This window comes from Rhodococcoides corynebacterioides NBRC 14404, from assembly GCF_001894765.1.
In the GTDB taxonomy this organism is placed as follows: domain Bacteria; phylum Actinomycetota; class Actinomycetes; order Mycobacteriales; family Mycobacteriaceae; genus Rhodococcoides; species Rhodococcoides corynebacterioides.
Genome location: NZ_BCWV01000001.1, coordinates 227,740 through 275,576 on the forward strand (window position 1 = coordinate 227,740; position 47,837 = coordinate 275,576).

The following is a 47,837-nucleotide window of genomic DNA, read 5'->3' on the forward strand; positions in this document are numbered from 1 at the left end:
GGCGACCAGGGTGGCCACGGCCACGGTGGTGGCCATCCGCGGCAGGTCGTCGAGGACGGACAGCGTCAGGCGTTGCCGACGCTGGTGGGGGACCACCACGGCCAGCACCACCAGGACGGCGAGGAGGAGGCGGTTGCCGGCGAACGGCACCGCCGCGAGGGCGACGATCAGGGCCGCCGTCTCGAGCAGCACGCCGAGCACACCGTTGAGATGCAGCGCCAGCCACCGAGAGCCCCGGCTCCGCGGCGCGGACATTCCGGGCCGCAGCGGGATCGGCTCGGCGAGACGATCGTCGACCGGCTCCGTGCGCGGCGTCGGCGCACCCAGCCGTGCCGTCGCGCGCTCGTCCGTGCGCGGCGTCTGGTACTGCACCTCCTCGGCGCGGCGGGCGAAGCGAGGCAGCAGATTGTCCGGCTCGGTTTCCGGGACGGAATCGGAGAGGCGGAGAGGTGCGGTGTCGGAATGTGACGTGGTCATCGACGACTTCCCGGAACGGACGCGGCGGCGTCCTTCCTGCCGTCCGTACCGTCCGTGCCCTCCAGTACGAGGGCGAGCGCGGCGCGGATGGTGGCGATCGAGGCGAAGGTGGACTTGCGCAGCAACACGTCGGGGAACTCGGTGCCGATGGAATCCTCGAGGTCGACCAGGACGGCGACGCTGGCGTGCGACGTCAGCCCGGCATCGAAGAGGTCGTCGGAGTCGGTGATGGTCCACGCGTCGACGGGAAGCCGGCCCGCTCGCTGCAGCGAGCTCCGCACGAGGTGATCGTGCGAGGCGACGGGTGCGTCGTTCGGTGCGGGCGCCGACTGCGTCACGGGGCTCACTCCTTCGAAGTACCTCGGACCGGCGACGGTCCATTCGTGTGCGTGTGCGCACCGCCAGTCGGTGACTGTCTGCGCCCCGCGGCGACACCCGTCGACGAGCGATGAGAAACTGATGCGGCCCGCTGCTGCGGGGCGACTCGGTTGTCACGGAGAACTATATACGAGTCGTTTCCGTACCGCACGATTGTTTCTGGCCCCGCGAAAGTACCGATACTCTGTCGAGGTGTCCGTTGTGTCCGATCTTCACCGCGTCCGTCGTGCCTTCGGGGAATCCGCTGCCCCGTGGGCTGTCACCACTCACGATGTCGGTGAACACCACTGGACGGCCTTCAGCGGTACGCAACAGATCGACTACAACATTGCGCTGGTGCACGGCGGTGACGTGCAGGTTCTGGTGGCCGCGGCCATGTCGGCTCTCGCGGACCACCGGGTCCCCGGCCTGATCATGCTCGCCGGGGAGGGCCTGTCGGGTGCGCAGGTGATGGCCGACGCCGGGTGGGTCGCCGCACGGGCGATGCCGCTCATGCGCCGTCACGCCAACGCCGGGGTCGCGGCGGACGACGTGCGCGAGATCACTCCCGCGGACCTGCCCCGCACGCGCGAGCTCGCGAGCGAGGCGTTCGGGCTCGGCCGCGAGCTGGCGGGCGCCGTCTTCACCGACGATCTGCTCGCGCGCGACGACGTCGTCTTCGGCGGCATGTGGGAGGACGGCGACGGCGAGAACGGGGGCACGTCGTCCATGGTCTGCTGCGGGCTGCTCTGCCGCGCCGAGGGGACGTCCGTCGGATGGACTCTCGCGACGGACCCGTCGCGGCAGCGTCGTGGGTACGCCTCCCGGCTCGTGGCCGGCGTCAAGCACATCGACGCGGGCACGCGCGGTCCCACCGAGGATCTGTGCCTGGCCTCGATCCCCGGCGCGCCGCTGTACGAGCACATCGGATTCGAGCGGCTCGAGCACTGGCAGGTCTGGACGCGGCCTCGGTGGATGCTCGGCGCGTCCTGACCGACCGGCGTCGGTGATCTCGGCGGTTCGCCGACTCGCCCCCCTGGAAACGGGGCGCAGGTCCGGCATCTCCGGAAAAGTCGATCGCGGCGGTCGGTCTGTTTGCGCCACAGGTGTTTTGGATCACTCGACCTTCGGCGAGTCGCACCCGCACGACGTCCCGCCGGTGCTTTTCTGTGCCAGGGGTGACCGGGGGGCCGTGGCATCCCGTCTGCGAGCGAGGAGAGTCCATGATGGGTCCGGGGCGTACGGAGAAGATGGGTCGGCGGTCGTTGCTCGTCGGCGGAGTGGCCGCTGGGGTCGGAGCGGCCGCGCTGGTCGGCTCGTCGCGGGATCCGATCGCCGTCGAGATGACCGCGGGTGAGACCGATCCCGGGTCGTTGCTCGGCTGGGTCAGCGTCAAGGCGGCGCCGTTCAACGCGCAGGGCAACGACACCGCGGACGACACCGCGGCCATCGCCGCCGCGTACACCGCGGCGCAGCAACAGGGTCGGCCGCTGTACTTCCCGCCGGGGGAGTACCGGGTGCGGTCGCTCCCCGCGTTCGACAACTACGCCACCGTGTTCGGTGCGGGCGCGGACCTGACGACGATCATCCACGCCTCGTCCGGCACGCTGCTGACGCTGAAGGACAAGCAGCGCGTGGCCATCAAGAACCTCGGGATCTTCTCGCTCGATCCGAACTCGACGGCCGTCGTGCTCGATCACTGCTTCCGGTGCTCGTTCGACTCGGTGGTCTTCCGCGGGAACCACACCTCGGGGACCCACCCGCGGTTCCTCCCGCAACGCGGGGTGTCGTTGATCAACAACACGGGCGGCACGTCGTTCGTCAACTGCGACTTCAACAACTACGGCACCGCCATGTCCACCACCGCGATCCAGTCCTACATCGCGAACTGCAAGTTCACCACCAACTGGGTGAGCCTGCTGGGCACGGGAAACAACTTCGCGTCCGGAATGTCGCTCGCCAACGTCGAATTCACCTCCGACATCAACCCGAAGACGACGTCGGTGCACCTGCTCGTGGACGGCCGGGCCAACGACTGGTGGCTCACCAACGTCTGGTTCGAAGGCGCCGCCACGGCCCTGCAGATCGGCAAGTCCGGAGTCGGCGGGCCGTCGCAGTTCGGCATGGTCAACTGCAAGGTCGCGGCCCGGACCATCGGACTGGACCTGTTGCACTGCCGCCAGCCCTACCTGGCCAACATCGCCTTCGACGCCGACCAGCAGTCGACGCCCCGGCTGATTCGCATCGATCCGAACAACGTCGCGGAGGGCACCGCCGTCAACCTCATCACCAGCCAGGGCGCGGATTTTCCGCTGAACACCTTCCCTCGGGGGTGGTCCGTCCAGGGCCGCGGCAAGACGGTGTCCGCCGGTGGGGGGCCGATCGTCACGTCCCCGGACGGCAAGAGCTGGCGGCTCACCATCTCCAACTCCGGCCAGGTGTCGGGTCAGAACCTCGGGGTCATCTGAGCGGGTCTCACGGCCGGGTGCGGCCGAGTGAGTCGGTGCGCAACGCCCCGTCGGTCCCGACGACGAGTCGCCAGTACCCGCCGTCCGAATCCTTGAGCACCACACCGGCTCCGGGGTCGTCGGAGACCCAGGTGCCGTCGGGTCGGACCACCGCGGTGGTGCGTCCGTCCCGCTCGGTGCGCAGCAGATCGCCGTCGCCCGTGGCCCGAGCGACCACGGTGCCGGTGTACGTCGCGCCTGCGACGGCGCCGCGGCCGATCACCGTCCAGTCGGGCGGGAACGCGGAGAAGTCGACGTCGTCGTCGGATCCAGAGATCAGGTTGATCGCCGTGCCGGTCGGGGTGTGCACCGGGTCGACGACGAGCTCGGCCGGCGTGCTGTTCGGGTCCGGATCGAGAATGACGTTGGCGAGGTACGGCTGTCGGCAGTACCGGAGTTCGATGCAGGTGGTGCGCGCCGCGACCTTGCAGTTGACCATGCCGAACTGCGACGGGCCGCCGACGTCCGGCGCCCCGACCGACACCGCGATGTCGGACCCCTCGAACCAGACGTTGGTGAGCCACCAGTCGTTGGCCGGACCGTCCACCACCAGGTGCTTGTCGGTGGTGTCCCGGTCGTTGTCCGAGACGAACTCGACGTTGGTGAGGGCGAGCCCCGCCGTGAAGTCCCCGCCGGTGCCGAGCACGCCGACGCGGTTGCTGGTGAACTTCGACGCCGTGACGTAGTTCTGGATGGTCCGGGTGGTGAGTCCGACCCCGAAGTTGTTGATGTCGCAGTTGGTGAACGAGGTCCCACCGGTGTTGTCGGAGAGCACGATTCCGCGCTGCTCCACGAACTGCGGGAACGTCGACGACGAGTGGTTGCCCCGGATCGTCACCGAGTCGAAGGAACAGCGGAAGCACCCGGCCAGGACGATGCCGGTGGCCGTGGGTCCGGTCAGGAAGAACCCGAGCCGCCGGAAGTTCACTCGCTGCTTGTCCCGCAGCTCGATCAGTGTGCCGTTCTGCTCGTACAGCACCGTCGTGACGTCGGCGCCGTCTCCGGACAGGGTGGCGTAGTCCGGCATGGCCGGCCAGGACGTGACCCGGTACGTCCCCGTCGGCAGATACACCGCCGTCGGGCGGTCGAGGCCCTCGAAGGCCCGCGCGATGGCCGCGGTGTCGTCGGTGGTCCCGTCTCCGGTCGCGCCGAAGTCGCGGACGTTCCGGGCGGCCGGAGCGTCGCCGATCGGGGCGTTGCCGAATTCCGCTGTGGGGGCGTCGTCGTCACGCGAGCAGGCCGCGGCCATCAGGGGAAGCGACGCCGCGCCGAGACCGCCGAGCAGCAGCCGTCGGCGGTCGACACCGGAGGAGCTCATGCGCTGAGCGCTCCGTCCCGGCGCTCCGGGGTCACCGACAGGGCACCGAGCACGGAGTCGGTCACCGCGGCGCGGAACGTGTGGTGGAACCCCGAGTGATCGCCGACGCCGACCTCGACGACGGACGGCGTGCGACCGGTGCGGGCGATGCGGCGGAGCCCTTCCGTCCCGCGCTGATCGACGAACCACCGGTGGTCCGCGGGGGCGAGCACCACCGTGGTCTGCACCCCGCGCTCGGCGAGGGTGCGCAGCATGACCTCGGGTACCTGGGTGATGCCCTGTCGTCCCAACAGCAGCCACGCTCGATACGGAAGATGGCGTTGCAGAGCGGCTTTGATCCGTGCGCGCGGCGTCTTCTGCCACTCCGGGGCCGTGCGCGGCACGCCCATCGTGGCCGGGTCCACGGCGCCGACGGCGGACTTCTTCTGGCGCCAGCTGTACCCGATGGCGTTCACCAGCACCACCGAGGCCGCGCCCGTACGAGACGCGGCGTAGGCGGCATTCCACGACCCGGAACAGATCCCGGACAACACCACTCGACGCGAGTCGGGGTGCGCCTCGCGAGCCGCGGTGACGACGTCGTCCGCGCCCTCGGGCGAGTAGATCGGGGTGTGTTCGCGCGCCGTCACCGGGCCGGTCTCACCGGCGCCGCGCCGGTCGTACCGCAGGGCGCTGCGGCCGGACAGCGCTGCGCGACGGGCGGATTCGACCCAGAGCCGCGCCGGCCCGATTCGGGTGTCGTTGGCCGTCGCGCAGAACACCACCGTGGCGTCGGCGTCGCGCCGGGCGGGCCCGTCCTCGGGAGCGGTCGGCGTGGTCCGAACGGCGAACAGTCCGTGCTCGCCGAGTGCCTCGATGGTCTCGAGCACCTGGCCGCCGCCCGTGCGGATCGTCGCCGATCGCCGCGGGGTGAACGACACCGGGTCGGCCGGCAGGCCCTCGTGGGCATCGCTCAGCGCGCCGGTGATCGTGCGGACGGCGTCGGCCGGAATCGGGACGAGAAAGCTGGCGGGCGAGACGAAATCGGCCATCGGACCCACGTCGACCGTGCGGGCGTCGGCCGCCTCGAGGGTCGCGGACAGCCGTGCGGCGGCGCCGCCCTCGCGCAGCGCAGCGATCCAGGTGCCGACGGTCGGGGCGGACAGGGTGAGGCTCAGGGCGGACAGTTCGGCCGCCGCCTCACGAGAGAGGCTCTGTCCCAGCGTGTGCAGCTCGGCGCCGTCGCTCGACACCGGATCCGTGTCGGACCCGACCCCCAACCGGTAGAGCGCCTGCTGTTCGCGGACGTAGCCCCGCCCGCGCGGAGTCGGATCCCACAGCACCACCGTGTGCAGCGGCCCGAGATCGGCGGCGGCGTGATCGAGCAGCAGTGCGCCCACCCGCAGTCCTACCGCGGAGACGGTGCGGCACCCCATCGCGCGCAGTGCTGCGACCCCCTCGGCGATGCTCGCGGTCCATCCTGCGAGGGCATCCGGGGCGTTCTGCTCGCCCGACGAATCACCCACGCCCGCATAGTCGAACCGGAGTACCGCGAAGCCCGCCGCCGCCAACTCCTGCGCCAGGAACTTCATCCCGCGGTAGGTGTCCACGTGCTCCTTGCCCATCGGCGGGCACAGCAACACGCCGGCTCGGGCGCGCCCGTCGTCCGGCAGGTGCACCACCCCGAACAGGGGGCGGTCCGTCGATCCGAACCAGGTCGGGGACGTGGTCATCGGGCAGAACTCCTTCGGTGCCGAGTGTGCGGAGGGGGTGAGCGCGGATCAGTCCGTGTGACGACGCAGGGTCGACGGCCGGTGCACCCGGCCGTTGCGCGCCCCGGCGAACGGGGACGCATCCTCGTCGCCGTGCGCGGACTCGGCCGGCGAGTCCTCCGACGAGGAGTCGCGGTCGGCCTGCTCGGTCCTGTCGGCACCGGAGCGGCCGGTGCCGCGCGAGCGCATCCTGCGCAGCGCCGAGGACGAGGGTGCGGTCTTCTTGGGCGCCACCCGAGTGGGTGCCGACTCCTCCGCCGACTCCTCGGCCGATGTCTCCGCCGACTTCTCAGCCGGCTCGTCGGCCGCGGTATCAGTCGACGTGGTGTCGGTCGAGTCCGTCGACTCGACGTGGGACTCGGTCGTGTCCGTGGCGTCGGTCGCGCCAGTGGTGGTCGACGTGGTCGACGTCGTGCTCTCGGCCTCGTCGGTCGCCGTCGTGTCCGCCTCGTCGCGCCGGTCGACCGCCGCGGCCTCGTCCCGGTGGTCGACCACGGTGAGCCGGTCGGTCACGGCGTCGGCCGGCGACCCGGCCGCGCTGTAGGACTCGCGGGCGTCGTAACCCAGGTGGTCGTCGTAGCCCTGGCGGTCGTCGTAGCCCTGACGGTCGTCGTAATCCCGGTGGTCGTCGTAACCCTGGTGATCGGCGTAGCTGTGTCGACCGTCGTGACCCTGCTGGTCGTCGTACGGCTCGGTGGAGTCCTGGTACCGACCCTCGTCGCGACGGGGGACGGGCCGGGCGTCCGGCGTGGCCGGTGCCGCGGGCGTGAGGGTATCGGCGGCGGCGTCCTGCCCGCGGCGACGGAGCAGCGCGGGCGAGAAGCTCGCCGGGCGGTGGGGCACCAGGATCGTGCCGGCCACGGACGCGCCGATGTCGGACAGCTCGGTGAGGACTTCCTCGAGGTCCGCCACCGTGGTGGTGCCGGCCTCGACGACCACGACGGTGTGGTCGGCATGCGCGGCGAGGGCGAGGGCGTCGGTGCCGTCGGTGGTTCCGGTGGCGTCGACCAGCACGTAGTCGTGCTCCCGGCCGAGCTCCTGCAGGATCGTTGCGAATCGCGCGGACACGAGGAACGTGGCGGTGTCGTCGTCCACCTGCCCGAGCGGCAGGACGCGCAGATCGCTCACCTGCGTGGGCCGGGTCAGTTCGTTCGCCGACCGGCGCTGATGCGCCAGGTCCGCGACACCCGGCAACGTGGCCGGACGCATGCGCGAGGAGATGCCGCGCCCGGAGGTGGCGGCGTCGACCATGAGCGTCGACTTGCCGAGCACCGCCAGCGCGCGGGCCACCGGGAGCACCGTGTCGGACGCGCTGGACGGGCGCGACCGCGACGACGCGGCGGTCGATCCCACGAAGACGACGACGCGCGGCGACGCCTCGGCGAGCACGCCGTCGAGTCGCAGTGCGACCCGTCGGGTGTCGGTGGTCCGCGACGACGACTCGACGCCGCCCAGGAAGTGCGTGGTGCTCAGCGCGGCGACCTGGCCGGTGGTGCGGATGCGCTTGTCGAGCCGGTCGCGCAGGTACGCGAGACCGCAGCCGAGCAGAAGGCCGACCATCGTGCCGGCCGCGAGGTTCTTGGTGGGGGCGGGGCCGGCGGACGCCGACGGCGTGGTGGCGGGATCGATCACCGTCACCTTGGCGGCGGGGGCCGCGCCGACCTGCGTGCTCTCGAGCTCGCCGACCAGGTCGCGGAACTTGGCGACGACGAGATCGTTGATCACGCGCGCCTGGTCCGGGGTGTCGGCGGAGACGTCGACGGTCATGATGACCGTGGCCGGGGCGAACGACGCGGTGGTGCGCGACGCCAGCTCGGCGGCCGTGGTGTCGAGCGAGAGTTCGCTGATGACGTCGTTCATGACGCGGTCACTGGTGACGAGGTCGACGTAGGACGTGATGCGTTGCTGCGCAGCCATTCCGCCCTGGTAGGAGTCGGCCACCGAGGTCCCCGTCGCCATGGTGACGTACATGCGGCTCTGCGCGGTGTACGAGTAGGTGAGCGACGAGGTGTACACCGCGCCGGCGACGATGCCGGCGACGACGCACGCGAGGATGATCATCCAGCGCCGCTTGGCGATCTCGAAGTAATCGTTCAGACCCATGATGGCGATCCTTTACGTCGACTGTCGATGTCGGGGTAGTCGAAGGTCGTGGGCGGCGGTATCGCCCGCGACTGTCTGCCGTACTCCCCGACCACGAGCGTCACGATCCAGACCAGGATCGCGAGTTGGAGAGACTTGCCGAGAGATTCGGTGGTGCCGAGGATTCCGCGCTCGAAGAGCACGGGGTACTCGATGAGCGTCAGTCCGAGCACCACCAGGACGAAGTGGCGCGCGGTGAGCATGCGCACGGTGATCAGCACCATGACGAAGGTGAAGGTCATGGAGACCATCACCCCGGCGTAACCGCCGAGGACGAATCCCTCGCTGATGTTGCCCTCGGCGAGCGAAACCGAGACGGTCCGCATGTCCACCGAGGAGCCGCGAACCTGTTGTGCCCAGGCGGTTCCGGACTGGAACTTCTCCGCCCCCAGGAGCTGGGACGGGATGAAGTTGAGCACGGCGTTGCGCACGACGTCGAGGTGCGAGATCCACTCCCGACCGTTCATGAAGTACGCGTCGGTGGCCGCTTCGAGCAGATCGAACCGGCGCAGGATCGGCAGGAACGGCTGCACCGCAGGGGGATAGCTCGCCTCGGCGAGCGCGCTGATGGCTTCGGTCTCCGGGTCGACCTTGAGCGCCTGCAGCAGTCCGAACGCGCCGATGGCCGTGACCGAGATGCCGGCGACGCCGAGCACGGTGCGGCGGGTCCACCCGATGAAGGCGAAACGCACCGCGACCGCCAGCGCCGCACCCATGACGGGCGTCTTCGACTCCACGATCACCGTCCACACCAGCTCCATGCCGAGCAGGAAGCCGAGCAGGATCGTGGTGCGCTGCCACGTCGCCGGGCGGGCGAACACGATCAGTCCCAGCGCACCCACGGTGGCCATGGTGGCGGCGAAGTCGAGGAAGGGGTTGGCGCTGGTGACCTCGCCCGCCGAGCCGGCGCTGCCGGTGGCCCACGAGACGAAGCGTCCGCCGAGACCCATCACATAGACGACGGCGAGACCGCGGAAGAAGTCCGGGTCCGCGGTCGGGGCGACGGGGGAGCGGGGCACGACGTTCCGGGAGCGCTGCCACAGCACGTACGCCACCACCAGGGCGACGTAGAACCACAGCCCGAACATCACCGGCTTCAGGACCTCGGCGATGCCCTTGTCGTAGCCCATGGTGGCCAGGCGCGGATCGGCGAGACTGTCCGCGAACTGCGGTTCCGGCAGGACCCACAGCAGCACGACGGGACGCGCGACGTAGCTGAGCGACCAGTACGCGACCTGGGCCACCACGAACACACGCGCGACTCCGCGCAGGGACAGGCCCGCGATCAGCAGGGCCACCAGCGCGAGGGCCGTCACCGCGACGGACGTCACCGCGGTCATCGGATCGCCGCCGTGATCTCGCGGGCGCGGTCGACGTACGCGTGTCCGTCGGCCACGATGCGGGCGCGCCCGCGCTCGGCCATGTCGCGCGCCTCGTCCGGTTCGGCGTCGGCCCACGCCAGGATCTCGGCGAGCTCCTCCGGGGTGGAGAACAGACGGCACTCGGTTCCGTCGTCGAGCAGCCGGGCGTGCTCGTGCGTGCGCTCCCCGACGAACAGGCCGCCCGCCGCCGGCACCTCGAAGGTGCGGCACGTGTGGGTGTCGCGGTTGTCGGAGTTCAGCAGCACCAGGTTGGCGCCGATCGAGGCGACGGCGCCCGAGAACTCCTCGCCGTACACCGCACCGCCGAGGCGCGCCGAGGTGGCCCGCAGCGCGGGAACACGCCGCCACCCGGGTCCGAGGACGGCCATCCGCGCGCCGTGGGTGCGGGCGAGATCGGTGACGAAGTCGCGCCGGTCGGGGCGGCACGCGCCGACGAACCCGACCGTGAACTCCTGCGGGGACCGGCGCGCGGTGGGTCGGTGCCACGCCGGGTCGTAGGCGCTGAGCACGAACAGCGTCTCCCGCGCTCCCCGCTCGGTCAGTTCCGGGACGTTGTGTTCCTTGGTGGTGATCACCAGGTCCCAGTCCCGTTCGCGCCGCAGGTAATCCGGCGTGGTGTTGTAGGGGTTGGCGACGTCGTCCGGGCTGTAGTGCACGCGCACGGCGGCGGGCAGCGCCAGCAGTCGATCCTGGTCCAGGTGCACGGTGCGGAAGCAGAACAGCATGTCCGGCCGGAAGTCCCGCGCCGCGGCGTCGATCCGTCGATGCAGATCCGCCAGCACCCACGGCGCCCGGCCGCGACCGAGCTTGGCGTAGATCCAGGGCGGGGTGAGCCGACCGGGGAGGGCGACGGGCGTGGTGTCGATCACCAGGACGTCGTGGCCCGCCTCGCGGAACCCGTCGGCCATCGAGCGTGCGTTGCTGCCCACCCAGTCGTCACCGAGAAAGAGAATCTTCATCGGTCACCTCCCGGAGAGGCCAGACGCACCGGGACGAGCGGCTCGGTGATGGCGTCGTCGTGTGCGTCCACGGGGGTCTCGCTGCGCCGACGCAGCATGCGGACGCGCAGCAGGTACCAGGTGGCGACGGCGATCTCGCAGGTGAACGTGCCGAACACCAGCGCCCACACCGACCCGGTGGCCACTGCGGCGAGCAGCGCGCCGCCCGCGAAGATCGCGCCGACGACGGCGCCGATCAGCGTTCCTCGGGTGTCCTGCTGGACCGGCAGCACGGCCGTCGTGACGAACGACGTCAGCGCGGTGAAGGGCAGGATGAACGCCTGCACACGCATGATCTCGACGGCGCCGGTGAACTCGGCGCCGAAGATCAGCGGGATCACCCACGGGGCGGCGATCCACAGCACCACCGAGACACCCGCGGCGATGGCCACGGTGGCGCCGAGTCCGCGGAACGCGTTGCCCCAGAAGTGGTCCTCGCGCCCCCGCGCGAGGCGGGGCAGCAGACCGTAGCCGATGGCGTCGAGCAGCGACTGGAACGCACGGACCAGCCGGTCGCTCGCGGAGAACAGACCCAGGGACGCCGCGGAGAGGGCCACCGAGTAGAAGCTGGCCGCACCCTGCCCGTAGCTGGTGATGAGCAGACGCGAGGTGAGCACGGGCGCACCCATTCTCACCATGGCGAGCACCCCGTTCGGCCGCGACGGCAGACCGTGCTCGGTGAGCGTCAGGCGCCAGGTGAGCACCACGTTCACCAGCGTCGAGAGCAGGAGGCACAGCATGGCCACCGACGCGCTGGGGAAGTGCGGGAGCAGACCGACGAGCAGTACCAGGTAGAGGACGCGGCCGATGGACTGGTACACGACGCCGATGCCGAACCTGGCCTCCGCCACCAGAACCCAGTCGTCGCCGAACGAGGAGACGCCGCCCGCGAACAGTCCGAGCAACACCATGTGGAGATGGACGTGGGCGTCGACCAGCATGCCCAGCGCGAGAGCGACACCCATCGCGCTCAGCACCGCGGCACGCAGGGCCAGGTAGTTGCCGCGGAGGCGATTGACGTTGTCCGCGTTCATCATCGCGGCGAGGAACGTGGTGATGCCCATGTCGACCAGCAGTGCGCCGATGAAGTAGGCCGACATGCCGATGGCGAGCAGGCCCAGTCCCTCGGTGCCGAGGATGCGGGCGGTCAGGGGCAGCGTGACGATGGTGACCAGGTACTGCCCGTACTTGCCGAAGCTGACGAACGCGATGTCGCGCACCGCCGCGAGGCGCGGCGGGACGCGCAGGCGCCGACGCCGGCTCTCGGGTGCGCCGGGCTCGGCACGTCCGGTCAGGTCGATGCGGTCGGTGGCGTCATCCCACACGGGACTCCCCCTCCGACTGCGACTCCGACTCGGACCCGGGCAGCGCGCGCACCGGCGCGGGCCGGCCGACGATGCGGGCGAGGAAATCCTCGACGGCACGGGCGGATTCGGCCACGTCGAACTCGGCGGCGCGGGCCGGTGCGGCCTCGGCCAGCCGCGTGCGCAGACCACGGTCCGCGACGAGGCGATCCAACGCCGCGGCGAGGACGGCCGCGTCACCCGACGGCACCAGGAGGCCGTCGACCCCGTCGCGCACGATCTCGGCGGGCCCGCCCGGTCCCGACGCCACGACGGCGCAGCCGGCCAGCATGCCCTCGACGATCACCTGACCGAAGGGCTCCGCGGTGAGGGTGCAGTGCACCAGCACGTCGGACCGGCGCATGTACTCGGTGGGATCGTCGACGTGACCGGTGAAGACGACGGGGACGTCGAGTGTGGCCGCGCGCTCCTCGAGGTCCGCGCGGTACGGCTCCTCACCGAAGAACGTGCCGCCGACGAGGTAGACCCGTTCGGGGCGCGTCGTCATCCGCGCGAGCGCGTCGAGCAGCACCACGTGCCCCTTCCACGGCGTCAGGCGCGCCACGAGACACAGCACCGTGCGGTCGGACTCGGCCTGCGCGCGGCGCAGCGGGCTGCGGCCCGTCGGGTCGATGCCCGGGTACGCGACCACCGACGGGCGGCGACGCGCGGGCAGCGAGTCGAGCGTCGATACGCTGTTGGCGACGAAGCCGGCGCAGACCACCCGGCCCAGCAGACGCAGGACGGCGGACAGCACGGTGCCGAAGTACTCGGCCGAGATGCGATCGTGCGAATGCCACACCAACGGGATGCCGGCACGTCGGGACGCGACGGTGCCCATGAGCAGGGCCTTCGTGGACTCGGCGACGAGCACGTCGGCGCCGCGCTCGCGCGCGAGGCCGCCGACCTCCCAGCCCAGCCGGACCAGTCCGGTGACGCCGCGGAGCACCCGCGCCGGGGACAGGCCGCCGATGGTCACCGTGCGGCTGTCGAACGGCCCGTCGACGACGACGGTGTCGATGCCGTCGGCCCGGACGCGCTCGACCATCGGGCCGTACTCGGTGAACGCCACCGTGACGTCGGTGTCGCGCATCGACCGGACCAGACGGTGGAGGGCGATCTCGGCGCCCGACGGAGCGGCGGTGTGGGCGAGGAACAGAGCCCGGGTCATGACACCACCTCCCGGTAGAGCTCGACGTGCTCGGCCGCGGCGGAGTCCCAGGAGAAGCGTTCCGCGTGGGCGCGGCAGGCCTCGGCGCCGGGGACGACGCCGTCCAGCGCGGTGGTGAGGCGGGCCGCGAGTGCGCCGGCGTCCCCCGCCGGAACGATCAGCGAGGGTTCCAGACCGGCGACGGCGTCCGGCAGGCCGCCGCAGTCGGTGACCACGGGCGGGCATCCGACGGCGCACGATTCCAGGGCGATCAGCCCGAAGCCCTCGAGCGCGACCGTCGGGACCACCGAGACGGTGGCCGCGGCGTAGAGGCTGCGCAGCCGCGCGTCGTCGACGCGGCCGAGGAACTCGATGGACGCCGACGCGGGCGAGTTCGCGGCGAGCGCGCGCAGCGCACTCTCCTGCGTGCCCTCGCCGACGACGAGCAGTCGGGCGTCGGGATGGGCCGACGCCACCGCCGGCCAGGCCGCGATGAGGCGGTCGATGCCCATGCGGTTCTCGAGTCGACGCACGCACAGCACGGTCGGGCGGTCGGACCGGCGCTCGGCGGGGACGGTGAAGCGAGCGAGGTCGACGCCGGGCGCGATGACGCGGATCCGGTCGGCGTCGACGCCGTAGTCGGTCCGCAACAGCCGGGCCGAGTGCTCGGAGAGGACGACGAACCGATCGATGTCGAGGAAACGCAGCCGCTCCACCCAGTACTTGGCCCGGACCGCGGCGGGACTCTCGCCGGAGGCGGCGCTCTCTGCGGCCCACGGACCGTGGAAGTGCGCGACCGACGGCAGCCGGCCCCGGCGACCCAGAGCCGGGCGGCCGAACAGGCTGAAGTGACGATCGACGACGGTGGAGGAACTCAGCCCGCGGTCATCGCGGAGCGAGGTCCACACGCGAGCCACCGTGGAGCCGGAGCTGGGCCCCCACGAGTGCCCACCAGCGGCCGCGTTCCCGAAGGCCGACGCGCTGACGCGGGTGTCCGGCCGAGCCTGCAGCGCGAGGAACAGGTCGGTGAAGTAACGATTGAGCCCGCCCGGAGTGGTGGCGAACCACTCGGCGCCGGTCATGTGGACCTGCACCGTCGAAGTGGCCGTCACGGATGCGGGTGTCATCGGGGTCCATAGCCTTTCCCTCTCGTGGGTGTGCGTGCCCCGGTGGGCGTGCACACGGCGTGTCCGTCCGCATCGCTGTTTCTGTGAGGTGGAACCAGGAGGCGCCTGGTTCCCGTTCACGAACCAGTCGAGTGCGGGCGATGCCGGCGATGTGGTCGCCCCCGTCCGTCGACTTCTGCTCCGGCCCCGCTCGGAGCAGTACGTCCGGGGTATCGGCTGCGCTGCCGATGCCGTCCCACCCGGTCGCGCATCGCACTACCAGGCAGTAAGGTGTGATCCGGTCGTGTTTGTGACTGGAAACGACGGCGCAGTACCCTATCGCTGGCTTTAACATACCGGAAGATTCTTTTGTCCGCCATAACGCTCACGAGGACCGGTTTCCCGATCCCCCGGTGAGTGTCCGTCCGGGAGAGTTGTGAGAGATGACAACGCGAGTGGAGTCGCGCTGATGCGGGAGACGGTCGACGCGCCGGTGCGGACCGGGTGCGCGACCGTGGTCGTTCTCGACTTCGGACGGTCCGGGACCGGGATGACCGTCGTGGGGGTCGACGAGGACCGGGTGGTCGACGAGGTGCGGTGGCCGTCGCCGAGCGGTGACGCGTGCGACCTGATCGTGCTGGACCATCTGCGCGCGCACGGCATTCTCGGTCCGCGCGACGGCGACCGGGAGTCCCCGGAGATCCTCACGTTCTGCCGGTCGGTGAAGGAATCCCTGTCGACGTCCGCCGCGGCCAGGACACCGGCGTCCGGCCCGGGCGGACCGGTCACCCTCATCACCCGCGCCGATTTCGAGGACGCCCTCCGGCCGTCCCTGGTGGACCTGATCGATCGGGTCGCGGCTCGGGTGCGCGACGTCGGACGGGAGACCGAGGCCGTGGTGCTCACCGGCGGCGGGGCGGCCGTGCCGCTCGTGCGCGCGCTGGTCGAGGAGCGGCTCGCGCCGATCCTGCCGGAGGTGTCGGCGGCCGCCGACGCCGTGCCGGCCGCGCGGATCGCGCAGCCCTCCCCGGAGCCCACCGTCTCGACGGCCGCGACCCCCGACGACCCCCACGCCGACCACCCCGCCGCGTCCGACATCGACGAGTCGAGTCCGGAACCCGGCCCGCGGGCGCACACGACGCCCGTCCGTCGGGAACCCCGACCGTTCGCGTACTCGGCGGTCGAGACCGCTCCCGCGCAGGACGACGCGGACTGGGAGTTGCTCGACGACCCACCGCCGGGGCCGCAGCGGCGCCGCCTGTGGACCGCCGTCCTCGTGGTGGCGCTGATCGTCGTCGCGGCCGGTGCCGCCGCCTGGGCGTACCTGGGGACGGCCACGCCGATGGACGGACCGGACGGCGCCGGGCCCGCCGCGCCACCGACAGCCACCGTCGCGACGGATCCGCGGGTGACCTCGGTGGCTCCCACCTCGGCGGCGAGCGACGAGGACGCCGACGGGGACGGATTCCCGGACAGCTGGGGCAACGACGTCGGGTTCCGCCTCGGCACGGGAACGGCCAACTGAGTTCGGTCGATCCCTCGCAGGATCGGCGCACACACGGTGTCGGGGGACACGACCAACGGTTCGACAGAGGAACGAGGACACGACGGTGCAGACCACGACCCCCCTCCTGGACGGTCTCGACCCGGGCACGTACCGCCCGCACGCCGTGCACACGACGGACCGCATCTGGTCCGAGACCAACTGCTACGTCGACCTGTGGATCGAGGTGCTGCACGCGTCGGGGGTGGATCCGGTGCCGGCCGCGTCGTTCGTCCTCGGCGCCGGGTTCGACGGTCGGCAGTGGGACTTCGTGAAGTATCAGCCGGAGGATCTGCGGCTGCTGCACGGCATCGAGGTGAACGAGATGAACGTGTGGAAACCGTTCGCGGAGCACCTGATCGAGAACATCGAGGACGGCGTCGCCAGCACCGTGGAGGTCGACGCGTTCCATCTTCCGGACACCGCCGGAGTGTCGTACGGACTGCAGCACACCAAGACCACCGTGGTGCCCACCCGGATCGATCGGGCGGCGCGCGAGATGGACTACTTCCACAACGCCGGCCTGTTCCGGCTGTCCGGGGACGACTTCGATCGCGTTCTCGGCCTGGAGGTTCCGGACGGGGCCGTCGTGCTTCCGCCGTACCTCGAGCGCATCACACTGGAGGGCGGCGTTCTTCGGGTGGATCCCACCGTGGACGATCGCGACCTCGACGTCGCCCGGACGCATCTCCGACGGGCCGGGACGGACAATCCGGTGGCGGGCCTGGCGCAGCGGGTGATCGACGACGTGGAGTGGATTCGCGAGTCGGGTCCCGACGCGTTCCATCTGTGGTCCTTCGGCACGTTGCGTCAGTGCGGCGCCACGGCCGAGCTCGCGGCCGACGTGGCGGCCTACCTCGAGGGCCGCGGCGTCCAGGGCGCCGGCGCGGCCGCCGAGCCGTTCCGGGAGGTCGCGACGGGCGCGAAGTCGGTGCAGTTCCGCATGGCCCGTGCGGCTCGCGGGCGGGCCGTCGATCCTCGGGAACCGTTGGACGCCATGGCCGAACAGTGGCAGCGGGCCGTCGACGTCCTGCGCGCCGCGCTGTGACCACCGGGCACGAGTCGGTGTCGGCGGACTGGACCCTCTGCCGCACGGACGCCGGCGCCGCCGACGTACCGCCGGGCCCGGAGGCGGTGCGGATTCCCGCGCGGGTGCCGGGGACGGTGGCCGAGGCGTTGCGCGACGCGGGCCGCCCCGTTCCCGGTTCCGACGACCTCGACGGCGCCGACTGGTGGTTCGAGACCACGCTGACCGTGCCCGAGGACGCGACGCGGCTCGAGTTCGACTCCCTCGCCACCGTGTCGGAGGTCTGGGTGGACGGGGTGCTGCAGGCGTCGAGCACCTCGATGTTCGTGCCCGTCGTCGTCGATCTCACCGCGTTCGTCGGCCGCACGGTGTCGGTGACGGTGTGCTGCCGGGCGCTCACCCCGACCCTGCGCCGGCGTCCCCGCGGGCGGTGGCGATCGTCGATGATCGCGCAGCAGGGACTGCGCTGGGTGCGGACCAGCATGCTGGGACGGGCGCCGGTGTTCGCCGGGGCGCCGGTTCCGGTGGGCATCGTGCGCGACGTGCGCCTGGTCCCGTCGAGTCCCCGCCTGTACGCCCGTGGACGGGTACTGAACGGGCGCTGCGAGATTCACGTGACCGGACGCGCCGAGGCCGACGTGACCGTCTCGATCGGAGACGGCACCTACCCGGTGGCCACGGACGCCGCGGGGGCGGTCGACGCCGTGATCGACGTCGGCGAGCGCGAGCGCTGGTGGCCGCACACCCACGGCCGCCCGGCGCTGCACGAGGTGACCCTCGAGTCCGCCGGTACTCGCCTCACGACGCACCTCGGGTTCCGCTCCGTCGAGTTCGATCCGTCCCGCGCCGGGGAGGCACTGCGTGTCAACGGCGTTCCCGTGTACGCGCGGGGCGGCTGCTGGGTGCCGCTGGACCCCGTCTCCCTGCGCACCGATCCGACCGCCCTCGACACCGCGCTGGACGATCTGATCACGGCCGGCGGCAACATGATTCGACTGACCGGCACCATGGTGTACGAGACACGGGATTTCCACGCGCGGTGCGCCGAGCGCGGCATCATGGTGTGGCAGGACGTCATGCTCGCCACCGTCGACCCGCCGGACGACGACGACGTCACCGCGCAGGTGGTCGCGGAGATTCACGCGACCGTCGCGTCGTCCGGGCCGGCCACCGTCGTCGTGAGCGGAGGGAGCGAGACCCACCAGCAACCGACGATGCTGGGCCTCGCCGCCGACGACGCCCGGATTCCTCTGCTGGACACGGTGATTCCGGACCTCCTGGCGTCGTCGTATCCCGATGTGGCGTACGTTCCGTCGACGCCGTCCGGTGGGGATCTGGCCACGCACGGCCGCGCGGGCGTCGCGCACTGGTTCGGGGTCGGCGGATACCTCCGGCCGCTGTCCGACGTGCGCACGGCCGGGGTGCGCTTCGCGGCCGAGTCGCTCGCCTTCGCGGTCCCGCCCGAGCGCCGCTCGGTGGACGCGCGATTCGGCTCCGCCCACCCCGCCGGGCACGATCCCCGGTGGAAGGCCGCGGTGCCGCGCGACCGGGGCTCGTCGTGGGACTTCGAGGACGTGCGAGATCACTACGTGCGCACGCTCTTCGGCGTCGAACCGTCGCTGGTGCGCCGGGACGATCCGGAGCGGTACCTCGACTACGGTCGCGCCGCGGTGTGCGAGGCCACGTCGTCGGTGCTGGGGCACTGGCGGCGTCCGGACTCGGAGTGCGGCGGAGCGCTGGTGCTCACGCTGCGGGATCTGATGCCCGGCGCGGGGTGGGGGTTCACGGATTCGGACGGCGAGGTCAAGGCGCCGTGGTACGCGATGGCGCGGGTCCATGCGCCCACCACCGTCCTGGTGTCCGACGAGGGCATGGACGGACTCGTCGTCCACGTCGTCCACGACGGGCCCGATCCGCTCCGTGCTGCGGTGACCGTGCGCGCCGTGGGGCGGACGGGCAGCGTGGTGGCCGACGGGACGTGGCCGGTGGACCTGCCGGGGCACGGACACGCGAGCACCACCGTCGACGCGGTGCTGGGTCGCTTCACCGACGCGACGCATGCGCACCGCTTCGGCCCGCCGGTCGCCGACGCCGTGGTGGTCGATCTGGTGCAGGACGGACGCACTCTCGCGCGCTCGGTCACGCTGGTCGGCGGACCCGCACTGCCGGTGCAGAATTCGGTGGGGTTGGTCGGCGCGGTGGAGCAATCCGACGACGGCGCGTGGCGGCTGGAGATCACGGCCGACTCGGCGGCTCAGTACGTGTGCGTCGACGTCGACGGCTTTCGACCGTCGGACAACTGGTTCCACCTGGCGCCGGGTGTTCCCCACACCGTCACGCTCGCGCCCACCGGACGTGCCACCGCGCCGCGAGGGCACGTCCGGGCGCTGAACAGCCTGACGCGAGCGGCGATCAAGCCGGCCTGAGGGCCTCCGGCCACCGGGTGACGTCGAGCCCGTGGGTGCGGAACATGGCCAGCGCGATGCGCTCCATGCCGAACCCGACGCACGCACTGTGAGCTTCCTCGCCGTCCGCCGTGCGGATGTCGAAGGTGTGGCCGAAGTGCTCGCGGTGGCAGTTGCACGAGACCACGGCGGTGCCCTCGTCGAGGTCGCCGTAGAGCCGCACCACCAGTTCGGTCTTGAGGTTCTCGTTGCGCTGGTTCGCCGCCAGCATGCGGCCGGCCCGTCCGAAGAACGGGTCGTTGGCGATCACCGGCGACGCGTCGAGACCGAGCTGCTCGAGGACGGCCTGTCCCCGCTCGATCCACGACTCCCGGTGTTCCACGGCCTGATCGGGGGTGCCGACCTGGACGAACTCGTGCATCCGGAACGCCTGCATGCGTGCCGGGTCCACCGCGGGCTCGTGCCGGAAGCAGTAGCCGTAGACGTCCAGCGTGGTGCCGCCGGCGGGGAGGTCACCGGTGAGCATGGAGTACGCCGGGTGGCAGGCCGCGGACACCAGCATGGTGCCGGCGGAGTCCAGGAAGTGGTCCCAGTCCTCCCCGGCGGACCGCGCCGCGAGCAGGTCCGCGTGCGCGCGGTTGTCCCCGGAGAACGTGGTGATGGCCCCGGTGAGGTTGGGGAACGACGCGATGTAGTCCGTCTTCTCGAAGGACTCACGCGGGAACACGGGCGGGAACCGGAAGCGCTGCGCAGAGGTGCCGTGGGCCTCACGGCCGGCGGCGCGCACGGCGGTGTCGATGACGTCGATGACGTCCTCGAACACCCCGGAGCGTCCGTACAGGCCGTCGAGCGAGCTGCGGACCAGCAGGCCGGCGTCGACCAGCTGGTCGCGGAAGTCCGCGCGGGCGAGATCGAGGTCGGACAGAGCGGTCTCGCGGTCGAGGGTGGAGGTCATGTCACAGCCCCCCGCCCGGCACGCCCTTGTGCACCAGCGTCAGCTGGGCGTTGTGGGCCAGGATGCGCTCGTTGCTCACCATGATGGCCGAGCCGTGGGAGTCGCGGAGGTGGCGGCTCATCCGCAGCTCGCTGTCCTCCCGGTAGCCGGCGATGCCGCAGATCAGCAGTGCGCGGGCGACGATGTCGATGAGCAGATTCGACGCCGTGACCTTGACCGCGTTGATGGACAGGGCGAACCCGATGGACCCGAGGAACCGGGCGTCGTCGGCATGCGCGTCGAACGTCGTGGCGGCGGTGTGGACGGTGTCGTGCAACTGCTGGTGCACCACCATGAGCTCGGCCAGGCGAGCCGCCGCGGGCGGGGTGACGCCCGGCGTCTTGCGCGCGGCCTTCTGCACCGACGTCCGCGCCTTGCGCACGGCGGCGTCCGCGATGCCCGTCCACGCGCCGCCCCACAGGACGTGCGCGGACGGCAACATGGACTGCGCCGAGATGTCCGCGTAGGGGGCGGGCACCACGTGGTCGGCCGACCCCGTCGCGTGCAGCATGAAGCCGGGGCTGCAGGTGCCGCGGAAGCCCATGGTGTCCCAGGTCCCGGTCTTCTCCAGCGTCAGATCCTCCCGCAGCGCGGCGACGAGCACCTGGTCGCTGGGGGCGCTGTCCACGGAGCGGCGGGCGGTGACCAGGACGACGTCGGCGTACTCGCCGTACGAGATCACGGGCGCGTTCTTGGTGAGGCGGTACCGGTCGCCGTCCAACTCCACGGCGCAGCCGCTGGTGCGGACGTCGCCGCCGATGTTGATCTCGGTGGTGGCCGACGCGACGAGCAACTGCTCGCTCACGATGCGACGCAGCAGGTCCGCGACGGCGGGCGAGGACAGCCCGTGGCGCGACAGGCTCAGCACCTGCGTGTGGTGCATCGCGAAGATCATGGCGGTCGAGGCGCAGGCGCCGCCGAGGGCACGTGCGACGCGGGCGAGGTCGGTCAGGGAGTACCCGCCGCCGCCGAGCGATGCCGGGATCGAGGCCGAGAGCAGGCCGGCGGCGCGCATGGCCTCCACGGATTCGGCGGGGAAGCGGGCGTCACGATCGACGGCGTCGGCGTGCTCCGCGGCGACGGCGACGACGTCGTCCACGGACAGTGCGTGGGTGGGGCGTTCGAGGGTGGTCACGGGCCTACTGCTCCAGCGTCGCGAGCGCGTCGGCGATGGCGGTGATGGAGGAGAACGTGGCCTTCTGCAGCAGCTCGTCCGGGAACTCGACGTCGAACTCGTCCTCGAGGGCGATCATGACGTTCACGCTGGCGTGCGAGGTGAGGCCTGCGTCGTACAGATCGTCGTCGTCGGCCACGGCATCGACCGCCACCGGGAGCTTGCCGTGGGTGGCCAGGATCTGCCGGATACGGTCGACGTCCAGTGCGGCGGTAGTGCTCATGCGTCGGTCCTTCACGTGTCGATGGTTTCTGCGGACGGAATCCGTCTCGCAGGGTCCCCGAACCCTCGGGAAACAATACACGAGTTTGTTTCGGCAATCATGACGAACCACGAGACCGGTTCGGTTCGTGATCGGTGTGCTTTCCGCCGGGCGGTGTCGGTGAAGGGGCCCGATCAGCCGGCCGCGTGACGTCCCGTCGACTTGCGGGCGGTGGTCGCACCGCGTGCCGCTCCCCGGCGGGGTGGCCGAGCGAGCACCACCGCGATCGCCGTGGTCAGCGGTACGGACAGTGCCAACGCCGTGCCTCCGACGCACGATCGGACGATCTCGATCGCCACCGCGTCGCCGGTGATGACGTCGTGAATCGACCGGCCGGCCACGGAGAACAGCAGGAGCAACGGCAGCGCGCCACCCGCGTACGCCAGGACCAGGGTGTAGACGGTGCTCGCGATGTGGTCGCGGCCGACCCGCATCGCCGAGGCGAAGATGGACCGCCGGGTCGCGTCGGGATCGAGGGAGGCCAGTTCGAACGCTGCCGACGCCTGGGTGATGGTGACGTCGTTCAGCACGCCCAGCGAGCCGATGATGAACCCGGCCAGCAGCAGTCCGGTGATGGAGACGTGGTCGAGGTACGCCTGGACGTCGGTGTTCTGTTCCTCCGACAGTCCGGTCACCGACGTCAGACGGATCGCGCCCTCGGACAGAACGGCCGCGATACCCATCGACACGACCGTGCCGAGCAGCGCCGACGACGTCCTCAGATTGGGTCCGTGTGCCAGGTACAGCACGCCGTACAGGATCACGGTGCCGCCGACGAGCGCGACGAGGATCGCCGACCGCCCGTCGAGAATGGCCGGGAGGACGAAGACGACGAGCACGCCCAGCGCGACGCCCAGGCCGATCAGCGCGCGCAGTCCGCGCCAGCGAGCGACGACACAGATGACGACGGCGAAGATCGCCGCGACGAGGGCGAGCGGCAGGGTGCGGGAGTAGTCGTCGAAGGCGTAGATCGCGGTTCCGGTGTCGTCGGTACCGCGGACCAGGCGGATCTCCTCGCCCACCCGCAGGTCCGGCGTGCCCGGTCCCGGCGTGATCTCGAGAAGGGTGCGCGTGCCCTCGTTGGTGCCCGTGTCGATGGTGACGATGCTTCTGCGACAGTCGAATCCGGACACCGTGGGTGGGGTGGGCGAGCCGGCGAACACGCGGCCGTTGGAGGGGCTGCCGCACGGGCCGATGTCCTGGGACACCACGGTGCCGTACTCGGTGCCGACAGCACCGCCGGTGGAGCTCTGGAAGGGGGCGGGGACCGCGACGTCCCGTCCGCTCGGCCACAGCAGGATCATGCCGACGACGGCGGCGAGTCCGATCACGGTGAGGAGTCCGACGACCACCCGAGCGGCGGTGCGCCCGATGGGGGCCGGGCCGGAGAAGTGATCGTGGCTCACCGGGGGGAGCCTACTTGCCGCGGCGGGAGCGAGAACGGGGGAGAACCCCGGACGAAAGCAGGTGGCGGGAGAGCAGGGGGGGTGTCTCCCGCCACCGAACCGTGCGACCCGCCGGGGGGGTGGGGGGCCGTGCGGCGCTTTCGGAATCCCGAAGGACTCGCTGATCAATCTACCCCCGCGGTCGACGTCCAATCGTCACGGGGGTGCAAAGAATGCGCCTCTAGTTGTGACGTGTCACACATGCGGGGCGGGAACGGCCTCCAACGCTGCATGAATGCGATCACGGGTCGCCGCATCCGCGAACGACGCGTCCACCGCCGTGCGCGCCGCGGCCCGCAGCGCCTCCGCGTCGAGGCCGAGTCGATGCGCCGCCAGGTACTCCCGGGTGAGGTCGGTCCCGAACATCGACGGGTCGTCGCTGTTGATCGTCACCGGAACGCCGGCCGCCAGCAACCGGGGCAGCGGGTGGTCCTCGAGCCGTTCGACGACCCGCGTGCAGAGGTTCGACGTCGGCGACACGTCCACCGCGATGCCCCGATCCGCGAGGTAGGCCATCAGGTCCGGGTCGGCGGCCGCCGCGATGCCGTGACCGATGCGCTCGGCGCCGAGATCGTGCAGTGCCGACCACACCTGCTCCGGCCCGCCCGTCTCGCCCGCATGGGGGATCGAGTGCAGCCCGTGCGCGCGGGCGCGCGCGAACACGTCGCGAAACGGCCCCCGCGGGACCTCGATGCCGCCGATGCCGAATCCGACGATCGACTCCGTCCGGTGCGCGAGCACCGCATCCAACGTCCGATCGGCCGCCTCGACGCCGAAGTCGCCGGGGAAGTCCGGGATCCACCGCGCGACGATGCCGGACTCGGCCTCCGCACGTCGTCGTCCCTCCTCGAGGCCCTCGATCACCGCGGCGGCGTCGATGCCTCGCATCAGGTGTCCGAACAGGCTGACGTGCATCTCCGTGTAGGGCACGCCATGGGTCGCGAGTTCGGTCAGGCTGTCGTACGCCAGACGGGCGAAGTCCTCGGCGTCACGAAGGACCCCGATCGACGTCAGGTACACCTCGATGAAGTGCGCGAAGTCGCGAAAGGTGAACCAGCGCCGCAGGTCCTCCTCGGTCCGAGGAATCTCGGGGATGTCGTGGCGGTCGGCGAGGGCCTTGGCCGTGCTCGGCCACATCGACCCCTCGAGGTGGACGTGCAACTCGACCGTGGGCAGCGCCCGCACGAACTCCTCGATCGTGCGCGGTGCGTCCGCCATCCGCTACTGCCGGTAGGACGCGAGGAAGTTGCCGAACCGCTCGATCGCCGTCGACAGGTCGCGCGCCCAGGGGAGGGTCACGATCCGGATGTGGTCGTGGGCGGGCCAGTTGAAGCCGGTGCCCTGCACCACCAGGATCTTCTCCTTCAGCAACAGGTCCTGGACCAACTTCTCGTCGTCGTGGATGTGGTGCACCTCGGGGTCGAGGCGAGGAAACGCGTACAGCGCGCCCCGGGGCTTCACGCAACTGACACCGGGAATCTCGTTCAGCTTCGACCAGGCCACGTCGCGCTGCTCGAGCAGGCGCCCACCCGGCAGGATGAGGTCCTCGATGCTCTGGTGGCCGCCGAGCGCGACCTGAATGGCATGTTGCGCAGGCACGTTGGGGCACAGACGAGTCGACGCCAGGAGGTTCACACCCTCGAGGAATCCCGCGGCGTGCTTCTTGGGCCCGGTGATCGCGAGCCAGCCGGCGCGATACCCCGCCACCCGATACGCCTTCGACAGCCCGTTGAACGTCAGGCACAACAGGTCCGGCGCCACCGACGCCAACGAGACGTGCTGAGCGTCGTCGTAGAGGATCTTGTCGTAGATCTCGTCCGCGAGCAGCAACAGACTGTGCTTGCGGGCCAGATTCGCGATGCCCTCCAACACCTCTCGCGAGTACACCGCACCCGTGGGGTTGTTCGGGTTGATCACCAGCAGCGCCTTGGTGCGCGGCGTGATCTTGGATTCGATGTCGGCCAGGTCGGGATTCCAGCCGTTCTCCTCGTCGCAGAGGTAGTGCACCGCCCGACCACCGGACAGCGTCGTCATCGCCGTCCACAGCGGGTAGTCCGGCGCCGGGATCAGCACCTCGTCCCCGTCGTCGAGGAGCGCTTGCATCGTCATCGTGATGAGCTCGGAGACGCCGTTGCCGAGGTAGATGTCGTCGACGTCCAACTCGGGGAAGCCGTCGACCAGCTCGTACCGGGTCACGATCGCCCGGCGAGCGGACATGATGCCCTTGGACTCGGAGTACCCCTGCGCGTACGGCAGCGCCGCGATCATGTCGCGAACGATGACATCGGGGGCTTCGAAGCCGAACGGAGCCGGGTTGCCGATGTTGAGCTTGAGGATGCGGTGACCCTCGGCCTCGAGCCGCGCGGCATGGGCATGCACGGGTCCTCGGATCTCGTAGAGGACGTTCTGCAGCTTGACCGACTGATCCAGCCGACGCGTGGCGTTCTGCCGCCCTGCGGAGGTGTCGAGGTCGCGCGAATCCGTTGTGCTCACGACGTCCATACTGACACCGGTACCGCCGGAAGTGGACTGCCCGGGTGGGGACCACTTCCGGCGGGTGGGTTCAGTCGTCCTTCGCGGCCGCTTTGCTCGCCTCCGCGACGTCGTCCAGACGCTCGGCGTCCTCGCGCTTGGCCTCGGCCTCCTCCAGCTTGCGAGCGGCCTCGTCCAGTTCCTTCGTGCGAGGTGCCTTCTTCTCCTCCTCGCGGCGCTCGATCTCGTCGAGCTTCGCCTCCCGCTCGGCCTCGGCGGCCTCGATGCGCCGGTCGGCGATCTCGTCGGCCCGCTCCTTGCGGTCCTCGAGACGGGCGGCGGCCTGCTTGCCGGCCTGCACCTTGGCGTCGATCTCGTGGTCGGCGGCCGCCTCGAGGTCGGCCTCGGCCTTCTTCCGTGCCTTCGCCGCGTCCGCGGTGGCGGCGTCGACCCGCTGCTGCGTCCGACGGGCCGCATCGGCCCGCTCCTTACGGGCGCGCGCCTCGAGCTCGGTCGCCTTGGCCAGCTCGGCGGCGGCGGTGCGCATCTTCTCCCCACGGCGGGCGAGGTCCGCATCGCCGAGCAGCGCGCCGACCGTGCCGTCGAGGCTGCCGACGACCTGCTCGTAGGTCGACCGCACCTGCCCCTGTCCGTCGAGCCGACTGACGACCGTCGCCTCGAGCACCTGCAGCGGCAGGCGGGCGATGTTGTACTGCAGCCGCAACACGCGGCGCGGCAACGACATGCTCACTGATCGTCTCCGTTCGTCTCGAGGTCGCGCTGTGCCTGCGCGGCGCGCTCGCGGGCCTCCGCGGCCTCGCGCTCGAGCGCATCGGCCTTGTTCAAGGACTCGTCGTAGTCCTCCCGCGCGGCCGAGATCTCGTCCGTCGCGGCGTTCTCTGCGGCACGGCGGGACGCGTCGGCCTCCTCCATCCGACGCTCGGACTGCGTCTCGGCCGCGATCCGCGCTTCCTTCGCGCACCGCATCGCGTCCGCCTCGGCCTCCTGGTGCTGCCGCAGCCGATCGTTCTGTGCCGCAGCCTCGTTGGCGTCCGTGCGGTCCTCGACGTCCTGGCGCGCCACGTCCGCCTCGGCCTCGGTGGAGGCGATGTCCTGCTCCGCCTCCTCGATCTCCAGCGACGCGGCCGTCTCGTCGGCCTCCGCCTCGCGGCGCTTCTCCGCCTCGGCCTGCTGCAGGCGACCACGGTCGGCCAGGTCGTCGTTGTCGACGATCGCGCCGGCGACCTCCTTCACCCGGCCGGCCACCTTGTCCACCAGATCGCGTCGTGCGCTGGATGCGGCGCCGTCGTCGTCACTCATCGGTCGTGCCCCTTCTCTCGTCCGTCACTTCGGGTCGGTGTTCGCCAGTGCGCGAAAACCCTTGGCACCCGCCCGATCCACCCCGGCCTTGACCAGTCCGAAGACGAGCCCGTGCAGGGCGGCGGCGATCAGCACCTCCCGATTGGTCCGGGACAGGTCCTTCGGATCGGGCATCTCGGCGTCGTTCTCACCGACGCGCTTGTAGATCTGGTTGAACAGCTGCCCGGCGAGCACGCCGCCCAGAATGCTGGTGGCGAGGGACAGCGGCTTGTAGAAGGCCTTCGACGTCGCGCTCATCCGAGGAACGTCCGCTCCCGACGCGTCCGTCGACGACGGATCACGAACACCAGCAGCAGGGCAGCGGCGACGCCCGCGAGCGAGATGCCGGCGGTCTGCGGGTTCTCCTTGACGGCGCTGACACCCTCACGGGCGAGCTCCTGGGCCTTCTCGGTCTGCTCGCGCGTGGCGGCGGACACCCGCGCGGGGACGTCGACCTTGGCGGCGAGGGCCTCGACGGTCTGTGCCAGTTCCTCGCGCTGCTGCTCGACCGGGGGCGGAGTGTCCTCGGGCAGAGCGTGTTTCGGTTCTCTGGACTCGGTCACGAGTGCTGTCCCTTCCGGGCTGCGTTCACGGTGTCGACGTCACGCTGCACACTGGCCACCGTGGCGGCGGGTGCGGGCGGAACGGCGTTCTTGGCCTTCGACGCCCCCACGGCGGCGAGGATCCCGCCGAGGACGAGGAGCACGGCGGCGACGATCAACGCCGCCAGCCACGGATCGAGCGCGGTCGCGAGGCCGAGCACGGCCGTCGCGACGAGGGTCGCGGTGCCCAGGAAGAGCAGGAGGGCACCGACACCGGAGATGCCGATACCGACGCCGAGCTTGGTGCCCTTGGACTTCACCTCGTCGAGGGCGTTGCCGACCTCGGTCCGGACGAGAGTGCTGACCTGCGTGGTGAGTCGCTCGACCAGCTGGACCGTGGAGAGGTCAGCGGGGGAGCGCTCGGGGTGTGATCGATCATCGGGCGCTGGTTGCATCTGCCCGAGGTACCCGTGACCCGGGTGGGTGAAACGGACGAACGGCCGTGCGGACCGCGGCGTCGCTGGAGCAGAATCGGGTCCATGTGTGGTCGCTACGCCAGTACCCGGTCCGACGACGACCTGTCGTCGCTGTTCGACGCCGTCGTCCGGCTCGGCGATCCGCCCGAGCCGTCGTACAACGTGGCGCCGACCGATCCGGTCCGCATCGTCCTCGACCGCGACGACGACCGTCAGCTCCGGACCGTCCGGTGGGGACTGGTGCCGTCCTGGGCCAAGGACAAGAAGATCGCGAGCCGATTGATCAACGCGCGGTCCGAGACCGTGACCGAGAAGCCCGCGTTCCGGAAGGCGGCCGCGAAGCGGCGGTGCCTGATCCCGGCCGACGGCTACTACGAGTGGGAGAAGCGCGAGGGTGCGAAGGTCCCGCACTTCCTGCACACCGACGGCGTGCTGGCCATGGCCGGACTCTACGAGCTCTGGCCGGACCCGGCCCGCGACGACGACGACCCCGACAAGTGGTTCTGGTCCACCACCGTCCTGACCACCACGGCCACCGACACCCTCGGCCACATCCACGACCGGTCGCCCGTGGTGGTGCCCGACGACCTGTGGTCGGCCTGGCTCGACCCCGGCCTCACCGACCTCGCCGGGGTGTCCGACCTGCTGGAATCGATACCCGAGCCGCACCTGACGCCCCGCGAGGTGTCGACCGCCGTCAACAGTGTCCGCAACAACGGCCCGGAGCTGGTGGCGCCGGTGTGAACGCCGGCGAGGCACTCCTCGTGACGGGGATGCTGCATCTCGGCTTCCAGGTCACCGTCACGGGCGTCGTGTATCCGGCGCTGTCGGAGGTCGGCGACGACGACTGGGCACGGGCGCACGACGCGCATTCCCGCCGCATCACTCGACTGGTCGCGCCCGTCTATCTGCTGCTCGCGGGCGCGTGTCTGTGGGTGCTCGTCGCCGGACCGTACGACGCGCTGTTGCTCGCGGCGGTGAGCGGCGCCGCCCTCTCCGGGGTCACGACGATGGCCGTCGCCGCACCCACGCACGGTCGGTTGGGGCGCGGGCGGACGTCGTCGGCGGTCCGTCGGTTGCTCGTCGCCGACGCGGTGCGGCTGGTCGGGGCCCTCGTGTGCGCGGGGTGCTCGCTGCTGTGGTTCGTGGGCTGAACCGCGGCGGTGGTGGGCATACTCGGGACGTGACCTCGTTCGAGCATTCCGATTCCGTCGTCGTCGAGACGACACCCGACGCGCTGTACGCCCTGGTCTCCGACGTCACCCGCACCGGGGAGTGGAGCCCGATCTGTCAGGCCTGCTGGTGGAACGACGACGCCGAGGCCGGCCGTGTCGGAGCGACGTTCACCGGCCGCAACGTCACCCCCGACCGCACCTGGGAGACCGTGTCCACCGTGACGGCGGCCGAGCCAGGGCGCGAGTTCGGCTGGGTGGTGGCCGGGAAGGTCGTGCGCTGGGCGTACACCCTGGAACCGGTGGGAGACGGGTCGACCCGGCTGACGGAGTCGTGGCACTTCACGCCCGAGGGCATCGAGTTCTTCCACGACAAGTACGGCGACGACGCCGAGCGGGAGATCGCGGCCCGCCGCGACGCCGCCCTCGACGGCATCCCGCGCACCCTCGCCGCGATCAAGCGCATCGCCGAATCCTGAGCGTCTCGCGGCGATGACGGAGGATCGGCACGCGGTGGTGGTGGGGGCCGGCATCGTCGGATTGGCGACGGGCCGGGCGCTGGCGGTGCGCGGGTGGCGAGTCACGGTGCTGGAGAAGGAAAGCCGGGCCGCGGACCATCAGACGGGCAACAACTCCGGGGTGATCCACTCCGGTCTGTACTACGCACCGGGTAGTCGGAAGGCCACGCTCGCGGTCCAGGGGGCGGCGTCGATGCGCGACTTCGCCCGCGAGCGAGGCCTGCCGGTCGAGGTGTGCGGGAAGTTGGTGGTGGCCACCGACTCCGGTCAGCTGCCGGCCCTGCACGCACTCGCCGACCGCGGCGCCGTCAACGGTGTGCCCTGCCGGCTGATCACCCCGGCCGAGGCGCGGGAGTACGAGCCGCACGTCCGCGCGGTCGGTGCGCTCCGGGTGGAGACCACCGGCATCGTCGACTACCGCGCGGTGTGCGAGGCGTTGCGGACGGACATCGTCGCCGCCGAAGGCGAGGTGAAGTTCGGGGCGGAGGTGGTCGCGGTCGAGGGGCGGGCCACGGTGACCACGCGATCCGGGGTGGTGGTGCGTGGGGACATTCTGGTCAATTGCGCCGGGCTGCACAGTGATCGAATAGCTCGACTCGCCGGCGCCCGGCCCGCGGTGCGCATCCTGCCGTTCCGTGGTGAGTACTTCGAGCTGGCGCCGCAGTATCGGCCGCTGGTGCGGGGGCTGATCTACCCGGTGCCCGACCCGTCCCTGCCGTTCCTCGGGGTTCACCTCACCCGCATGATCGACGGGAGCGTCCACGCCGGCCCCAACGCCGTGCTCGCCCTCGCACGGGAGGGGTACCGGTGGCGAGACGTGGTCCCACGCGATCTCGTGGACGCCGCCGCCTGGCCCGGGCTCTGGCGGCTGGGCCGGCGGTACTGGCGAACGGGCGTCGCCGAGGTGGCCCGGTCGGTGTCGCAACGGCGATTCCTCGCGAGCCTGCGCGAGCTCGTGCCCGACCTGCCCGACGACAGCCTCGTCCCCGCCCACGCGGGTGTGCGTGCGCAGGCCGTTCACCGATCCGGCGCGATGGTCGACGACTTCTACTACGAACGGCGCCCGGGCCAGGTCCACGTGCTGAACGCCCCGTCCCCCGCCGCCACCGCCGCCCTGGGTATTGCGGAGGAGATCGTCGCGCAGGTGGGGTGATGCCTGAGTGTCCACAAGTCGGTCGGATCGCCGGGATCCCGTTGGTTGGGGGGAGTTGTGTGCGCTGGGGCAGGCCCTGGCGGCGACCAACCCGTGCCTGACGGGTGCGGCAGGCCCTGAGCGGTCACCAGCCCCGTGTCGGACGGGGGCGGCGTGCCTGAGTGTCCACAAGTCGGTCGGATTGCCGGGATCCCGCCGGTTCGGTCGACTCGAGTGCAGGGGGCATGCTCCGAACGCCGAACACCCCCTGCCCGACGGACAGGGGGTGTTCGGTGAGTGGGGTCAGGACTTGCGGCCCGGAGCCTTCGCGCCGGACTTGAAGCCCAGCCCGCCGGCCTTCGGCTGCGGGGGAGCGGGGCGCTCCGTGCTCCCCGAACCTGCGCCGTCGGATTCAGCAGCGCCGTTCGACTCTGCGCTCGACTCCGCTGCGCCGTTGGACTCCGCTGCGCCGGTGGACTCGGCACCCGCGGACGGGGCAGCCGGCTCCGGCTCGGCGGCCGGCTCGGGCTTCGGTGCGGCGGACGCTCCGGGAGCCTTCGCGCCGGGCTTCTTGTAGCCCGACTTCACCGCAAGTCCCTTGGCCTTGACCGTGGGCTTGACCTCGGCGGGTGCCTCGGTCGCGGGTGCCTCAGTGGCGGATGCCTCCGACGCAGCCGGTGCCTCCGGAGCCTCGGCGGCCGGCGTCTTTGCCGGTGCCGGAGCGGACGCTGCCGAACCCGGAGCCTTGGCGCCCGGCTTCTTGAACCCGGACTTCACCGCGAGCCCCTTGGCCTTGACGGTCGGCTTGACCTCGGTAGCGCTGGAAGCGGTGTCGCCGGACTCCTGCGCAGCCCCGGACTCGGCCGGAGCCGGTGCAGCGGACTCGGTGGGAGCCGCCGACTCGGCCGACTTGCCCGGTGCCTTGGCACCCGGCGGACGACCCTTGACCTGCAGACCCTTCGCGCCCGGAGCCTTGGCCTTACCGGCCATGCCCAGCCCCTTGGGCTTGGCAGCCGGGGCTGCGGACGCGTCGGTGGCGTCGTCACCGTCGGCGTTGGGCGATTCGGCAGGCTTGGCCGAACCGGGAGCCTTCGCGCCCGGAGCCTTCGCGCCGGGTGCCTTGGCCAGGCCCTTCATCTTCAGGCCCTTGCCCGAGGCGGTGGCGGGCGGTGCCGAGCCCTCCGCGGCGGCCTCGACCTCGGATACACGGCCCTTCTCCTCGGCCGCGGCCTTGTCCTCGGTGGCGACGGCGTCGGCCTTGGGGGTGTCCACCGGCTCCTCGGCAGGAACGACCTTCGGCTTCGCGCGCGGGATCACCTTGACGTTCTCCCCGAGCTGCTGCGGCTCGAGGCGGGTGATGGAGCTCAGCAGCATCTGCGAGACGTCGATGACCTCGACGTTCTCGTTGTTGCCGCCCTCCTGACGAGCGGTGACGCCGTCGTTGAGCATGACGCGGCAGAACGGGCAGCCCGTGGCGATCTTCGACGGCGCGGAGCCGTTCGAGCCGAGGGTGTCCAGCGCCTCGTCGACACGGTCGATGTTGATGCGCTTGCCGATCTTCTCTTCCATCCACATGCGGGCACCGCCGGCACCACAGCACATGGAGCGCTCGCCGTGACGCGGCATCTCCTTGAGCGTGGAGCCGGACGCCGCCATGAGCTCGCGCGGCGCGTCGTACACCTTGTTGTGGCGGCCGAGGAAGCACGGATCGTGGTAGGTCACGTCCTCCTCGACGGTGGCGACCGGGATCAGCTTCTTGGCCCGGACCAGGCGGTTGAGCAGCTGGGTGTGGTGGACCACCTCGTATTTGCCGCCCACCTGCGGGTACTCGTTACCGAGCGCGTTGAAGCAGTGCGCGCAGGTGACGACGATCTTGCGGCGCGACTCCTCGACACCCTCGAAGACGGAATTCAGGGTTTCGATGTTCTGCATCGCGAGCTGCTGGAACAGGAACTCGTTGCCGGCACGACGGGCGGAGTCACCGGTGCAGGTCTCCTCCGCACCGAGCACCATGAACTTCACCCCGGCGGTCGCGAGGAGCTCGGCGACGGCCTTGGTGGTCTTCTTGGCGCGGTCCTCGTAGGCGCCGGCGCAGCCGACCCAGAAGAGGTACTCGTAGTCCTCGAAGGTCTCGGCGTCCTGACCGAAGACGGGGACGTCGAACTCGAGCTCCGAGATCCAGTTGGTGCGGGCGGAGGCGTTCTGGCCCCAGGGGTTGCCCTTGTTCTCGAGGTTCTTGAACAGGCCGGCCAGCTCCTGCGGGAACTCCGACTCGATGAGCACCTGGTAGCGACGCATGTCGAGGATGTGGTCGACGTGCTCGATGTCGACGGGGCACTGCTCCACGCACGCACCGCAGTTGGTGCAGCTCCACAGCACCTCGGGGTCGATGATGCCGCCGAGCCCGCCGTCGTCGAGGGTGGTCTCGCCGACCAGGGGACGCTCTGCCTCGTCCCGGGCGGACTGCGGGATCTTGTTCAGCTTGGCCTCGTCCGGCTTGCCGTCGGCGTCGACCAGGCCGACCTCGTCGCCGCCCATGTCCTTGCGGCCTCCGGCCAGCAGGTAGGGGGCCTTGGCGTTGCCGTGATCGCGCAGCGACGTGATGAGCAGCTTCGGCGAGAGCGGCTTGCCGGTGTTCCACGCGGGGCACTGCGACTGGCAGCGACCGCACTCGGTGCAGGTGGTGAAGTCGAGCCAGCCCTTCCAGGAGAAGTCCTCGATCTTGCCCGCACCGAACGCGTCGACGTCGGGGTCGGCGTCCTCCATCTCGAGGACCTTGCCGCCGGACATCATGGGCTTGGCGGCACCGAGCGCGACGCCGCCGTCGTCCTCACGCTTGAAGTAGATGTTGAAGAAGGCGCTGAAGCGGTGCCAGGCGACGCCCCAGGTGATGTTGCGGCCCACGATGAGCAGCCACACCATGCCGGACATCAGCTTGACGAAGGCGAAGACGGACACCAGGTTCGGGCTCGCGGGCAGCAGCTCGGCGAGACGCATGGTGAAGAAGTCGGTCCACGGGTTCGAGTGGCCGTAGGTGGCGATCTTGCCGGCCTTCACGAAGATCATGCCGAGGCCCTCGATGAGGACGACCGCCTCCACGAAGTACGCCGCACGGAAGTTCGATCCGGAGAACCGGGACAACCGCTCGGGGGAGCGCGGGTGGTTGCGCTGGCGGATGATGATCAGGGTGGTGATGCCGATGACGGTGCCCAGGCCCAGCAGCTCGTCGATCAGGTGGTAGACGGCGGTGTCACCGATCAGCGGCCAGTGGAACTCCGGGTTGAACGTCTGCCCGTAGGCCTCGAACCAGACGATCGCGCCGAGCATGAAGCCGATCATCACCAGCCAGTGCGCCCAGCCGACGGAGCGGAACTTGTTCATCCGCGTGTGCGCGGCGAACTCCACCACCATCTGCTTGAAGCGGGGGACGAACGGACGCAGGCGCGTCCGGTCCGGCTGGCCCAGCGCGATCGAGCGCACCATCAGGATGGCGCCGCGGAAGAAGTACGCCCAACACACGATGCTGAGCAGCGCACCCACGGTGCCCAGCGTGATCGTCAACGCGTTCATGACGCCGCCTTTCGTTCGACGGCGGGGCCGCCGTCGTGTTCTCCCGACCGACCGCGTGTCGACGCGAGGGGCTGTCTCGCGACGTGCGTTCGGTGGGCGTTCGCTACCGAAGAGTAACAAGCCCGAGGCTACCGGCCGGTAACTTCTCGGTCGAGAAGGGTTCTCGCTGGTGAGGTTCGTGGACCATCGCCGACGAGAGTGTGACGGGGGCTACGTTAGGCGCGTTGTACGACAGCGGCGTGTGAAGGTCTGCCTAACTCGTCGGCGAATGTGGACGGCGTCCCGATTGCGGACAACCACGCATGATCGCGTACTGGTTGTTATCCTTCACGAGCTCGAGCTGCAGCTACGCCGATGTGAACGAAACCAACCGTCGATTCGGTTGTGTCGGCGGTTGCGGCTACAGTGCACGGGTCGGGGCCCGACACTCTCTCCTTGAACGAACGGAACATAGATGAACCTGCGTCGACTCGTAGCGACCTCCGCTATCGCTGTTGCCTCCCTCGCGGTGTGGACCGGTACCGCCTACGCGGAGCCCACCACCACGGCCCCGGCGCCCGCCGAGGAGAACTCCTCGATCAACTGGGCGTCCCGCGTCGAGGCCGGTGGCGTTGTCACCACGGTCGACGCCGGTCTGTTCCGCGCCTCGGACGACGACAAGTCCGTCGTCCTCGAGGACAACGAGGGCAACGAGGTCCTGAGCCTGCCCCTGTCCTTCAACCTCAACGGTGTCGAGTTCCCCTACGGTGTCGAGTACACCAACGAGGGTCGCACCGTGAAGCTGATCCCGAACCTCGCGGCTCCGATCGGCATCGAGCCGACCGCGCTGGAGCAGAACGTGGCATCGCCCGATGAGAACCTGAAGGCTCAGAACAACTTCGCGTCGCAGCTCGGCCTTGCTACCGCTGTCGGTGGACTTGCCGGCACCATTGTCGGTGCCGTGGTTGGCGGACTGCTGGTCCCCGGAATCGGTCTCGTTCCCGGTGCAGGTGCCGGCGGCGTGATCGGAACCGTCATCGTGGGCGGACCCACCCTGGTGATCGCGGGTGTCGATTTCGTCAACACGCTCCTGGCTCCCCCCGGCACCACCCAGTGGGCCAACTGATTCACCCAGCACATCCGGCCGTCGTCTGACGGCTGACACGACGATCCCCGCACAACCCGGTTTCGGGAGGTGCGGGGATCGCGTTGTTCAACGGTGTTCGTGGTCGACCACGGTCGAGTGCCGACAGTGACCGAATACGACGATGCCCGGCCGCGAGTGCGGCCGGGCATCGTTCGTGCGTGGAAGGGTCAGAAGTACGGCAGTGTCGCGCCGAGGAAGATCAGACCGGCGACGATGCCCACCGCGCCGGCCGCGATGCCGATGCCGGCGTCCATGCGATCGGCGTCGGGGGTACGCAGCGCGATGGCGCCGAACACGAGTGCGCCGAGACCCAGGACGAGGCCGACGCCGAACGCCCAGAACGTCACCACCGACAGGGCGCCCAACAGGAGGGAGGCGTCGGCGTGATGACCGTCGAGTCGACGCCACCACTGCACGAGGGTCGACGGCTGGGCGGACGTCTCGGCGGCGCTGTCCGGCGACGGCGCGTAGTCGACGGTGGGGGCGCTGTCGGTGACGGTGCGGTCGAACGGAACGGCCGAGTCGGCAACGGTCACGATGCACCCCCGATGCGCGTGACGATCGACCCGATGACCTGGCCCGGGTGTGGTTCTCGGCGCAGCACAGCAGAACACCTCCTCGTGAGTGTGCGGACAATCGAAGCTCGACGACGTCGGACGGACGACGGAGCGACTGCGCCCCTCGATGTTACCACTGGGACGGATGTGGTTCCGACCACGAAGCGCGCCGCAAGAGTCGAAGGTGTTGACCGACAACGGTTTCGGCTCGAAAACAACTGCGGCCCCGCAACCATGAGGTTGCGGGGCCGCGAGTACCCGATGCTCAGCTGGCTGCGCCCGAGTTGCTGATGATTTGGACGATGTATCCGAAGACCTTGAAGATCAGTCCGAGCATGTCAGGATCCATGTGCCGTTCCTTCTGTTCCGTTCGTGGACATCGCGCACCACCCCGAGGGCGCGGAGGCGAGTGCCTCGGGCCGGTACTTTACCGAACACATTCCGATCGGTCTCGTGCTTGGTCACGACGTGCGCAGGCTCAACCCGGGATTGTCCTCGAGAATCTTCGACATGGGCGTCGCGAACAGCTGAGGTCCGGTACCGGACACGAAGGCCACGGCGTCGGCCACGGCACACTGACCGAATTGCCCGACGTTGGACGCGCTGGCGATCCCCACGGCCGCGGTGCCGGACACCAGCGGTCCACCGCTGTCACCCTGCAGGGCGCAGATGTCGGTGACGACGGCGTCACGCAGCACGCGCGCGCCGACATCGACGGTCTGTCCCACGGCGGTGACCGTGCCGCACGTGAAGCCGGTGGTCGCGCCCGCTTTGCACACGGGCATCCCGACCACGGGCTCGGCCACGCCCGTGATGTCGAGCGGTGCGGCTCCCGGCACGCGGATGTCGTTGTTGCGGAAGCGGTCCGCCACATCGTCGTTCACGCGGACCACGGACCAGTCGTGCCCGTCGAGTGACCCGCGCGCGACGGTGCCGACCGGTGATCCGTCCAGGCCCTGCACCTGCGAGGCCCCCGCAGTTCCCGCCGCGGCGAGGTTCGGGTCGCAATGGCCGGCCGTGATGATCACGGGCGCACCGGTCGAGTCGACGCCGTTGAATCCCACCGAGCACCGCAGACCGGCCGTGCCCGAGGACGCGACGATGCCGTCGCCACCCGACGCAGCCGCGTCGGCGATCGATTCGGCGGGGAGGGTGTCGGGTGCGGCGACAGCCGTGACGGCGTCCCGCACGGCGAAGCCGGCGCGTTGCGCTGCCGCGCGGGCGGCATCGGCAGTCGAACCGGGAACGAGGTCCACGACCCCGACGCCGGACGGGTCGAGATGCACCCCGGCCACACCGTCGGCGACGTCGGCACGCGCGCTGTCCGCGAAGGCGGCGAGGTCGGCAGCCACGGCGGAGCGCTGCGACCAGTCGGCGACGCTCAGGCCGAGGTCGCGCTGGAGTGCGTCGGCAAGTGTCGTGGTCACCGTGTCCTGTGCCGTCGCGGCGGGAGCAGTGCCCAGTGCGGCACTCGTGAGCAGGGCCGCGACGACGGCGGCGCGCACGATCACGATGTGCGCACCGTGGTGCCGGACTCGGCGGCCACGGCCCGGATCGGAATGCCGAGGCTCGCCGTGCCGCCGTACTGCGCGAGCGCGAGGTTGGCCTCGCCGCAGCTCGGGGCACCGCCGCTGTTGGAGCCGCTGGTGATGCCCAGGGCGAGCGTGCCGGTGACGATGGCGCCGCCACTGTCGCCGGCGAGAGTGCAGGCCGTGCTGGCGAATCCGCGAATGGTGGCCTCGCTGCCGTCGCCCAGAATCAGCTGCGTCTCCACCTGGTCGGCCGCGACGACACCACAGGTGAACGAGGATGCCTGGCCGGACTTGCACACCGGAGCGCCGATGACGGGCGCGGCCGTCCCCGTGACCTCCAGCGTCGTGCCCCCGGCGCCGCGCACCGACGGCCGGTCGAGTCCGGCCGCCACACCGGCGTCGTCCAGCGCGATGACCGACCAGTCCAGTCCGGCGGGGCCGCCGACGGCGGATCGGTCGAAGCGACCCACGGGCGTGCTCGCCCGCACATCCGCACCGGACGGGAGGTACACGCGGGCGTTGCCGTCCGGACCGGGCCCGGGATCGCAGTGGCCGGCGGAGAGGCTGACGGGGCGACCTGCGCCGTCGGTGGCCGCGAAGCCGAAGGAGCAGATCTCGATGTTCTCGGCCGGAGCGGTCGCCAGATCCTCCGACGAGGTCACGTAATCGTCCCCGCCGGTCACCGCGGGGGCGCCGCCGGGCGCCGGCGCGGGCGGCGAGAGCACCACCTGCAGATTGGCGATGGCCGTCGGCAGGTTCAGCGCCCGCCCGACGGGACTGTTGGCGATGTCGACCACCACCTTGCCCTGCAGCACGTCGACCGCCGCGGAGTTGATCTGCGACGACACCTCGCGCGGCAACGCCGACACCCACCGACCGAACTCGGCCAGCGACGCGTCCAGGCTGTCGGCCGAGACGGGCGACTGTCGGCTGCGGAAACCGTCGTCGGCCACTCGCGCCGCCGCCTCGGTGGTGGTCACCGCGACCACGGGGACGCCGTCGTCACCCATCCACGCGCCCGCGAAGTCGGCGGGGTTCTGCCGACGGAAGTCGTCTGCGTAGGAGCGGAGTTGCTGCGCCGCAGCCGCGCGATCCAGGTACTCCTGCGGACTCAGCTTCAGATCGCGCTGCACGGCCGCGACCAACTCCGCCGGCAGACGATCCGCGTCCAGCTGGGCGGGCCCGTCGTTCGCGGGCGCCGCGCCGGCCACGGCGCCGGAGAGGCCCATCGTGACGACGGAGGCGCCGAGCAGAGCGGAGAACCGAACCAGGGCGGAGTGACGCATGAAGTCCTTTCGGGGGCGCGCGGCGACCGGTCTCGGTCGCACGGGCGCACAGGAGCCTAGGGCATCGAGATGAGCGAACCCTGTGAGCCGGGACGGTCGGTCAGGGTGTGGCCGTCACCGGGCTCGTGGTGGTGACCGGCGCCGGTGTGGTGGTCGGCGCGGCGCTGCTGCTGGAGGGGGCCGGTGCCGTCCCGGTGGGGAGTGGGAATTCCGGCAGGGAAGGAAGATTCGGCAGAGTCGGGAGTTCCGGCACCGAGAACGGCGGCCACTGACCGTCGGGCGGAACCGGGACGGTGGTGAAACCCGGGTCCGGCGCGAGCGTGGGCACCGCAGCCACTCCCGGAGACGTCGTCTCGGCCGCCTCGGGCGTAGGGTCCGGCCCGTCCGGCACGGGCGCGTTCTCCGGCACGGCCGGGACGGGCGCCGTCGACGTGCCCGTGGTCTCGTCACCACTCGTCGCGTCCGCCGTCGTCGCGCTACCGGCCGGCGGCACCACGTCACGCGAGGTGGCGGGCTCGACGTCGCGCGCGCCCTCGAGGTGGCTCGCGGCGGTGGCCCCGCCGACGAGGACGACGAGGGCACCCGCGGCGGCCAGCACGGCGGCGCGGGTCGGAGCGGGCGCGCGGCGTCGTCGCCGGACGGTCGGATCGAGGCGGGGCTGCGGAGTCAGCTCGGAGCGGGCGGCGATCTCGGGATGGACCGACGCGGCGGCCCGCAGCGCGCCCACGAATCCCGCGTGATCCAGGCCGTCGCGCAATGCCTCGACGGCGCCGGGCGACAGAGAAGCGGGATGGAGGACGGTGACGGTGGTGTCGCGAGGCAGGCCGTACAGGTCGACGACCGATGCGACGACCGAGAGGACGAAGCCTGCGGCGACATCCTCCGTGCGCAGGTGACGACCGTCGACCTCCCACGCCCTCGTGCGATCGAGGCCGTCGACGAACCCGGAGGTCCCGACCGACGCGGCGACCACCTGTCCGCTCGCGTCGACCCCGGCGACGGTGGGGCACCGGAACAGCTGTGCCTCCGCACCGGCGATGCGGGCGGCGACGACCGTGCCTGCATCGCCGAGTGCGAGGGCCAGTTCCGCCGAGGCCGGTGCAGCATCGCCGAGACGCCCGTCCGCACGGGTGTTCCGGCGTGCAACCACAGCTGTCGTCCCCCTCCGGCGAGTCGTGTCGATCCGGGATAACAGAACGCCCGGTACGCCCACCCTAACGGCTGGGTCCGACACCCGCCGAACTACGAGACGGGTCCGTGATGTTTCTCGAGATCCGCCGTCGTCATCCCGCGGTCGAGGGCGTCGACGACGTCGAGTCGCCCGGCGTCTCCGCACCGCCGGGGTTCTCGCCGTCCGCATTGCCCGGTTCGGCGCCGGGAGGATCGGTGTCGTCGGGTTCGGTGGCGGGGTCCTCCGGCGCCGGAGCGGGCGAGTCCGACGGTGCCGGGTCGGCGGTCGGGCCGGGCGGCGCCGGGGGTACCGGAACGGACGGCACCGGGACCGGAGCCGACCCGGACGGTGGGGACGCGGGCGGCACGACGTTCGGCACGGTGGCCGCGACGTCGACGACGGACTCGGCGGAGACAACGGACTCGGCGGAGACAGGGGAAGCGGTGGAGACCGCGGCGCCGGCCGGGACGGTGGGGAACGGCGCCGTCGAGCCGGGCACCCGAGGCGCGCCGGTGGTCGACGGTGACGAGAGGTCCGCGTCGGCGATGACGGGGACGGCGGTGCTCACCGTGCGGTCGCTCGTCACGACGAGGGCTCCCGCGACCGCGGCGGCGATCGCCACCGTCGCGGCCGCGGCCCCGACGACGAGGGGGAGGCGTCGACGGTGCGACTCCGGCCCCGACTTCGACTCCGACGCCGGGTCCGGGGACGCGACGACGGCCGGCGCGGAACTCGGCGCGAGTCCACCGGCGACGCGGGCCGCGGCCGACGCCACGGCGAGGTGGTCGTCGACGGTGCCGGCGGGGGCGCTCGCCACCGGTACCAGGTCCACGCCGGACAGCGACAGGAAGGACAACGAATCCTGCAGTGCGGCGGTCTGTTCCGACGACCACGTGGTCGGATGTGCGACGGCGACGATGTCCGCGTCGGGTAGCGCCCGGTCGACGAGCAGGAGCAACACGGTGGCCAGCAGGTCCTCCGCGCGCAGGACCGCGCCGTGGGCGGACACCACACCGGCGGGATCACCGAGGTGGTCGGAGAAGCGATCCACCACATCGACGGTCGGGCTCGGCTCGTCCGGTCGCGTCAGAGTGGAGGACCCGTCCGGCAGGAGATAGAGGACACCGTCGGTCACGACGGGCACGCGCACCATCTCGCCGGTCGTCGACGAGAGCACGACCGCCACGGCCGCTCGGTCCGTGACGTGCAGGCCCAGAATGCGGCCGGCCATGGGGGTCTCGGGCATGTCGGGTGTCATGGTTGCTCGCGTTCCTCCTGCTGCCCGTAGCCGGCGGCGCGCAGCATCGACAGCAACTCCGACCGGGAGCCGGCGTCCAGTCGCCGCCTGATGCGGGCGACGTGGTGTTCGACGGTCTTCGCCGAGATGTACAGACGAGAACCGATCTCCCGGTACGTCAAGCCCAGCACCAGATGGTGCGCGACCTCCGCCTCGCGATCGGTCAGCTCGCCGGTCGACGACGACGCCTCGGGAACGGCTGCCGCCGAGGTGATCTCGCGCGCGGTCTGCAGGAGTGCGGTGGCGGTCCGGGTGTCGTCGACGCGCAGGGCGGCGTCGCTCGCCAGTCGCGCGGCCTCCCAGGAGTGGCCGAATCGTTCGAGCGACCGGGTGCAGGCGCGGACGTCGTCGGCGTCCGGTTCGCCCTGCAGAACGCGGAGCCAGCAGCGGCCCGCCGCCGCGACCGCCGCGGCGTGCGGACTGTGTGCCGCCAGCGCCCCGAGTGTGCGGGCGTGGGGCACCAGGTCGGCGGGCGCGCCCGCGAGGATGGCGGCCTGCACGCCGTACCAGTGCCAGGCCGTGGCCCACAGGGGTGGCTCGCCGAGGTCCGCCAGGATCGCCGACGTGCGCTCGACGGCGTGCCGGATACGCCCCGCGTCGCCGAGGCGCGTCGAGGCGAGCCACAGTTCGCCGATCGGAAGGACGGTGTAGAGATCTGGCTCGACCTCGACGAGCAGACGACGTGCGTCGGCCAGGGTCGCCGTCAGGGTCCCGGTGTCACCGCGTCGCCGCGCGACGGCGGCGCGGAGTCCGCTCCACCACAACAGGTCTCGTCGGTCGAGGCAGTCGGGATCGGTCCCGCGGATGCGCGCCTCGGCGGCGTCGACGTCGCCCAGGAGCATCGCGGCCCAGGCGCCCAGAAGGGCTGTCCGGGTCGTCGACGCCTCGGTCAGCACGTCCCGGGCCGTGCGCGGGTCGCCGAGGTGGACGGCGACCAGTCCGGCCAACGACGCGGGGTGATCGTCGGTCGACGGATCGGCCAGGGCACAGGCGCGGAGCAGGGAACCCAGTGCCGCGGTCGGGGTGTCGGACACCGACGCCAGGAGGCCGTCGGCGATGAGGGCGTTCCGGGCGGTGCTGCTGGTGGGCAACGCCGCCGCCGGGGCGCCCGAGAAGGACTCTGCCGACGCCCGATCGCCGACGGCGATCAGCGAGACCACCGCGTGGGCGGCATCCGATCCGGCGCGCGCGGGTCCGAGCCAGCGGTAGATCGAGGCGGCGTGCGAGGGGGCGCCGCGGCGCAGGGCGACGGTGGCCGCCACCCGGGCGGCCCCGCGGACGGCCTCGTCGTCGCTCGCGGGGTCGGTCAGCACGGTGTCGGCCTGCTGCGCTGCGGCGTCGAGGTCCCCGACGGCCAGGCGCGCCCGAGCGCGGGGCGCGGCCGTGTGACCCGGATCGGCGCCCGCCGCGACAGCCGCATCCCACAACGACGGTGCCCGCGTCGGCGCCGCCGAAGCGGCTGTGCGCGTGAGAAAATCGGCCAGCGCAGGCAAACGGACGCCGGCCGTCGCCAACGCGACGGCGGTGTCGGGTGAGAGTATTCCCGCGTCCAGGAGACCGGTGGCGACGCGGCGCAGCAGAAGGGTGGTGCCGTGCGGCCCGACGGTTCCGCGCAGCACCGACGACACGTCGGTCAGGTCCGCCGTCCGCTCGATCGCGCCCACGGCGTCGGGAACGGGCAGGGCCGCGATCTCGGAGACCAGGTAGGGGTCGGGATCGAGACCCACCGACCGCAGCGCGAGCACGGTCAGCGCGGAGTGATCCCGGACGTCGACGGCCGTGGCACCGGCCGGGGCGTCGTCGAGGGTCACTGTCCGGAGAGTCTGCCGAGAGTACCTCCGAGAAAGTCGCCCGTGCCTTCCACGATCTGACCTGCCCCGTTGAGGGTGCCTCCCACCACGCCTCCGACTGCGCCCGGAATGTTCGGACCTTGATACGACGGGAATTGGGGCGACGGGAGACTCGGCGAAGGGATATTGGGTGCGGGCACGGGCGCGGGACTGAACTGCGGCAGCGTCGGCGCGTTCACCGACGGCACCTGCACGTCCGGTGCCGTCACTCCCGGGACCGCGGCCGCACCGGTCGGGGCGGCCCCCGGTGCGCCCGGTGCGGTGCCCGTGGTGGGCGATCCCGCCGCAGTCGAACCGGGGATCCGCGCACCCGTAGTGGGATCCGTCGCTCCCGCGGATCCCGTGGCCGCAGAACCGGTTCCGGTCGATTCGCCGCCCGTGGCGTCGTCGACCGACGCCGGTTCGACGACCGCGCTGGTGGCGGGGAAGTCGGAGATGGGATTGTCGACGACGCCGGTGGCCACGCCGACCGACAGTCCGCCCGCGGCCAGCACGGCGACGGCTGCGGCCACACCGACGACGATCCCCGCGCGTCGTCGACCGGTGGCGGGCTTCGCGTGCGAGTGCGGCGTGACCGGCACGGGCGGCAGGGCGCGCTCGGGTCGACGCTCGATCGGCGAGATGAGGTCGGTCTCGGCATCGTCGGCGGTCGCCGCCGCCGCAGGCGCGACCGCCGCGAGCCGGGTCGCGGTGAGCGCGGCGCCCCACGCCGACGTCGCCGCCGGGTCCGAACTCAGGGTCAGAGGCACCCGCAGTCGCGCGGACAGCGTCTCGGTGACGAGGGGGATCGCGCCCCCGCCGCCCGCGAGCACCACCCGGGACAGGTTCGCGCGGTCGACCCCGGCGGAGCGCAGGGCCTCCTCGACGACGCGCACGACGTCGTCGGCGCTGTCGCGCAGCAGGTCCTCGAGCTCCGAGCGCACCACGCGGACGTCGGCGGACACACCGGGCAAGCGGACCGGCACCACGGTGTCGGTGTCGGCGGACAGCGCCTCCTTGGCCGTCGCGCATCGCGCACGCAGGTCGGCGAGGGCATCGACGGTGGCCGGATCGGCGGGGTCGAGATCGTCGGTGTCGACCTGGGCGAGAACGTGTCCGAGCAGGAGGCCGTCGATGGCGGCGCCCCCGGTTTCGTCGGACCGCACGCTGCGGCCGAGCAGCACGGCCTCGTCGCCGGTGCGGACGACCGATGCAGTGGTGCCACTCTGTCCCTGGTCGACGACGGCGACCACACCGTCCGTGACGGCGTCGGGTGTCTGCTGGAGCCAGGCGACCGTGCACAGCGCCTCGGGGGCGAAATTCGCCTCGATGCCTCGTTCGGTCACGGCGGTGCGCAGGCGGTCGACGGTGTACGACGACCACTCGGTGGGATGGGCGACGACGACGGACGTGTGGGGTCCGGCTTCCTCGACGAGGCCGGCGAGCGTGCGGGCGACGAGCTCGTCGCCCGAGAAGGTGCGACCGTCGTCGGTCACCAGGTCCACGGGGTCGCCGACGCGTCCGGCGTAGCCACGCACGACGGAGCCGGAGCGGTCGGCCGCATCCGCGAACCGGGCGTCTCCGCTCGGGTCGATCTCGAGTGCGGACGGTCGCGCGACGACGCGTGCGTCGTGCAGATCGGCCGACGTCGCCGAGACCGCGATCGCGGTGGCCGTGCCGACCTTCGTGCCCAACCCTGACGCCATGTCGCCGACTCCCGTTCGCAGTGTCACTCGTCCGCCCGTCACGTCGTCGTCCGGCGACCGTTCGTTACACATCACAGCACGTTTTCGACAGACCGGGGGATCGATCCCCTATACCCCCTAATGGCCCGGTTCGTGCCCCCGGGAACCCCCGGGAGGGGAGAAGGGGGCTCGCCCCCGTTGGGACCGATCACTAATCGCCTTAGTTTCGATGACAACGCGGCCGAGACCCATCGGTCGACCCGAGACCCACGACGATCGGACACCCACGATGGCCACCAACGCCGTTCTCGACTTCATCCTCAACCTTCTCCGCGACGAGAAGGCCGCCGCCGCCTACTGCGCCGACCCGCAGCGCGCGCTGAACGCAGCCGGCCTGCCCGAGGTCTGCCCCGCCGACATCGTGGCCGTCGCCCCGATGGTGTCCGAGTCCGGCCTGTTCGACGGCGGCTCGCGACTGGCCTCGATCGTCAACGCCGGCAACGTGACCAACACGATCACGAACGCCAACACCAACACCAACAACTTCGGCGACATCACCAACACCTTCGCGCCGTCGCTCGTCGGCGGGTCGCTGGCCGCGGGGACGATCGGTGCCATCAGCAACGTGGGCAACAACAACAGCTTCGGGAACGTCGACCTCGGTGGGCTGAATTTCGGGAATTTCGACTTCGGCAACGCCGACTTCGGCTTCCTCGACCTGGGCGGGCTCGATCTCGGGGCGATCGACCTCGGTGGGCTCAACATCTTCGACAGCGCTTTCGACTTCGGCAACCTCGACTTCGGCGCCATCGATCTTGGCGCGATCGACCTCGGTGCCATCGACTTCGGAGCCTTCGACCTCGGGTCCCTCGACCTGGGCGGCCTGAACCTGGGCGATCTCGACCTCGCCGGCCAGTTCACCAACGTCCTCGCCCTCGTCATCGGCAACGGGCTGTCCCTCGGTGGTGAGCTCGCCGCCCAGTTCGGCGCAGCGCTCGGCGCGGCCCTCGAGGGCCTGCTCTCCCTGGGCGGTCTGCTCGACCTCGACATTCTCGCCGAGCTCGGCGCCACGCTCGCCGGCGCGCTCACCGCAGCGCTGGGTCTCGGCGCCGGAGCCGGCGCGCAGCTCACCGCCGCACTGGACGCCGTTCTCGGCACCATCACCGACCTCGACCTCGGCGGCGCGCTGGATCTGTCCGGCGCGCTCGGCGGTGCCCTCGAGCTGGGCGGCGCGCTGAGCGCCAACCTCGGCGCCGCGCTCGGTGGTGTCCTCGGTGCCGCCGTCTCCGCGGGCGGAGCACTCGGCGCCGAGCTCGCCGCGGCCCTCACCGGTGGCCTCGGACTGGCCGGTGGCCTCGGCGTGATCCTCGGCGGTGCCCTCGGCGCCGGTGCCGACCTGACCGGCTCGCTGACCGCCGGGCTCGGCGCTGCCATCGACGCTGCCGGAGACCTCGGCGCCACTCTGACCGGCATGCTCGACGCGACCGCGATCGCGGCGCTGACCGGTTCCCTCACCGCCGCTCTCTCCGGCGCCCTCGAGACCGCACTCTCGCTCGGCGGCGACCTCGCCGGCGAGTTCGGTGCCGGCCTCGGCCTGCTGCTGGGCGGTGTCGTCGACGCGGCCGGTGGACTGGACCTCGACGCTCTCCTCGGCGTCGGTGGCAGCCTCGGAGCCGCGCTCACCGGCGCCCTCGGACTCGGCGGTGGACTCGCTGCACAGCTCGGTGCCGCCCTCGACGCTGCCCTGGGCCTGGCCGGTGGCCTGGACCTCGCCGGTGACCTCGGCGCCGGACTCAGTGCCGCCCTCGCCGGTGCGCTGACCGCCGGTGGCGCCGTGGCCGGCGACCTCGGCGCGGCGTTCGGCGCCGTCGTGTCGGGCGTCCTGGGTGGCGCCCTGACCGGTGACCTCGGCGCGCAGCTGGCCGGCCTCCTCGGCGGTGGCCTCGACCTGGACGCCGCGCTCGGTGCGGTGCTCGGGCTCGGCGGCGTCCTGGATCTCGGCGGTGCTCTCGATCTCGACGGTGCTCTGGCCGCCGCGCTGGGTGCGGGCGGACTGCTGACCGGGGACCTGCAGGCGTTGCTCGGTGGCGACATCGCAGCCCAGCTCGCCACGGCCCTGACCGCGGGTCTGGCGCTCGGTGGCGAGGCTGCGGGTCAGCTGGGGCTCGCGCTCGGCGGGGCGTTGGCCGGCGTCACGGATCTGGCCGCGGGTGCGGATCTGGGTGCGGCGCTCGCTGCGGCGCTGGGTCTGACCGGTGCGGGTGCGGCCACGCTGGCGGGTGCGCTCGACGCGGCCCTGGGCCTGGGCGGTGGACTGGACCTGACCGGTGACCTCGGTGCCACCGTCGGCGCGGCGCTGAGCGGTGTGCTGGCGGCGGGTGGCGACGTCGCGGCGACCATCGGCGGCACCCTGGGTGGTGCGCTCGGTGGCGCTCTGGCGGCCGATCTGCAGGCTCAGTTGGTGGGTCTGCTGGCCGGCGGCCTCGATCTCGAGGGTGCGCTGGGCGCGGTGCTCGGCGCGGCGACCGGTCTCGACCTGGGTGCGGATCTGACCGGTGCGTTGGCCGGTGTCATCGGTACCGGACTGGACCTGGACGGCCTGCTCGCCGGTGACCTGGCTGCGCAGCTCGGTGCGGCCCTGACCGCGGGTCTGGCGCTCGGTGGCGAGGCTGCGGGTCAGCTGGGGCTCGCGCTCGGCGGTGCGTTGGCCGGCGTCACCGATCTGGCCGCGG

Annotated in this window: 40 protein-coding genes (1 of these 40 running past the window's edge); 11 read left to right on the top strand and 29 right to left on the bottom strand. The window is 71.2% G+C overall.

Translation table 11 applies throughout. The features are described from left to right. Both RC2_RS01095 and RC2_RS01100 read right to left on the bottom strand, forming a co-directional pair. On the bottom strand, nt 1-477 hold the start of the coding sequence (locus RC2_RS01095) for a sugar transferase (protein ID WP_139277224.1). Its footprint begins 1,098 nt before the window's first position; 477 of the gene's 1,575 nt are visible here — the first part of the coding sequence; its start codon is at nt 475-477; its stop codon lies off the left edge, out of view. Further along, complete coding sequence (locus RC2_RS01100; protein ID WP_371828673.1) at nt 474-815, bottom strand: phosphopantetheine-binding protein; 342 nt, start codon at nt 813-815, stop codon at nt 474-476. Before RC2_RS01100 ends, RC2_RS01095 begins: the two co-directional genes overlap by 4 nt. Before the next feature lie 232 nt (nt 816-1,047). On the opposite strand from RC2_RS01100, the gene RC2_RS01105 reads away from it, so the two are divergent. Both RC2_RS01105 and RC2_RS01110 read left to right on the top strand, forming a co-directional pair. Further along, complete coding sequence (locus RC2_RS01105; RefSeq protein WP_139277225.1) at nt 1,048-1,827, top strand: GNAT family N-acetyltransferase; 780 nt, start codon at nt 1,048-1,050, stop codon at nt 1,825-1,827. Between the two features lie 230 nt (nt 1,828-2,057). Beyond that, nucleotides 2,058-3,302 (top strand): glycosyl hydrolase family 28-related protein, encoded by a 1,245-nt coding sequence (locus RC2_RS01110; protein ID WP_245810903.1) that lies wholly within the window; start codon nt 2,058-2,060, stop codon nt 3,300-3,302. 7 nt (nt 3,303-3,309) lie between these two features. On the opposite strand, the gene RC2_RS01115 is transcribed toward RC2_RS01110, so the two are convergent. Genes RC2_RS01115 through RC2_RS01150 form a run of 8 tightly spaced genes read right to left on the bottom strand, consistent with a single transcriptional unit; the run spans nt 3,310 to nt 14,507 of the window. After that, entirely contained in the window at nt 3,310-4,659 is a 1,350-nt protein-coding gene (locus RC2_RS01115) for a glycosyl hydrolase family 28-related protein (protein WP_068145372.1), read from the bottom strand. Next, nucleotides 4,656-6,371: an alpha/beta hydrolase family protein gene (locus RC2_RS01120; protein ID WP_068145375.1), complete on the bottom strand. Its 1,716-nt coding sequence runs from the start codon at nt 6,369-6,371 to the stop codon at nt 4,656-4,658. Before RC2_RS01120 ends, RC2_RS01115 begins: the two co-directional genes overlap by 4 nt. A gap of 48 nt (nt 6,372-6,419) precedes the next feature. Continuing rightward, on the bottom strand, nt 6,420-8,513 hold the full coding sequence (locus RC2_RS01125; RefSeq protein ID WP_068145378.1) for a Wzz/FepE/Etk N-terminal domain-containing protein: 2,094 nt from the start codon (nt 8,511-8,513) through the stop codon (nt 6,420-6,422). Continuing rightward, the gene (locus tag RC2_RS01130) at nt 8,504-9,892 is read right to left on the bottom strand and encodes a hypothetical protein (protein WP_068145382.1); all 1,389 of its coding nucleotides are present in this window, start codon (nt 9,890-9,892) and stop codon (nt 8,504-8,506) included. Before RC2_RS01130 ends, RC2_RS01125 begins: the two co-directional genes overlap by 10 nt. Next, complete coding sequence (locus tag RC2_RS01135) at nt 9,889-10,893, bottom strand: CgeB family protein (RefSeq protein WP_068145386.1); 1,005 nt, start codon at nt 10,891-10,893, stop codon at nt 9,889-9,891. The genes RC2_RS01130 and RC2_RS01135 overlap by 4 nt, the downstream gene beginning before the upstream one ends. After that, the gene (locus tag RC2_RS01140) at nt 10,890-12,257 is read right to left on the bottom strand and encodes a lipopolysaccharide biosynthesis protein (protein ID WP_245810904.1); all 1,368 of its coding nucleotides are present in this window, start codon (nt 12,255-12,257) and stop codon (nt 10,890-10,892) included. The genes RC2_RS01135 and RC2_RS01140 overlap by 4 nt, the downstream gene beginning before the upstream one ends. Further along, nucleotides 12,247-13,446 (bottom strand): glycosyltransferase family 4 protein, encoded by a 1,200-nt coding sequence (locus RC2_RS01145; RefSeq protein ID WP_068145389.1) that lies wholly within the window; start codon nt 13,444-13,446, stop codon nt 12,247-12,249. The genes RC2_RS01140 and RC2_RS01145 overlap by 11 nt, the downstream gene beginning before the upstream one ends. Then, entirely contained in the window at nt 13,443-14,507 is a 1,065-nt protein-coding gene (locus RC2_RS01150) for a glycosyltransferase family 4 protein (protein ID WP_068145392.1), read from the bottom strand. Before RC2_RS01150 ends, RC2_RS01145 begins: the two co-directional genes overlap by 4 nt. 493 nt (nt 14,508-15,000) lie before the next feature. On the opposite strand from RC2_RS01150, the gene RC2_RS01155 reads away from it, so the two are divergent. The 3 genes from RC2_RS01155 (at nt 15,001) to RC2_RS01165 (ending at nt 19,527) form a co-directional block, all read left to right on the top strand. Next, nucleotides 15,001-16,056, top strand: coding sequence for an Hsp70 family protein (locus RC2_RS01155; protein WP_139277227.1), 1,056 nt, complete (start codon nt 15,001-15,003; stop codon nt 16,054-16,056). 85 nt (nt 16,057-16,141) lie between these two features. Then, the gene (locus tag RC2_RS01160) at nt 16,142-17,122 is read left to right on the top strand and encodes a DUF1839 family protein (protein WP_068145398.1); all 981 of its coding nucleotides are present in this window, start codon (nt 16,142-16,144) and stop codon (nt 17,120-17,122) included. Further along, the gene (locus RC2_RS01165; protein ID WP_139277228.1) at nt 17,119-19,527 is read left to right on the top strand and encodes a glycosyl hydrolase 2 galactose-binding domain-containing protein; all 2,409 of its coding nucleotides are present in this window, start codon (nt 17,119-17,121) and stop codon (nt 19,525-19,527) included. The genes RC2_RS01160 and RC2_RS01165 overlap by 4 nt, the downstream gene beginning before the upstream one ends. On the opposite strand, the gene RC2_RS01170 is transcribed toward RC2_RS01165, so the two are convergent. From RC2_RS01170 to RC2_RS01220, 11 genes are all read right to left on the bottom strand, one after another. Continuing rightward, on the bottom strand, nt 19,514-20,461 hold the full coding sequence (locus RC2_RS01170; protein ID WP_068145400.1) for an amino acid--[acyl-carrier-protein] ligase: 948 nt from the start codon (nt 20,459-20,461) through the stop codon (nt 19,514-19,516). The two genes, RC2_RS01165 and RC2_RS01170, sit on opposite strands and share 14 nt — an antisense overlap. Before the next feature lies 1 nt (nt 20,462). Continuing rightward, the gene (locus tag RC2_RS01175) at nt 20,463-21,635 is read right to left on the bottom strand and encodes an acyl-CoA dehydrogenase family protein (RefSeq protein ID WP_068145402.1); all 1,173 of its coding nucleotides are present in this window, start codon (nt 21,633-21,635) and stop codon (nt 20,463-20,465) included. A gap of 4 nt (nt 21,636-21,639) precedes the next feature. After that, nucleotides 21,640-21,897, bottom strand: coding sequence for an acyl carrier protein (locus RC2_RS01180; RefSeq protein ID WP_068145423.1), 258 nt, complete (start codon nt 21,895-21,897; stop codon nt 21,640-21,642). A gap of 173 nt (nt 21,898-22,070) precedes the next feature. Then, on the bottom strand, nt 22,071-23,342 hold the full coding sequence (locus tag RC2_RS01185) for a YibE/F family protein (RefSeq protein WP_072680914.1): 1,272 nt from the start codon (nt 23,340-23,342) through the stop codon (nt 22,071-22,073). A gap of 234 nt (nt 23,343-23,576) precedes the next feature. Further along, nucleotides 23,577-24,599, bottom strand: coding sequence for an adenosine deaminase (gene add / locus RC2_RS01190; protein ID WP_068151567.1), 1,023 nt, complete (start codon nt 24,597-24,599; stop codon nt 23,577-23,579). A 3-nt stretch (nt 24,600-24,602) separates the two neighbouring features. Further along, nucleotides 24,603-25,874 carry a pyridoxal phosphate-dependent aminotransferase gene (locus tag RC2_RS01195; RefSeq protein ID WP_072680944.1) on the bottom strand — a complete coding sequence of 424 codons (1,272 nt, stop codon included), beginning with the start codon at nt 25,872-25,874 and terminating at the stop codon, nt 24,603-24,605. Between the two features lie 70 nt (nt 25,875-25,944). Continuing rightward, on the bottom strand, nt 25,945-26,604 hold the full coding sequence (locus RC2_RS01200) for a hypothetical protein (RefSeq protein WP_139277229.1): 660 nt from the start codon (nt 26,602-26,604) through the stop codon (nt 25,945-25,947). Beyond that, nucleotides 26,601-27,173 carry a hypothetical protein gene (locus RC2_RS18800; protein WP_068151585.1) on the bottom strand — a complete coding sequence of 191 codons (573 nt, stop codon included), beginning with the start codon at nt 27,171-27,173 and terminating at the stop codon, nt 26,601-26,603. The genes RC2_RS01200 and RC2_RS18800 overlap by 4 nt, the downstream gene beginning before the upstream one ends. Before the next feature lie 24 nt (nt 27,174-27,197). Continuing rightward, nucleotides 27,198-27,470 carry a DUF4235 domain-containing protein gene (locus RC2_RS01210; RefSeq protein ID WP_068103340.1) on the bottom strand — a complete coding sequence of 91 codons (273 nt, stop codon included), beginning with the start codon at nt 27,468-27,470 and terminating at the stop codon, nt 27,198-27,200. Next, nucleotides 27,467-27,775: a DUF3618 domain-containing protein gene (locus RC2_RS01215; protein ID WP_068151588.1), complete on the bottom strand. Its 309-nt coding sequence runs from the start codon at nt 27,773-27,775 to the stop codon at nt 27,467-27,469. The genes RC2_RS01210 and RC2_RS01215 overlap by 4 nt, the downstream gene beginning before the upstream one ends. Then, a complete protein-coding gene (locus RC2_RS01220; RefSeq protein WP_068151591.1) occupies nt 27,772-28,209 on the bottom strand; it encodes a phage holin family protein in 438 nt (145 codons plus the stop codon). The genes RC2_RS01215 and RC2_RS01220 overlap by 4 nt, the downstream gene beginning before the upstream one ends. An 84-nt stretch (nt 28,210-28,293) precedes the next feature. Here RC2_RS01220 and RC2_RS01225 point away from each other — a divergent pair, with 84 nt between their 5' ends. The 4 genes from RC2_RS01225 to lhgD are packed head-to-tail and all read left to right on the top strand — an operon-like array spanning nt 28,294 to nt 31,073. Further along, the gene (locus RC2_RS01225; RefSeq protein ID WP_068151593.1) at nt 28,294-28,974 is read left to right on the top strand and encodes an SOS response-associated peptidase; all 681 of its coding nucleotides are present in this window, start codon (nt 28,294-28,296) and stop codon (nt 28,972-28,974) included. 29 nt (nt 28,975-29,003) lie between these two features. Further along, the gene (locus RC2_RS01230) at nt 29,004-29,384 is read left to right on the top strand and encodes a hypothetical protein (RefSeq protein ID WP_068151614.1); all 381 of its coding nucleotides are present in this window, start codon (nt 29,004-29,006) and stop codon (nt 29,382-29,384) included. A 29-nt stretch (nt 29,385-29,413) separates the two neighbouring features. Then, nucleotides 29,414-29,881: an SRPBCC family protein gene (locus tag RC2_RS01235; RefSeq protein WP_068151594.1), complete on the top strand. Its 468-nt coding sequence runs from the start codon at nt 29,414-29,416 to the stop codon at nt 29,879-29,881. A 13-nt stretch (nt 29,882-29,894) separates the two neighbouring features. Further along, a complete protein-coding gene (lhgD, locus tag RC2_RS01240) occupies nt 29,895-31,073 on the top strand; it encodes an L-2-hydroxyglutarate dehydrogenase (protein ID WP_068151595.1) in 1,179 nt (392 codons plus the stop codon). A 282-nt stretch (nt 31,074-31,355) separates the two neighbouring features. Here lhgD and RC2_RS01245 read toward each other — a convergent pair whose 3' ends face one another. Further along, nucleotides 31,356-34,622 (bottom strand): heterodisulfide reductase-related iron-sulfur binding cluster, encoded by a 3,267-nt coding sequence (locus RC2_RS01245; RefSeq protein ID WP_068151596.1) that lies wholly within the window; start codon nt 34,620-34,622, stop codon nt 31,356-31,358. A 454-nt stretch (nt 34,623-35,076) separates the two neighbouring features. On the opposite strand from RC2_RS01245, the gene RC2_RS01250 reads away from it, so the two are divergent. Then, the gene (locus RC2_RS01250) at nt 35,077-35,727 is read left to right on the top strand and encodes a DUF8020 domain-containing protein (protein WP_068151602.1); all 651 of its coding nucleotides are present in this window, start codon (nt 35,077-35,079) and stop codon (nt 35,725-35,727) included. A 188-nt stretch (nt 35,728-35,915) separates the two neighbouring features. On the opposite strand, the gene RC2_RS01255 is transcribed toward RC2_RS01250, so the two are convergent. The 7 genes from RC2_RS01255 to RC2_RS01285 all read right to left on the bottom strand — a co-directional run bounded on the left by RC2_RS01255 (nt 35,916) and on the right by RC2_RS01285 (nt 45,126). Beyond that, nucleotides 35,916-36,284: a hypothetical protein gene (locus tag RC2_RS01255; protein WP_072680916.1), complete on the bottom strand. Its 369-nt coding sequence runs from the start codon at nt 36,282-36,284 to the stop codon at nt 35,916-35,918. A gap of 482 nt (nt 36,285-36,766) precedes the next feature. Then, nucleotides 36,767-37,816, bottom strand: coding sequence for a S1 family peptidase (locus tag RC2_RS01260; RefSeq protein WP_245810905.1), 1,050 nt, complete (start codon nt 37,814-37,816; stop codon nt 36,767-36,769). Continuing rightward, entirely contained in the window at nt 37,813-39,123 is a 1,311-nt protein-coding gene (locus RC2_RS01265) for a S1 family peptidase (protein WP_174552278.1), read from the bottom strand. Before RC2_RS01265 ends, RC2_RS01260 begins: the two co-directional genes overlap by 4 nt. Nucleotides 39,124-39,223: 100 nt before the next feature. Further along, nucleotides 39,224-40,273 (bottom strand): hypothetical protein, encoded by a 1,050-nt coding sequence (locus tag RC2_RS01270; RefSeq protein WP_068151605.1) that lies wholly within the window; start codon nt 40,271-40,273, stop codon nt 39,224-39,226. A gap of 133 nt (nt 40,274-40,406) precedes the next feature. Continuing rightward, nucleotides 40,407-41,552 carry a hypothetical protein gene (locus RC2_RS01275; RefSeq protein ID WP_139277230.1) on the bottom strand — a complete coding sequence of 382 codons (1,146 nt, stop codon included), beginning with the start codon at nt 41,550-41,552 and terminating at the stop codon, nt 40,407-40,409. Next, on the bottom strand, nt 41,549-43,402 hold the full coding sequence (locus RC2_RS01280) for a helix-turn-helix transcriptional regulator (protein WP_068151609.1): 1,854 nt from the start codon (nt 43,400-43,402) through the stop codon (nt 41,549-41,551). Before RC2_RS01280 ends, RC2_RS01275 begins: the two co-directional genes overlap by 4 nt. Further along, complete coding sequence (locus RC2_RS01285) at nt 43,399-45,126, bottom strand: Hsp70 family protein (protein ID WP_139277231.1); 1,728 nt, start codon at nt 45,124-45,126, stop codon at nt 43,399-43,401. Before RC2_RS01285 ends, RC2_RS01280 begins: the two co-directional genes overlap by 4 nt. A gap of 268 nt (nt 45,127-45,394) precedes the next feature. Between RC2_RS01285 and RC2_RS01290 the strand changes: the two genes are divergently transcribed. Beyond that, a partial coding sequence (locus tag RC2_RS01290; protein ID WP_072680918.1) for an IniB N-terminal domain-containing protein occupies nt 45,395-47,837 on the top strand: 2,443 nt, incomplete at its 3' end.

What these genes read in the sequence shown, in the direction of transcription:
- RC2_RS01110 (WP_245810903.1), top strand. Translation starts at nt 2,058, where the DNA reads ATGATGGGTCCGGGGCGTACGGAGAAGATGGGTCGGCGGTCGTTGCTC.
- RC2_RS01115 (WP_068145372.1), bottom strand. Translation starts at nt 4,659, where the DNA reads ATGAGCTCCTCCGGTGTCGACCGCCGACGGCTGCTGCTCGGCGGTCTC.
- RC2_RS01120 (WP_068145375.1), bottom strand. Translation starts at nt 6,371, where the DNA reads ATGACCACGTCCCCGACCTGGTTCGGATCGACGGACCGCCCCCTGTTC.
- RC2_RS01125 (WP_068145378.1), bottom strand. Translation starts at nt 8,513, where the DNA reads ATGGGTCTGAACGATTACTTCGAGATCGCCAAGCGGCGCTGGATGATC.
- RC2_RS01130 (WP_068145382.1), bottom strand. Translation starts at nt 9,892, where the DNA reads ATGACCGCGGTGACGTCCGTCGCGGTGACGGCCCTCGCGCTGGTGGCC.
- RC2_RS01135 (WP_068145386.1), bottom strand. Translation starts at nt 10,893, where the DNA reads ATGAAGATTCTCTTTCTCGGTGACGACTGGGTGGGCAGCAACGCACGC.
- RC2_RS01145 (WP_068145389.1), bottom strand. Translation starts at nt 13,446, where the DNA reads ATGACCCGGGCTCTGTTCCTCGCCCACACCGCCGCTCCGTCGGGCGCC.
- RC2_RS01150 (WP_068145392.1), bottom strand. Translation starts at nt 14,507, where the DNA reads ATGACCGGCGCCGAGTGGTTCGCCACCACTCCGGGCGGGCTCAATCGT.
- RC2_RS01155 (WP_139277227.1), top strand. Translation starts at nt 15,001, where the DNA reads ATGCGGGAGACGGTCGACGCGCCGGTGCGGACCGGGTGCGCGACCGTG.
- RC2_RS01170 (WP_068145400.1), bottom strand. Translation starts at nt 20,461, where the DNA reads ATGACCTCCACCCTCGACCGCGAGACCGCTCTGTCCGACCTCGATCTC.
- RC2_RS01180 (WP_068145423.1), bottom strand. Translation starts at nt 21,897, where the DNA reads ATGAGCACTACCGCCGCACTGGACGTCGACCGTATCCGGCAGATCCTG.
- add (WP_068151567.1), bottom strand. Translation starts at nt 24,599, where the DNA reads ATGGCGGACGCACCGCGCACGATCGAGGAGTTCGTGCGGGCGCTGCCC.
- RC2_RS18800 (WP_068151585.1), bottom strand. Translation starts at nt 27,173, where the DNA reads ATGAGTGACGACGACGGCGCCGCATCCAGCGCACGACGCGATCTGGTG.
- RC2_RS01210 (WP_068103340.1), bottom strand. Translation starts at nt 27,470, where the DNA reads ATGAGCGCGACGTCGAAGGCCTTCTACAAGCCGCTGTCCCTCGCCACC.
- RC2_RS01220 (WP_068151591.1), bottom strand. Translation starts at nt 28,209, where the DNA reads ATGCAACCAGCGCCCGATGATCGATCACACCCCGAGCGCTCCCCCGCT.
- RC2_RS01225 (WP_068151593.1), top strand. Translation starts at nt 28,294, where the DNA reads ATGTGTGGTCGCTACGCCAGTACCCGGTCCGACGACGACCTGTCGTCG.
- RC2_RS01230 (WP_068151614.1), top strand. Translation starts at nt 29,004, where the DNA reads ATGCTGCATCTCGGCTTCCAGGTCACCGTCACGGGCGTCGTGTATCCG.
- lhgD (WP_068151595.1), top strand. Translation starts at nt 29,895, where the DNA reads ATGACGGAGGATCGGCACGCGGTGGTGGTGGGGGCCGGCATCGTCGGA.
- RC2_RS01245 (WP_068151596.1), bottom strand. Translation starts at nt 34,622, where the DNA reads ATGAACGCGTTGACGATCACGCTGGGCACCGTGGGTGCGCTGCTCAGC.
- RC2_RS01250 (WP_068151602.1), top strand. Translation starts at nt 35,077, where the DNA reads ATGAACCTGCGTCGACTCGTAGCGACCTCCGCTATCGCTGTTGCCTCC.
- RC2_RS01265 (WP_174552278.1), bottom strand. Translation starts at nt 39,123, where the DNA reads ATGCGTCACTCCGCCCTGGTTCGGTTCTCCGCTCTGCTCGGCGCCTCC.
- RC2_RS01275 (WP_139277230.1), bottom strand. Translation starts at nt 41,552, where the DNA reads ATGACACCCGACATGCCCGAGACCCCCATGGCCGGCCGCATTCTGGGC.
- RC2_RS01285 (WP_139277231.1), bottom strand. Translation starts at nt 45,126, where the DNA reads ATGGCGTCAGGGTTGGGCACGAAGGTCGGCACGGCCACCGCGATCGCG.